We start from the raw sequence: 57,547 nt of genomic DNA, 5'->3' as shown, positions 1-57,547 counted from the left end.
CTGTAACCACATCAATACCAACCAAACCCGAACTGGTGTAGGTAAGCGAGGGATCGCCATTGCCATAAACCTTGCTTTTGGCCTCTGCCGTTATAGTTAATTCTGCTTTGGTTATGGTTAAGCTTCCATCCTGATAAGTAATGGCATAATTATTTGAGGTATAACCTGTTGGGCTGATAAAATAACTTCCCACATCCTTAGCCCCAATTGCCGTGCCTGTATAACTTAAGGTACCTTGCAGAATCTGTTCATTTTCTCCATTAACAAATCCATTATAGCTTACTCCATTTCCTCCGGTGTAAGCTACCGCATTATAGGTTTTATTGAAATTATTGGCGGTAATAGTTAGTGTTTTTTGCTGCACATTGATGTTGAAATTTACCGGAGTGGCTGCGCTATGGTTCACATCTCCGGGCTGACTAGCCGTTATCGTCGCCGTTCCTGCAGCCAAAATCTGTACTTGTCCGCTTGCATTAACCGAAGCCACTGTAGGATTGCTGCTAGCATAATTCACCGGCAATCCTGATGATGCAACAGCCGAAGCATCAATAACAGTATTTCCGTATGTTAACTGAAGCACAGCACCTGTTACCTGATTATTAAACGTAATTACGTTGGCCCCAGATGGCACAATGCTTAACGTTCCGTTTTTGTAGTCGAAATCGTAATTGGCGGCAAGCAATCCACTAGGTGCAATTACATAATTCCCTGTATTTACAGCACCCTGTGCGTTACCTCCATAAACTAATGTTCCACTTAATACAGCCTGGGTTTCGCCATTTACAAAACCATTATAGCTTACACCATTTCCACCGGCATAGGCAAGTGCATCATAGGTTTTACTAAAATCGTTTGCGGTAACGGTCAACCTTTTCTTGGTAATCTGCAACTGGAAACTTATTGGAGTAGCCGGGCCATAATTCGTATCGCCGGCCTGGCTTACTGTTAGGGTGGTTGTACCTGTTCCCAATAAGTTTACCTGACCCGAAGCATTTATGGTAGCTACCGATGGATTGCTGCTTTGGTAAGTTGCTGTTAACCCGGAACTGGCATTGGCAGATGCATTGAGATCGGCATCGCCATAGGTTTTGGTTAATAGGCTGCCCGCAGTTTGGGCATTAAAAGTTAAGGTATTTACATGATTAAGCGAAATAACCAATTGTCCGTTTAAATAACTGATGGCATAATTAGTTGCACTCAATCCCTGAGGAACAATGGTATAATTGCCCGTATTTATCGCGCCCTGAGCGGTGCCACCAAAACTCAATGTTCCGGAAAGCACGCTTGGATCTTCGCCTAAGGCAAATGTGCCATAGCTTACCCCATTGCCACCGCTATAACCCAAACCATTATATACCTTGCTAAAATTGTTTGCGGTAATGGTTAATGGCTTTGGTGTAATTGAAGCCGCAGAACTTGAGAGATCGCTAATATTTGCTACTTTATAATTTCCCGCCTGTGCGCCAGTCAATAAAACATTGGCTATGGGCAGGGTAATCGTCTTTCCTGTTCCGGCATCTTTGCTATTGTATTGAGCCATGCCAGAATTTAAACTTAATTGTACATCGTCATTGTTAATGATATCGCCAATGCTCAATTCAAGGTCTGTAACCTGAACCATTCCAGCAGTATTGGCATCATATGTTTTGGTTAACGCAGCAGTAGATTTTAGACTAACCGTTACAGGCCTTTGGCCAATAGTGAGGCTAAACACTACATTTGGAGCCGGACTATAGGCACCATTACCAGGCTGGCTTGCCGTAATGTTTACCGTGCCGACCTTTTTAATGTTAAGCTTCCACTTGTTGCCATCTGTTGCATCCTGAAAGGCTTCGGCAATGCTATTATCCGCTGATGCATAGGTAATCATTAAACCCGAACTTGCGGTTGCACCAGGTTCGAAAGCCAAATCGCCATAGGTTTTGCTTAAATTATGGGCAGTAATGGTTTGCAATTGCACCAGCGCTTCGTAAGCACCCAAATCAATATTGGTACCTGTTAAACGTGGATTGCCATCAAGGTCTTTGGTGTTGGCTGTCAGACCCGAAAAGAGGTTTTGGTCGCCGGCATTTATAAGAGCGGCCCCTGTTTTTGGCCTATAATCGCCAGCGGTTGTTAAAGCTGGCGCAGATGGCGATACAAATAAATCCGTTGCTGTTCCGTTAAAAGCGATCAATCCGGCACCGCTGGCTCCCTGTACCAAACTATTTTTATAAATGGGCACATCTGTACCTGTATTGTTTACTATGCCTGCACTATTGCCAAACACAATGGTATTTTGTACTTGTGGCGAAGCGCTATTGGTATTGAAGATTACGCCTCCTGTATTAGATAGGTTGCCACCAATAGTAACATTAGTTAATACAGGTGATGAATTGTTATTATAAATGCCCGCACCATTGTTGGCGGCATTGCCACTAATGAGCACATTACTAAGCATTGGTATTGCTCCAAAACTATTATACATGGCCCCTCCATTAGCATCTGTACTGTTTCCACTCAGCACCACATTAATTAACCTAACCGCACCTGTACTAATATTCGCTATTCCACCACCCCCGCTACTGGTTCCGAGTGAAAAATTATCACTAATGGTTACATTACTAAATTGAGCTGTTGATGCCATGTTAGCAATTGCTCCGCCGAACCGGCTACCTGTAACTAGATTGCCCATAAAACTGCAATCGGAAATAACCGGACCTGAACCAGCATTATACATGGCCCCTCCACCTTCATCGCCCCAGCCCTGACCAGCAATATTGCTACATTTATTATTTACAAAGCTACTTTTAGCAATTACCGGACTGGCGGCTGCGCCATTAGTTGGAGCACTTGTAAAAATGGCTCCGCCCATACCGGTTGAAACATTGTTGTTTTCAAAAATACAATTGGTAATCGTAGGGCTGGATGAAGTGATGTTTATTCCCCCACCCTGGTTTTTAAATATAGCCAAAGCGTTAACCGTGATACTGCCTCCACTTCCATTCCCCCCTTTAATGGTGAAGCCATCCAATTCGGCAAGGCCTACATCACCTGCTGAGATGAGCACATGGTAGGCATTTTCACTGTTGTTGGCAAAATTGAGGGTAGCTCCCACACCGCTTATAACATCGTCATTGTTAAAATCGCCACTGAGCGTACTTTTATTAACGGTCAATGTCAGATCTCGTTGGGCAAGCGTTGTTTCAGTCCCGGCAAAACCTCCGTAGAGCTTCACATCCTTAACCAGCAAAAAGGCATTATCTCGCCCTGCAGAAGCGCCAAAGTTATTATCGGCAGGACTATATAATGGCTTGTAAGTACCTCCAGCTACCCAAATTTGTTTAATGGCAATATTATTTTTGGTAGCCAAAAGGGCATCAGACAGCTCGGGAGCAGCATTGGCCCAACTATTACCTTCATAGGTTCCCGCGCCGCCCTGTTTTACATAAACTATTCCGCTTCCATCTGGTATCGGGGCAGAGTTGCCTTGGCTCTCGTACGCTCCCAAATCGATCTGAGTTCCTTTTAGACGGGCATTGCCATCCAAGTCTGTGGTATTTGCATCTAAGCCTGTAAAAAGAGCTTTATCCCCGGCATTGATGCCGAGGCTTCCTGCTTTAAGGTGATAATCTCCACCCGTACTAAGCCCCGCAGACAATGGTGCCATAAATAGATTATTTATTAAAACTCCAGTCGCATTTATATTACCATTCGCGGTACTGCTTAACCCTTGCACCAAGCTGTTTTTGATTACCGGTGTACTATTATTATTGTTAATACCACTATTATTACCAAATATGATACTGTTATAAATAACAGGAGATTGGCGCTCGTTGTGCAAACCGCCACCGGTAATGGCCGTATTCGCTACTATGCTCAAATTGGTTAATGTAGTTGTGGCGCTCGAAAGATACATCCCACCTCCCAATGATCCTGCTGTATTGCCATAGACCAGCAAATTGGTAAAGTTCGAATTCCCACTTATCGAATAATCGCATATACCACCGCCATTTCCATTGGTATTGTTGCCGCCCACAATCATATTGCTCAGGTTCAGCGATGACCCAAACGAATCACTAAAAATACCTCCCCCGTTCACAGTGGCAGTATTGTTTGTAATACTTGTACGACTGGCGTTGACGGTTGCCTTATTGTAATTATAGAAACCTCCCCCTTCGAACGAAGCTTTGTTGTAAGCAATGATTAAATTGCTTAAAGCTAAAGTGGCATTAATGTTATATAGTGCTCCTCCATTGTTCCTTGTAATCACTTCGCCGTTGACGGTTGTAAAACTGTTTGTATTTGCACTGCCCCCCGTAATGGTAAACCCATTCAGTTCGGCAGTGCCCATTGCGGCAGCCGAAACTACCACGTGGTAGCTATTATTGCCATTGATGGTGGTAGAAAGGTTATCAGTTAAAACATCGTTATTGTCAATATCTCCGCTAAGTATACTTTTATTGCTTGTTAAAGTCAAATTACGATTAGCAAGCATCGTTTCTGTTCCGGCGAAGCCACCGTAAAGTTTTACATCTTTTACCAGCAAAAAGGCATTATCCCGCCCTGCAGGATTGCCGAAATCATTATCGGCAGGATTATATAATGGTTTGTAAGTACCTCCTGCCACCCAAATTTGCTTTACCGCACCCGCCGCAACCATATTTAGGTTTCTGGCTGCAATTAATGCATCGGCCAATTCAGCCATGGCATTGGCCCAGCTATCTCCAGCACCATTGCTTCCTTTCTTTACGTAAAGGACACCATTTGCGTCTGGCACGGGCGTCGGATTTTTTACTGTTAAAGAATACGCTCTCGTACCTATATAAGGCCCACTACCCCTAGAGGCATCGGTGCTCGTTACAGTGAAATTAAAAGTCCCGATGGTTGTTGCCTGGCCACTCAAAACACCTGTAGAACTAAATGCTAAACCCACCGGCAAAGCGCCAGCTGTAATGGCAAATGTATACGGTGCTGTTCCCCCACTGGCAGTAATTGTGTGGTTATAAGCAGTAGCTGTGCTTGCATTTGGCAAAGTTGAAGGGCTTACTACAATAGTTGGTGTAGTTACCGTTAAAGTATAGGCTTGTATTCCAATGTGTGGCGCACCTGTTCCGGTTGATGAACCTGTAGCGGTAATTGTAAAACTAAAAACGCCCCCACTGGTTGGCGTTCCACTTAAAACCCCACCAGCGCTTAATGTTAATCCTGTAGGCAAAGTTCCACTAGTTACTGCGTAACTATACGGTGCAATACCGCCAGTTGCGGTAAATAGCTGACTATAGGCCGTACCAACGGCAGCACCAGGTATGGAGCTTGGAGCAATTATAGTTACAGGAGGAGCAACAACCAAAGTATAGGGCCTAGTGCCCGGGTAAGATCCTGAAACATCAGTAGCATCAGTGGCTTTTATAGTAAAAATAAAGCTTCCGGAAGCTTTTGGGGTACCCGTCAAAACCCCCGAAGTCGTATTTAAGCTTAACCCTGCAGGTAATGCCCCTGCACTAACCGCAAATGAATAAGGGGGCGTACCTCCACTACCGGTAAATGTTTGACTGTAAGAATTCCCAACCGTAGTTGACGAAATGGTGGCCGGATTAACAACTACGGTAGGAAGTGTATTGATCAGGTTGCTATCCTTTACCCAGGTAAAGCCATCTAAACCAACATATCTAAATCCTCCGTTTGCAGTAATCTGCAGCTCATCAATTATTAGGTTCGAGTAGTTTTGCCCGTTAAGATTGGTCAAATCAATCAGCGTATAGCCATTGGTACTGCCCAGGCTTGTTGCAAATCCGGTAGTTTTGGTTTGGGAAAATTTTGCTACACCATTTAGTTTTCCGGTTACGGTAATGCTTCCGGTTACATTCAGATTAAGATTCAGTGCCGCAAGAAACATCCAGAATCTGTTTACTTTAAATAAATTAGAGGTTGTTTTGATGCTGAAAGAGGGAGGGGACTGAGTATCGTTAGAATTATCAATGTATCTGTTATCAATTGTAGTTCCATTCCATCCTGTTCCCGGATAAATTCCTTGAATGTCAAAAACACTTACATGGGAAATGATATTAAAAACAACACCATTATCTGTAAAACTTGTACTCCCATGAGATTCGGTTTCAAAAGCTTCGGTACTGGTTTGCCCCCATAAAGTTGTTGCATAGAATAGGGTGATAAGCAGCGGTAAAATTTTTTTCATTTTATAAAAATCTAGATGACGGTTAAGCCTGCCCAATGATCAATAAACTGGAGAAGGGACCTACTTTTCATCGTATGTTAAACTTGTTGCATACGTTGATCAAAAAGCCACCAAACCAGTAGCATAACCAATAAAGCCACCAAAATAATGAGGACTATAACCTGTACGTCTGTTCGCTTTGGATTGGGCATAGGCCAAATTTAGTCGCAGCAAGTGCCATCAGACAAGAAAAAGGGGCGGACAAAAAGCGGACAATTGAGCAGTTGGCCTAAACCAAATCGTTCAAATCGCAAATATAGCTTTCGATGCTTTGCCCTTCGGGAACAGCAATGCGCTGCTTTAACCTGCGCTTGCTACGGGCAACACTAGAGGCACTAATGCCAAGCATATTGGCAATTTGTTGGTTATTTAGGTCGAGGCATATTAAACTCGCCAAACGTTCTTCTGCTGGATTTAAGTGAGCAACAATTTGTTTCAATCGAGGAAAAAACAAAGGATAAGCCTTGCTAAATGCTTCCTTAAACTTGTGCCATTCCTCGTCTGTTACAAGCACATAATTAAGCAAGCTACTGCTGAGGTTGTCTGTTCCGTTTGCTTTGATCGTTCTTTCAAGGTTTCTAATCAGTTTTTCTTTTTGCCCCATGTTGAGCGCAAAGGAATTGATTCGCTCCCTGGCTTCTTTGATTTCGAGGTCTTTGGCCATCCGGTCGCGATTTAAAATCTCGGTTTCGTGCTTAACTTTCAGTTTCTGCCTGTTGTAAAGCAAAAGGCTAATTACTGCTAAAAGGAAAATACCCCCTAAAATAAAATTCCGGGTCATTTTCTCCTGCCGCAATTTGGTGCTGATGTTTTCCAGGTTAGTTTGTATATCATCAAACTCTATTTTAGCCTTGATGGCCGAGAGCTGCTGAGCGCCAAGTTCTAAAAGTCGTTCGTTATTGAGCCTATTATATAAATCGCCATATTTATAGGCACTATCGGGCACCTGAAGTTTCCGGTAACACATCACTATACCCTTTAACGAGAGCAGCTTTTGCTCTACTACATAATATTCGCTCTGTAAGGCCCAATGGTACGCCTGTTTCCATTTAGATACGGCTTCTTGGTATCTTTTGTGCTTAAAATCCAGGTTGGCTAAGATGTTCTGGGCAATAGCCATGTTATTGTACGATTTAATTGCCGTACTGTTTTGCAATTGTAAGTAGACCAAAGGCGTGCCCTGTGCTTCCTTGCCCTGCAAAATTAATGCATGTCCGATGTTTCCTTTAGCAATGCCCAGCCATAAAGATTGAACATTTGCATTTTCATCGGGCGTTTTTGTTAAGGTATCTATAATCTGCTGATAATAATACCTGGCGCTATCGTACTGATTAAGCTTGAGATAGGATGCTCCAATAATATCCAGCTGAAAAATATAGACCCGTGGGTCCCAGGTATCTTTTCTTACATTTTTAAACGCCAAACATTGTAGACCATAATCGATACTTTTTCTGTAGTTATTGCTCTGGTATAAGCCCAGGCTTACATTAAAGAAACGGTTATGTACGTATTTAAAATGCGAAAACCCAACCTTACGTTCCAGTTCTATCGCTTTTAGGTTATACAGCACATATCTGTTGGTTCCCTTGCCAACCTCTGCACAAAGGGTGTATACTTCGGCCTTGAGCTGGTCGTCTTTCAATTTGTGAGCAAGCTTGATGCAGTCGTAAATATTTGTCGAATCCTGCGGAAGAATTTTCAGGCCCAATTCAAATTTACCCAAGATTTCGTACATGGTTAACCGTACTTTTAACCGGTCATCTGAGTTTTGGCCAACATAAGCATGTAATGCTTTCATGAGGTGCAGATGCTGGGGCAGGTTTGCCTTCCGATTTTCTTTTTGCAGCTTTAATTGCGCATAACCAACTTCCGCCCGATGTGTTTGGCTGGTATCATCAACTTTCCAGGCATTAATAAGGGGTTCGATCAGCTTTTGCTGAGCAAAAACAGGAACAGAACAACAGCATAATAGTAGCGCAAGGAGAATTAACCTGTTCATCATTTAGAGGCATCGCTAAAATACAGTTAATAGTTGAAGGGTTAAAACTAAAATTGATAGGTTAAACAGATTGCGATTCAGCATTAGGGAAGACTCGAAAGGTAAGACTTTTAACACTTTATATGCGTGTTTTTGATGGCCGAAGCGCTGAAGGTAAACTCAATTTGTGGCGCCTGTAGAAAAGTTCCAGAAAGGCATTATAACTAAATAATCTTTACCCGCATAAAAATAAAAGGGCATCTGTTGAAATTGATTTTTTATGTTTTTAAAGACAATTTCCTTAGATAAGTGCTTGCTAAATTGAATTTTCTTGCGACAAAACTTTTGTTATATTTGCGCAACAAATGGCCCCGTAGTTCAACGGATAGAATAGAAGTTTCCTAAACTTTAGATAGCAGTTCGATTCTGCTCGGGGCTACAGAAGAAAAGCTCATCGAAAGATGGGCTTTTTTATTTTTAAGTTATTGATTGATATTTGAAATGCTCAGTCCTGTAGTTCAACTGATACCCGCCTGAATGACGACAGTGGGGCAGGGAATAGAAGTTTCCTAAACTTAGATATGAGTTCGATTCTCGTCGGTGACCACTTCCTTAGATTTAAACCAGAACATTTTTGTGCAAATAGTTGATTTTCAATGCTTTGTTTTGGTTTTTATGACGCATTAAGACCCTTTTTCGACCATTCTAAATGGTTAATTTTAATGCGTCGAAAACTGACTATTTTTTGTGAAAAACTGTAGGTCAGTGGATTGATTGAAATATCAAAATCAGAATTATTCCGAAATGTTCGGGTGCTGGATTATTTTGTAATATATTGATTTGCATTCAGTTATACCGACGAACATCTTGATAGCTCACTGGCTCAAATGTACATTTGTTTAATTTTAAATGTATCATTATGAGTTACAATTTTCATCTTTTATTCTATCTGAAAAGACCAAAAAATTTTATCAAGGGCGAGATGATGCCCATCTATTTACGGATTACCGTGAAAGGAAAACATTCGGAATATTCTGTCGGCAGAGAAATTATTCCCAGCTTCTGGTCGCCGCTTAAAGGAAAAGGCACTGGCCTGCGCGCCCAGCCATAAGTTGCGCCCCCACCATCTTTGGCAACTTTTCTTTCTACATTATAAAAACAGCTATAGATAGCCGCATCCTGTTCCGGCTGAATATTGACGGCATTGGATTGTATTTTGCTTTTATTCTTACCAATAAGTCCGGTAAAAATTTATTGACTTGCGCAATGTATTGAGGGTTCATTTTACAATAATATAAAAATGAATACGATATACTTGTGGGAGTTAGCTCCATGCACCGGAAATCACCAATTGATCGTAGGTTTATTTCTTCAATCTATTATCTACAAAGGTCTTCATCCTTTACTATTTTCAGTAGTTGTTTTGGGGAGCCATAAAAGAAGATTGATAAAGAGCTAACTGATGCATTAATCTCCTTATCAACCTTTTTTAAATTTTTAGAAAAGCCCTCCATCACAGGCAATGATTTTTCCTGTCATATAATCGTTCTTGGCAAGAAAGAGAATGGCATCTGCTACATCTTCAGGCTTTGCAATTCTGCCAACAGTGATTTGTGAAGCGTACCCTTCAAATGTTTGCTGTTTCACTTCTTGGGGCATAAAATCCCACCAGGGCGTGTCTACCACTCCGGGAGAAACTGCATTGATACGAATGGGCTTGATTTCTTTTGCAATAATAGGAACCATAATTTCCAAAGCTCCATTTATAGAGCCGATGCCGGATGTCCCAGCGAATTTTGCAGACGCAGTAATTGCAGTGATAAGTGTAATACTTCCGTTCAGATTAACAAAAGGAATGGCAGCCTTTAAGGTATTGAGATGTGACCAATATTTTTCGTCAAAACCTTTTCGCAGGTCATCTAAAGAGAGGTCGATGAAATTACCCAACCCTTTGTTACTACCTAATGCAATAATCAAATGGTCAATTTTCCCCAAAGATTGAAAAAATGTTTGAAGTGTTTCGATATTGGAACTGTCCACTTCAGCAGTAAGTAATCCTTCAGCAGCCGCTGCATTTAGTTTTGCAATATCCCTCCCCGTAACAGTAACAATTGCGCCCTGCTGCTGGAACATTAATGCTGCGGATAACCCAATACCGGAAGTGCCGCCGGCAATTACGATTTTTTTGTTTTGTAAAGTCATATCTTTTGCTTTTAAAAGTTGAAACAAAATTCCTATTTCAACCAAGCAAAACAATTGACCTAAGCCTGCCTTTTATATACTCAATTATTCATTTTTCGGAATACAAGCGGTGTTTCTCCTGAAATGCTTTTAAAAAAGCGGTTAAAAGATGCAGGTTCCGTAAAATTGAGTTTGTATGCAATTTCCGCAACAGAATTATCCGTATATCGTAAAAGCAATTTTGCTTCCTGCAACAGCATTTCCTTTATGGCCTCAGAAGCGGTAATGCCTAAGTTTTCCTTTACTGTTCTATTGAGGTGATTGGGGCTTACACCACACATTTCAGCATAATCTGCTACTTGTCTTTTAGTTAAATAATGTAATCCAACAAGCTTTTTGAAGCGATTGGTGAGCTTATAGCTTTCCGGATGGTCGCCGTTTTCATCTTCAAGCTGCTGCCTTTTATAGCTTCTTTTCGCTTCTAGTAACAATAAATACAAATATATCTTGATTGCCTTTTCCCTTCCTACTTTTTCACCCTGTAGTTCATCATTTATTTTCATCAGCAGTTCAAGCATTACATCCAGTTCTTCAGCTGCGACCTGAAAAACAGGTTTGCCAAAAGAATGGTAAAATGGAAACTCATCGGCTATTTTAATGGCAGGAATTATATCGTTCAGAAAATCGGAATTAAATAGTATATAATAACCGAACGCGTCCGATGCAATATTTTTTTTTGAAAAAATCTGGTTGGGAAAGGTGAACGCTAAGGTTAGGGGTTGATGGCGAAAATTCTCTAAACCAATTTTCATATCCAGGGAACCTTTAACGGTAATGCTTATACGATAAAAATCTGATTTTAATGGCCCTATAGAATTTACAAGACCTTCACTGGAATACATTTCAAAGCCACGTACAATTTTTGAATCCTGAATAAGGTTATAACCAAATGGAGAAGTTTTTTCGTTTTCCCTGTGAACAGTTTTAAAATTCTTTAAGTCATATTTAGGAATATCTTTGATAAAGTTTTTCATGACTCACTTTTATTCGTTTTTCGTTTATCAAAAATACCATTATTTTATTTGACCTTTTACGGCTATTTAATGAACTGCTCACTGTTTTACTTTACCTGTTGGGTATTTCGGCGAAGTTGCCGCACGTTTCGCATTTAACCTGAGTTTGAACTTTAACGCTTTAATCCCTTTCGTTTCTTTTGATGCGTCTTTTTGACCTAACTGGTGTGTGGGGTTTCAATATTCGACTTCGTTATATAGTATCCATTTTCAGTAATTAATACTCGTTTATGGATTCTAGTTTTTTGAGATCTGACTATATTTATCATCCAGTCCGTATAAAATATCAACTAATTTATCCGGGCGTTCTTTCATCACATTGTGTCCGCAAGGTATTGTTTCGACATGCCAATCAGGAGAATTTTTTAAGTTCTCATATTGTTTGACAAAAGGAGACTGTTCCCAACCACTGAGATAAATGAATGTACGGTTGAGAACTCGTTCATAATCCCCTTTCAAATGTAAACTTTGCATGAATGTTGCCAGCGGATGCGGTCTTCTTCGATCATCTACCCCCGGCCGGTCTGCTACAGTGAAACCATCATTGCCGGCTCCGGCTACAAAACGTTGTCGGTATACTTCACTGGTAAGGCTCCAGCAGGAATCTCCATTTTTGGGAATGTAGGCATCAATATAAACAAGTGCATATATCCTTTCCGGAATTTTATCTGCAACACCTGTGATAACCAGTCCGGCATAGCTATGGCCACATAAGATCACATCAGTGAGGTTTTCTTTTAAGAAGAAATCTATGATGAACTGGATGTGCGTATCTAAATTTATGATCCTGTTTGGTATCCCGGATTGTGTTTCAAGACCTGGTAAGGTTAATGAAATACACTTTTTTCCTAACCGTTCCAGGTTTTCGGTTATCGGCTCATAAACCCAGCCACCGTGCCACCCGCCAGGAATAAACACATAGGTTTTTTCATTTAGCTTTTGTATCTCGTTCATTTTTTTATTAATTGATGACGACACAAAAATAGTCGTTAATAGCTCAAACAACACATAAGGTAACTTAAGAAATACCGTTAAGGTAGATTAAGGGTAACGCCTATTTTTTGAAGAGATCTTTACGGACTTTACTCAAGAACTCAGGGGTAATCCCTAAATATGACGCAATTTGTGTGTTTGGAAGCCTTGACAGCAAGTGTGGGTATTGCTTCATAAAAGCAAGATAGCGCTCCTCGGCCGTTGAACTGATCGCCTGTAACACCCTGTTCTCTGCTTCAACTAAACGGTTTTCTACAATAACCCTGAAATTCCTGTCGAACTTAGGATTATTATCAAACAGATGATAAAGATCAGGCTTGGAGATTTGGAATATAATCGATGGTTCTATGGCTTCAATGTAAACACGGCTTGGCTTTTCGGAGTAAAAGCTAACAATCTCCATAACCCAGTCGCCCTCGGCAGCAAACTGCAGGTTATGTTCTGTACCCTTATCATCTACCTGAAACTTTTTTAAACAACCTTCAGCCACAAAGGTATAATGCTTGCAAACATCATTCTCCTGTAATATGAATTGCCTCCGCTTAATCTTCCGCTTGATAACCCGCTCCACCAGGTCGTGCTTTTCCGCTGAATTAAGTGGCAGATAATTATCAAAACTTGAAAATAGTTTCTCTATAATCACAGGTTTTTATTCAAATATTTTTGTAGTCAATATAGTAAAAAATTAGCGCCTTAAACCGAATGAATATCTTTGCGAATTCAGAACTAACAATCCAAGTTAGTCCGGATGTTCCACTCCGGATTATATAACTACGGCAGATTTGCAGTCTGCGGACAAACAAAAAGCCTCGGCTATGTCGATAAAATTAGTTATTGGAAATATTTGCTTTATAAAGATATTACTAGTTTGGCACATCAAAGTCCTTTCTAAGATTTATGCAGCTTTCTTGTGCATCAAATGATTCATTTATTTGTATAAAGCAAAAAACATATTTTTTTACAGCATTCACCACCGATAACTTGATAATGATTTGCATGTCAATTATGAATGGAGTTAATGAAGAGTTTTGAAAACTGAAAAAATAGTCGAACGAACCCACACCATATGTTTTTTTAATTATCTGGCTCACAGCGCAATGTGATTTTTAAAAAAAATCATCAATATTTTAGAGTTTCTGTTGAGAATATAATAATAAAAATTATATACCTGCGCCAGATTAACGATAACGGTTGTATAACTAATACAAAAGTCTATTGTTAGCAGTTACGGAGTAATTGAAAAAGATTAATAACGGATGGAAAGATTTTTAAAGTCCTAATCTCCGCCGTTTGGGTTTAGTCTTAGAAGATCTGCGCTGGTTATCAGCTTGATGTTCATAGTTGGTCAATGATAGACTTCGATTTATTGAAGCCAATTTGACCAAATCTTCAAAGATTTGGTTCGACTTTTATCCCGTTTGGACTAGCAAAGTGATATCTACTACCCTATTGATATGCACCATTTGATCGGTCCTCCAATGTAAACATCAGTGCTAATTGTTTCAAATCCTCAACAAAAGAGTTCGACATTTGATCGGGGAAGACCACAAGACGAGAACCTTGTCTTTTTTGTTTGGCAAGTGGAAAAATTGATTTTTCCAGGAAATATCAAACTAATAATCTTTCTCTTCCTCTCAATTGTAGATCTTCCGTACATAAGGTCATTTAAACATATATTTTCTTGCATAACTTATATGATTTTAAAGTGGCATGAATTGATCATCATTCCGAATTCACTTTTACAAGTAAAGGGTTGGATTAATAATGTTTAGGCGATTCGTCATTCCAACCCGATAGGAAATCATAATTGAAGATTAGCTTAATATGAGCAAGCATGGTTTTAACCATTAATAATTAATAACAGTTCGTCTAGAAATTACAGGCGTTGGTCTAGCGGTTACCAACGCTGGTATAATACCGGGTTTTTGTCTGCAACGTTTGATGTCTTGTTGCGTCTTAATAACAAAACAATAGCAAAAACCTAAAATATAAAAGATATGAAAACTTTAGCAAAAACAATATTCGCAACAGCATTAACAGCAGTAGTATTTACATCATCAGCCATGGCAACTTTTGCCGCTGAGCCAGTTAAAACAGAAACAAAAACTTCTTCTTTATCAAAGTTCAACAGGATCTGGGTGAGTGGTAACGTGAAGCTTATCTTAACGCAAGGTGATAAACAAAACGTAGAAGGAACCAGCAATTACGATGCTGCAAAAACCTCCGTATCAACTGATGGAAAAACCTTGTTCATCAATTCAATGGAAACAAGCCAGGTAACGCTGAATATTACCGTAAAAGATTTAGAAAGAATTGAAGCTTATGGTCAATCAGTTGTGGTAACCAGCAATAATTTTGATACAAAATACTTGCAGTTATTCTTGGGTCAAAGTGCTACAGCGAAAATCAAAACAACTGCAGGCAGTTTATATACCATTGTTAAAGATGATGCGGTATTAAAATTAAATGGCACCGCTGATCAAAGTACAATGATTGCAAGCAATATGAAAAATGTAAAGTTAGCTGACTTTGCCAGTCTCAAATCAGAATCATATGCTTCTCAAGCGATTATGGAAGCAGAGCAAAATGCAATGGTTCTAGCAAAATAGCGCATATCAATCAGATAAGTTAAAGCTGCCCATTGGGCGGCTTTTTTTCTACCCAGCGACTTTGGTTTTAGGCCGTTAATTGTTGTTTTTGATTCAATGCAACCTTTCGAAGTTTTCGGGCGTCTTTGATTTAAATCTGAACCTTAAACCAATTAAAATGAAACGCACCATTCTATTCTTACTCCTTTTTCCCGTAACAATCACATTCGCCCAGAAAAAGCTTAAAATCATTAAGGCAACTTCTACCAGTGTTGATATCAAGGATGATAACTATCCCATTAGAAAGAACGCCTGGACTGTCGTGCCCAAGGAAAAATTGGATGTATATACAACCTCAGCCAAAAAAGTAACTTTCTACACCGATCAGGAATCTATATCATTCAATGTCGATCCGAAGGTTGGAGAATATGATTTTATTATCCTGGTCAATGGAACCGATACCGCAAGGACTCAGGTAAAATATGATGCAAAAGCACCTGTTAGGAAGCCTGTTGCCTATCTTGATACACTTCAAAAGGCGGGAAAATATAACCTGTCTGACAGGCGTGAAATCCCGGTCTTTACCTATCAATCGATGGACAACCCTAACCTGGTGCGCATTAAAAAAGACCTCAAGCTGGATTCGGTTGCAGGCAATGGAAATGAGCTTTCCAAAATTTTCAACCTGATGCATTGGGTACATAATCTGATCAGGCACGATGGGAACAGTGATAACCCAACCCAAAAAAATGCAATTGAGCTGATCAGGGTGTGCCGGGAGCAAAACCGCGGGGTAAACTGCCGTATGCTGGCTACAGTACTCAACGAATGTTACCTCGCTATGGGTATCACTTCCAGGTATATTACCTGCATGCCAAAGGAAACGAACTTTGATGATTGCCATGTGATTAATATGGTATACAGCAAGGACCTTAAAAAGTGGATCTGGATTGACCCTACCTTTGATTCATATGTGATGGATGAAAAAGGTAATCTCCTGGGTATTCAAGAAGTAAGGGAGCGGTTGATAAAAAATATGCCGCTGGTACTAAATGCAGACGCAAACTGGAACCGTACTGCCCTACAATCTAAAGAATATTACCTGCAGACCTATATGGCAAAGAATCTCTACCGCCTGGAGACACCCGTGATTAGCCAGTATGATACCGAAACCTGGACCAGCGGAAAAGAAGTGGCCTATGTGGAACTGTTGCCATTGGACGGTATTGTTCAGGGGCCGCAGAAAAGGGAATCAACCAATCAGAAAACCGGGGTTAAGTTTATTAATTATAAAACCAATAATCCTGAGCTGTTCTGGACTACTCCGAGATAATATTTTATAAAAAACACAGAAACGATCCATTTGGCTAGCCTTAAGGAGACCGATCTTTTTAAAAATAAGGCGATAAATGTTTACGCAAATGCTTTTTTGCGGCTACCTGGTACCCAAATGGCATTAAGTTAAGTATAACGGTCGTCAGTCTGAGTGTAGCCAGAGCTTGATAAATCGCAAATAAATGCCCTTCGACTACGCTCAGGGTTGACATCTTTTTGCGATTTATTACTTACTCAATGGCATTGACACAGCGCCCTTGCCCTGTTCTACTCGGTCTGGTATCTGGTAAGCTTTCTGATCTGGTAAAAAAAACGCTCAATTAACCGTAGGTCCTGTGTTACAATTTCGGCATTACCTTTAAGCTCTTTATCAAATGGAAGTATTTTGTGATAAGATGTTTTCAGCCCTTTCGGAAGCAATACATCTACATAATAATTGCCCTTATCATCAGGAGTAAAGGATATGTTTTGAACTTTACCCTCTACAATACCATATTCCTGATAACGGTAATTATCCAGTTTGATTAAAACTTTTTCCCCTTTGGCAATTTTGCCCGAATTCGTGGCCGCTACAAACATTCTCCCGATCAGTGCCTGGGTATGATCGGGTAGGATAGATAATATAGGATCTCCTCGTTTTACAAACTGGTTTTCGCCCCAGAATTGTTGAAAACTGGCCACGCCATTAGTAGAGGAAATAACCAGGTAGCTTTGTTCCCAGGCCCTTAGCGAACGCCTTAACTGCTCTAGTAGCTGTAAGGTTTGCGAGGCGAAATTGATTTTGTCTTTCTCTGCATTTATGGTTGTACCGCTTTTTGTTTTATTGAGGTTATAAATGGCTTCATCTGTTTGCGATAAAGAGATATCGAGATTTTCTAAGTTTTGTTGCGCCTGTAAAAATTTAATTTTTTCGTTTTCGAATTCCAAAGCCGAAATTACCTTTTGGTTTAGCAGCAGCTGGGCACGCTGATAATTTTTCTTTACCAGTTCAAACTTTAAACTTTCAAATGTTTTTTGCCTTTTTAAGGCCATTATCCTGCTCTTATTGGTCAGGATATTTTGAGCTGTCGCTACATTTTCTGGTGCATAAGGTTTAAGTCTGGTAAACAGTTTTTCGTCCTGAAAGGCTTTGGCAAAATTATTATAATCGCCCTGTAGTTCTCCTAACTTAAACCGCGAAACTTGATCAACCGGAAACGAAAACAGCTGACCGGGAGAAATGGAATCTATAATGCTTTTAAGCTGTAAAATATCTTTATAATTTGCGGTAGATTGTAAAACCATTAATAGCTGATCCTTTTTTACCTTTTGATGGTCGCTGATGAATATTTTCTCAATTCTGGAATCCGCCCTGATCTCTAGTTTTTCTGGTGGATTTTGTGAAGTAACGATGATGGTTGCGGGTACAAACTCCGGATATTTAATGAAATAACTCATCAATAAAATCATTAAAAGGATAGCCAGGATAACCACACTGCCCCAGCGGAACATCCAGTGGGGTGGTTCTGATAGAATATCCTGCACACCTTCCGAGCGCAGTTGTATCTCGTCTAGTTTATCTTTCTTAGTTTCCAAGTTCGAGCTGGTTTTTGATTAATCTGTAATATTCTCCTTTTTTGGCCACCAGTTCGTTGTGGTTGCCTTCTTCTACAACCATTCCCTTATCCAGCACGATAATTTTATCGGCATGTTTAACTGTAGATAACCTGTGGGCAATTACAATGGCCGTTTTACCCTTAAAAAACTGGTTCAGGTTTTCGATAATTATCTTTTCGTTATTGGCATCTAAGGCACTTGTGGCCTCATCAAAAAAGATGTATTCGGGCGATTTATAAACGGCTCGGGCAATAAACAACCGTTGCTTCTGTCCACCGCTAACGCCCATACCTTCGTTCCCAATTTTGGTGTTATAACTTAAAGGCAGACTTTCTATAAAATCCTGTATATTGGCAATTTCTATGGCTTTTCTCAGCTTTTGTTTATCAATCGCATCTTCGCCAATGGCGATATTATTGGCAATGGTATCGTTAAACACGTAACTCTCCTGCATCACCACTCCGCAATGGTCGCGCCAGTACCTGGGTGAGATATTTTTCATATCGGTGTTGCCAATTTTTATTTCGCCTTGATCGGGTTCGTAAAATTTGGTCAACAGCTTTAAAAGCGTAGTTTTTCCACTCCCACTGGCCCCAACTATGGCCGTGGTTTTTTGAAAGGGGATAACCAGGTTTAAATCCTGAAAAACAAACGAATCGGCCCCTGTATACCTGAACGATACAGCCTTTAGTTCGATATCTTTCTGCGCAATTTCTGCGGCGTACTGTTCTTCACTGCCTTCTTCGTTGTCTTTATCATGAATTTCCTGTAATCTTTCGAGCGAAATTCTGGCATCCTGTGATTGTTTGATGAAATCGATGAGTTGCATTAGGGGGCTGTTTAGCTGGCCAATGATATATTGTACCGAAAGCATCATACCCAGGGTAAGGTTGCCACTCAAAACCAGTTTTGCGGCCAGGAAACTCACCAGGATATCTTTTATTTGATTAATAAAACCACCACCTACAGATTGCCACTGCCCTAACGAGAGGGCCTTTATTTTTATCTTAAATAACTTTACCTGTAAAAATTCCCAGCCCCAGCGCTTCTGTTTTTCGGCATTATGCATTTTTATTTCCTGCATGCCATTAATCAGTTCTATCACCGTGCTCTGCTCTTGCGCAACCTGAGCAAACATTTTATAATCGAGTTCTTTTCTTCTTTTAAGGAAAAAAGCAATCCAGCCCACATACAAAAGCGCGCCCAGCAGGTACACAATAAATAACCGGTAATCGTAAATGAGGAGTATAATGCTAAAAATAAGCAGGTTTACCATCGAGAAGAGGGTATTGAGCGAGGAGCTGGTTAGCAATTGTTCTATCCGGTGGTGATCGTTTATCCGCTGCATAATATCACCTGTCATCCGCGTATCAAAGAAACTGATCGGAAGTTTCATCAGCTTGATAAAAAAGTCGGAAATGATTGAAATGTTAATCCGGGTAGAAAGGTGTAGCAAAATCCAGCTCCTAATCATTTCGATGCCCATTTTACCCATAAAAAGCATTACCTGGGCCAGCAAAACCAGGTAAATAAAGTTAATGTCCTGGTTTTGTATGCCTACATCAACAATACTTTGGGTAAGAAAGGGAAAAATAAGCGATAATAAACTTCCGGCCAGTAAGCCAACGGCCAGCTGTATAACGAGCGATTTATACTTGAGCAAATACCTGGATAGGAAAGAGAAACTGGCTTTCTTTTCTGTGTCTTCGAAATCACTGCTGTAAAATGCAGGGCTTGTTTCTAAAATAAGGGCAATCCCTTCTTCTGTATTTTCGTGGGCGTTTTCGCCGATCCAGTATTTTATAAACTCTGCCTTGGTATAGGTAATTAAGCCATAACCTGGATCTGAAATATAAACCTTACCGCCCTTGTCTATCTTATAAACCACCACATAGTGATTTTTATTCCAGTGTACAATGCAGGGCAATGGTGCATCGGCCAGCAGGGTGTTAAAATTTATTTTAACACCTAATGTTCTAAAGCCTAAAGCCTCTGCTGCATTGCTAAGGCCAAGCAAACCGCTCCCTTCTCTGGTGGTTTCGGCAAGGGTTCTGATTTGGGCCAGCGGAATGCCTTTGTTATAGTGTTTGGCTATAATGCGCAGGCAGGTAGGGCCACAATCTTTAGTATCGGGCTGTTTATAAAATGGAAATTTTTTAAGCTTCATGTACCTTTACCTTTGTTGCAATGCCGTAATGTTGTATTGCTTTTTGTTTAAGCGGGTTTGTACTCCATTCTTCCCATTTATTGGTAGAAGGGTTGTAGCCACATTTTAGCGGTTTGGATATGTCTAAACCTGCGTGGTTGGTATGTGTACGTTCTGTAAATGCCCTGCAGTCGGTACATACATTTCTAAACTCACAATACTTGCAAACCATAATGTCATCTTTGGTGATGTCCCAGTAAGCCTTAAATCCTTTAACGTTTAGTGCGTCTTCTAAAGAAATGTTATTTATGTTCCCGAAAATCTGGGGCATTGCCGGGCAGTTTTTGATATTGCCATTGATATCAATGCCGATTTTTTTATTAAGGCAGGAATTATGATTAATGGCTTCTAAAACCTTCGTAAGGTTGGTATCAAAATACTTTAAGTCTACTTTTCCGCAAGAATTTATTTTTAAGTGTTGATTGGTAAAAACCAGGTTAAATTTGAAAATATCTGCGACCTCAAATGGCGCTTTTTCGCATTTATGAAATATCAAACTGTAAATTCTTGTACATTTTTCATTTAGGGTTTTTATAAAATTATCATCAACTCCCGAATGATAGGGAGAGAAAATTTCTATGCTTTCTAAACATGAGTCGTTTAATGTATCTTCTAAGGTTAAAAAGGCTGTTAACGACAGTTCGCTTTCGCAATAGATAACCAAATGTCTTATTCCTAAATTTTCTATAGATTGCACCAGCTGTGGCGACAGTAATAAGTCGGCAGTTTCAATAAATATATTGGAAATTGTACTGGCCTCTCTAAATACCAGGGATAGTGGTGGAAAATTTTTATCCCAATTATTTTCGGTAATAAAACCGTACTCTTTTTCCAATAAAAAGTTTAGGTATTCTTGTGCTATTTCTTTTGATTCTTCATCATAAAAAGCAAATACTTCCTCAATAGAATTAGATTTCAACTCTTCAACAATGGTATTCAATTCTAAAGACTGCAGCTCAGAACGGTTTCGCTGTAAATCAGAAATCAGGATTCTGTTAACACCTTTTGTGATCAAAATATCGCTAAATAAATTAAAATACCTCATAACAATCTGCTAATTGGCTTATATGGTTTTACGAGCATAAGAAAGTTTGTTTTATAGCGCTTGCATGTGCCATAAAGTACATCATTACTTTTTTGATTGATTTTTTTGCCCCGGTATTCATCCACAAATTTGAATGTTAGCGGCAACTTGTTTTTTTCTTCGATCTGGTACCTCATAAATATTCGGCTATTGCTTGCTCTGCAGCATAATTACATATGGAGGTAACCCCTAAAAATTGGCCAACGGTATTTACCTCTAAAAAATAAAATTTCTCTCCGCTCTTCATAAAATCTATTGAGCCACAGTTTACATCCAGTAACATCATTAATTGATGCGTTTTCTCTTCAATTTCAACAGGAAGATTGTATCTCACATTTCGGTTAGGCTTTTCGAGATTGTACTTTCTGAAATCGGTTTTGGTTTGCTCATCATTTTGAGACATTATTGCTGTAGAAAAGAACTTTCCGTTCAAATAAAAGCTCCTGATTTCGAAATCCTTCTCAATTTTTTCCTGAAAAAATGTGATAAAAAAACTTTCTTCTTCTTTATGGTCTATTACGTTGGTATACATAATACTTTCTGCGTAATCTTTGTAAGTATTTATGGTGATGTTTCCGGTTAACGGCTTTATAATCGTTTTATCCAAAACCGCTTCATCAGTATTTTCAGCCAAATAATACTCCGGAACATCTAATCCTACTTTTTTGGCCTGCGCCAATACCAACAGCTTATTTACAGCGCTATTGCTTTGCTTATTGATGTGTTTTTTGGCTTCAAGCGTTTTGATTACATAATCCTGCAGCCAATGTTGGTGTTCCTGCATATGGATATCGACAGAGGCGTTGTCATATTGGAAATTTTTAAATTTTAACCCGCCCCTTCTGTACCACACACTGGTTATTTCATCAATGTAAAAACAGTTTCGCTGGCTTTCTATGTAGATACGTTTTTCTTTCGTTTTTATCTCAAACACTTCATCTTCATGCACCCGAATAAATTTTTTATCCATTGCCAAAAGCCATTTTATTACTTCATTGGTAGTCGTCTCTTGCTTTTTGGATATAATTAATATCACCTTTATTTATTTTACGCCGTGAATGATTTTGATATGGTTGCCTCCTATGAAGTAAGAAGGCAGCCCATACCTTTTAAATGATCGTGATTAAATGGGATTTTTGCCAAAACTGATGGCCGAAATTACATTTATACAGATTCTAGTAATTATGAACAGGTTCTCCAGGTGCAAGATGACGGATTTCCCTGTAAATATACCCACCTGTACCATTTGCGCCCTCATAGTGGTCATATTCTACACATCCCTCCCCTACGAAGACATTAGATTGAATTGCAGTATAGCCGCCTAACATTCTACCTCCGTTGATTGATGATAAATCGGTAAGTTTTTGGTTTTCAAGTGAAGAGAAATCTTTCTTCATTCCTTTTAAATTTTTCATTTTAGTAAATTTTAATTGTGCGTAAAATTCCAAACTTTTTGGTTTGGGTTTGATGTGCTTTTTCGGGATTGAAACCCTTCTGTTTTTAGGCTAGGTTAGCAGGTTCCGTTAGCGTTTCCTATATCCGTTCCTGAGGCGGCCTGCTGGCACGTTCTTCCAATGTATTTGCCACCATTGCTTTCGTAGGTGTCATATTCGACAGCTTCACTCGGGTATTGGCTCGGACAGGCAAAATTTGATCTGATGAAATACAGGCCACCCTGTATTTTTCCAAGATCCTGGAGTTTTTTGTTTTCTAATGAAGAAAGGCTCTTCTTCATTCCTTTTAAGTTTTTCATTTTCTTAAATTGATGTTAGCGTTCGCCATCTTGCCCTGGCGTTTGGGTTTTATTAATTTAAAAATCGACACAAACCCAAGGGATTACAAGCGGCAGTTGATATGCGACAGGTTTGAGCACCTTTTCGTTAATTCTGCATGCATATTCGTAAAACTGCTAAGCAGCAACTGAGATTTAATTTACCTTTTCTAAGGAAAAAAGCTTAAAAAACACCGCTAATAAGCTACATATCCGTATTCGGGTCTTTGTTGGTGTTATTGCGGTAATTTTCAGATAAATATTAAATCGGTACAGATATAGAATGAAAGCTGACAGATATTTGTCTGCTGTTTTTTTTAGTGTATACTATTTATACTTTTAAAGAATAATTCAACCTGCACCCCATTAGAGGTGTTATATGTATGATAAGCCAATTCTTTCGTTAATGAACACCTGTGCGAGAACCCTGATTATCCTTTATACGATTTGTTTTCTTATTATTCCGGCTTGCAGAAATAAGGAAAATGCACCTGATGTTGCGCATCGGGCTGTTAAAAAAACTGCTTTCGGGGATCATTTATCGCTTATCCTGTCTTTCGATACCTTATCAACGGAGGCGATAAAAAAAATAGTTTACCAGCAAGACAGCCTGTTGGGCAATAACCCTGATAAAGAATCAGATCCCTATTATCATTATTTCCATGCCAGAAAATATGTTTTTGAAAAGAAAAGAGATAGTGCCTTAATTGCCTACCAGAAAATGAAGGGGCTAAAGCCGAACGATGATATTGAGTTATTGAAAACCTATCGTATTTTAACGCATAAAATGGCCGGCGGATCGATGGTAGAGTCTGCTTTAATGAGCCAGATTTTTGCGGCTTTGAAAATCTCCGAACAGGCCCATAGCCGCTTAACCTATTCCTTTTATGATTTGCTGGCACAGGCCTATTTTCAGAACAACAACGAAAAAAAATCAATCGAATATGCGGCTATTTACTTCAAACATCATCCGTTTAATACACACCCTGTAATTAAACAGCGCTATTTTGATATTTCGTTCCTGTTGGCATCGCGGTTGGGCGATTTTAAAAAAATGATATATTATAATGCCCAGGCCCGGCGTTTGGCAGAACAGGTTGGCGATAGCCTGGCAATAGCCCGCACTTACGATAACGAGGCACAGATTTACAGCCGGCAATTGCAAACTGCCAAAGCCCTGGCCAGCAGTAAAATTTATTTCAACTACCTAAAAAAAACCAATAACCTGAACGGTATTGCCTACAACAACCTGGCTACCGCATTTTCTCAAAATCATGAGCCCGATTCTGCCATTAAGTATTACCAGGCCGGTATAGCTTTCGAAAAACGCGATGTATCAGCCAGGCAAAAAGATATCTATTACAACGGCCTGATCGAAGCCTATAAAATGAAGGGCGATTTTGCCCATGCACTCCAGGCTGCAGATTCTGCCTACGCTATCGAACTGCGTAACCATAAAGCAATCGAAGCGGTTAAGGTTGCCGAAATTCATGAAAAATATGAGGCAGAGAAAAAAGACCGGAATATAGCAGAGTTAAATAACCGCAATAAACTGAACGAAACCATTATTAAACAGCAACGTTTAACCATTTTTTTAACGCTGCTGGTTTTTCTGGCTGTAGTTTCTTTCTTTTATATCTTTTATCGTCAGCAGCGCTTAAGAGAAAAAAATAAACTGCTTAAATCTGAAAACCAGCGGCTAAATGTAGAGCAGAAAATGCTTCAGGCACAGTTAAATCCACATTTTATTTTCAATGCCATTGCAAATTTGCAGAGCCTGGTTGCCTCCGGGCATGTCGAAGAATCAGTATCTTATTTGCGGTCTTTTTCGGGCTTACTGCGTGGGGTATTAGAGCAAAACAGAAAAGATTTTATCGAAATTGAAGAAGAAATAGCTTCCTTAAACAATTATCTTCAATTACAGCAAATGCGTTATGCTGATGTTTTCGATTATAAAATTCTTGTTGATGATCAGCTGGACCAGAACGAAACGCTCATCCCGCCAATGCTCATTCAGCCTTTTGTAGAGAATGCCATTGAGCATGGTTTCCGAAATATTGCTTACAAAGGCTTGTTAACCATATCTTTCAAGTTAAAAAACGATTTGCTGGTGATTGAAATTGATGATAACGGCAGTGGGCTGACCAAAAAAACAGCCGAAGATAAAAAGAAGCAATCGCTGGCCCAGGTAATTTTAAAAGAAAGAATTGATTTACTCTTTACTGCTAAGGGACAGAAAGCGGAGTTTAATGTAAATAATAAAGGCGGGGGCACTGCAACAGGTGTATTTGCTGAAATCCTGATCCCCGTAATTAATAATTAAATAGCAGTTATGAAGCTTTATATTTTAGAAGATGAAATCCGGATATTACAGCACATTTTACAAATTGTTAAGAAATTAGCATATTTGGAAGTAGTTGGCACTGCCGGAGAAATTAAAGTGGCTACGAAAGAAATACCGGTGTTAAAACCCGATATTATTCTGGCTGATATCCGTTTAAAGGATGGCGATAGTTTTCACCTGTTCGATGAAATAGGTGTTGCTGATTTTCAGGTTATTTTTCTCACCGCCTACGATCAATATGCTATACAGGCACTTAACTTAGGAGCATTTGGCTATTTACTCAAACCTATTGATGAGGTATCGTTAACCGCATATTTAAACAAATGTTACCATCACCGCGAGCAGGAAACCTTAGGGCAGCAACAGCTTGCTATTGCTAAAGAACATTACCTTGCCCAGGGCGTGGCCGCTGCGAAACGGATTGCGTTAAAAAGTCTCGAATATATAGAAGTTGTAGCCATTGATGATATTATGTACTGTAAAAGTGATAAAGGTTATACCACGTTTTACTTAAATACCGATAGCGAGATTTTGGTTTCTAAAGGGCTAAAGGAATATGAAAGTTTGCTTACGCCCTTTGGTTTCTTAAGGTGCCATCAATCGTACCTGATTAATTTTAAATACGTTAAAAAGTATTACCGCGAAGGTTATTTACAAATGGAAAACAAGGAAAATATTCCGGTTTCCAGCAGGAAAAAGGAAGAAGTATTACGATACCTTGAAAATATTGCATAATACTTGCTGGAGTTTGTTTACAGGTCGCTTCAGCAGTATAACTTTAAAAAGCTTAATCAGAGTGATACTTCTAAAGCACATCTGAAATCCAGCATATTTGTCAACTATGCCCCCTTTGAGTTACCCATAGAAATTCAAGCGAAAAATCAGGTACAGGCTCTACGCCTAGGGTTCATCAACTAAATTCAATAATATTTTGTGATGAACTGTTTATTATCGCTTTAACTTCTAATTTCCCTGCGCATAAAAAGGTAATAAGCAATGGCTGGTTCAGGTATACTGGTGCAATTGCTTTAGCCGTAAATAGCCAGTGTGTTCTAAAGATTACGCGATTTGTAACTTATATCACAATTGAACTAAGTGTAACCTTAAAAAGGTTTGGGTTTTATTATACGAAAAACACCTCAATGCATCAATTCGAAACCTTGAACGTTCCTGTTAATTCTACTATTTTATTAGTATTAGACAGATCAAAATTTAGGTTAGTATTGGTTTTGAAAGAACCTTCGAGCAAAGTGTTCCCAGTTTTATACCTCGTTATATTTACTATACCCGGGGTAAAAAGCCCCCAGGTTAAAAAATAGCTTTTTTTCGGTACTTTTAGCTGACAGGTGTATACATTAAAGTTGCCAGCAGACTGACCAATATAGGTAAGGTAAAAACTTTCTCCCCGCGTGTCATTGTTGGCAGAAATTGCTGTAATCAAACTACCTGAATAGTCTTGAATGGTTTGGAATTTTATATCATCCTGTGGACTTTGAAAGTTATAAGTAATACCCTCCGCCTTGATGGAAAAGCTCCCTATTAATGGTTTGGTACAGGTTGTGATGGGCGGCAAATTATTTTTATAGCCCCTGTTTGGCGAAAATGTATTGTTTTGATAAATTACCTTATCCTGTCCATCGAAGATGGTTAGGGTACCGGAATTACGGCCACAGCCAATAAAACTGAGGTTAAAAGCGCCGTTAAGCAGTACCGAATTAATTTTTTTACCGTCTATGGCCAATTCTGCTCTCCCATTAAGCGGCTTAAAATCACAATCTTCAACGGTTCCGGTTACACTTGTTAAAAAAGGAGCTAAATCTACCGTGTAGGTGGTTCCACCTGTTATTCCTTCAGGTATGGCCGGTGTGGTATAATTTGTTTCTATCCGATCGGTACAAGGGCTAAACATTCCCGTGCGTAAATTGGTTAATGCGGGTACATACAATAAAACATTACCTCTTGAATTTACATTGGTGCTCGGTATGCCAATACTATTAAACTCGCTCATTGCGTAGAAAAATTCAAAACCGGCAGGTACATTTAGATTCTTATCTTGTACACGCGATCTGAATAGTGCACTTGGGCGCGCATAGGCCCATTGCAAATAAGATAAGTTAACTGTACTACCGGTAAAAGTCTGCCCTACCAGGTTTGCTGCCCCGCTTTCTGTCCAAATACCATCAGCCTCATTGAAGGCCCACAGTTTTACCGGATTTCTGATGTAAACATACTGATAGCCGATTTGGTAAGTATAATTAACCGCTTTGCTTAATTTTAGTTTTTCGCCCGAAGCGCTATAAATTTCTACCTCCATGCCGCCCCAGCTTTCCAAGACTACTTTCTGGTTCGTGGCTGTTAATCCGCGAACATCACCCGGAAACTGGCGGTTGCTTTCATTAAACCTGTTTGCAGGTATTTTAACCGTTACCATACCCAAATAATTGCTCCCATCCAGTTTGGTAAAACTATTTGGCTGAAAAACCAGTGCCACATAGTTATTGCTCACCGTACCGCCATTTGCAGCCTCAAAACTACCCGCCACCAATTCGGGGATCAACTTAAACCTCAAACCATCCAGCGAACTATACTTGTCGACTGTTAAAATCTTAGTGTAGGTAAAGAAGCCGTTTTTGGCAAGAGTTAATTTAACTTTATCAGGATTAGCTACGCTGCCTTTATATTCAAAATAGCCGTTTTCTGCTGTTGTTAGTTTTTTTCCCTCTATGGTAACTTCTACTCCCTCCGCACTCGATCCATTTGTATTTAAAACTATACCCGATATCTCCATCTCCACCACAGCAGCTGGAGGGCTGGGAGGGGTAACTGTTAAGTCAGTGTTATCGTGTTTTTTGCATGCCGAAAAAAAGAATATAGCTATGCATAAGAAAATAGAGAGGGCGTTGTATTTCATCGTACGAATCTAATTAAACTAATTTACACTGCCAAACGGCTGCAAAAAAGTCTATCCTATTAGCCTTTTTTTGTTTTTTATCGCCTTTTTCCAAGCTGATTTTGCCAGTCTTAAATCTGCATCGTACGCTTCTCAGGCCATCATGGAAGCAGAACAAAATGCAATGGTTTTAGCGAAATAGATATCTCTTAAAGATACTAAAGCTACCTATTTTGGGTAGCTTTTTTTTCTAAACAATTTCTGGCATGGTTGATTTTTTCCTAAAATATTTTCACGGCGCCTGCACTAATGGCTCTGAAGGTTATAGCTTAATGATTTTTCTTGTGTGATGGAATGCACCTGTTTTTTGTTTCTCTCCAGCCTTTTGGATTAACAATAGCAAGAAATTACTCCGATGAACTATATGCAGCTAAAATCGAACTCCCCATCAAGATAATATAATCTGTCTTCAAAACTTATTAGGCTTTAGCAAAAAGAAATACACTACTTTGCCAAAGTATGCTTAGTTTCACGCCATGCCCAGGGTGCTACCGCATCCGCTTCCTGCCAAAGGCCTACTTTATTTTTCCTTGCAGTGATTTCTAACTGCGCATAAAGCGGATCACTCGAATATTTTTTAAAATGCCAGGCCATGCCTTGTTTAATCATTTCCTGGTTTACTACCTGTTTTTTATTGTTAACAACCACAGCTATCAATCTTTTGTAGCGGTCGTATTTTTGGCCTTGTACGCTAACCATTTGCCCGAAACATAAATCGGATAAAGCTTTTTTAGCATTGTTGCCAAAAGGTTGCGAGCCGCGTTTCTCAGGACAATCGATATGGGCCAAGCGGATTTTAATAGGTTGGTTTTGGTATAATACCTCCATGGTATCGCCATCCATAATGCGGATCACTTTGGCGGTAAAAACAAGATGGTTGTTGTTTATGAGAGGTTTACTCTCGCTTGGTGGGATGAAACAAGCCTGGAGCGTTAACAATAAAACCAACAAACTTATTTTTCCCAACCGCATAATGTTTTTCCGTCTTTTTTGGCTTTTTCTATATCCACTTTTATAATTTTATACGTGCAATTGCTTAAACCCCGGCAACTGGAGGTATAGTGGTATTTTTTAGCACCAGCACTGTTGCAAATGTACACGGTTGTGTTTTCTTTACAAGTAGTGTTGGTAAAGAAAAAGAGGATGATGATGAGAAGCGATTTCATTAATTGGGACGTTTAATTTTAATGAGTGTTTTGTAAATCAATAGCTTACTGCTAATTTATGATGTTATTAACCCTTAATGATTTTTTGTATTACTGGGTCTAAAAAAGAAGGAAGATCGGTTGTTTGCAGGTAGAATTTTTTCACGTTCATGGCTTTGAACCAATCGCTCCAATATTGTTTAATTACATCTTCTTCGTAGGGGTTTTTCTCAGAGGGGTTAATTCCTAAAACAATAATTTCCAGGTCTTTTAAATTATGTTCAAAAGGAATAAAACCAAGATTATTTTTTTTAATGGTAGTAAGATAATTAGCCGAGGTAAGTTTTTTAGTTTGAATAAAAGCCGGAGTAATGTAAGAGCTTTTACCTCCTTTTAAAACTATGCTTTTTTCGTGAAACATGTAACCATCGGTTAAGATTACTAAAATGTTTCGGTATTTTTCCTTTATGCAATAATTCTGAACATTATTTTTAAAGAATTTCCAAATGTCAGAACCAGCGTAATGGCCGCTTTTGATTGAGTTTTGATAAATTTTTGAAGGGATTTCGGAGAAATTCCTATCCACATTCTGGATATCCTTTTTACTGATAGACTTATTGAAGTTCACCTTTAATTGCTGGCTTAAGTTATCGATACCTTGCATTTTTGGGATCGGATCGAAAAATACCTGCATTTGATCGTCAAGTAGAAGAATTTTTTTCTCTTTAATATGATTGATGAATGCCTTTTCAACAGATTTAATATATTGAAGATCTCTCTGGTAAAAATCAGGGTTCTTTTTAGGATCTATCCTATCTGATAAATCTAACAAAAAGCTAATGTTAAGATTCTGAGCTTTTGATTGCCCTGGCTCTATTCTATTTTCTTTTTTAAAGCTACTGGTAAATAAGAAGATTAAAATTAATGAGTATAGTAATTTTATTTTCATGATGGTTATTTTATAAGGCAGGTAAATAAACAGCGTTCTGAGCATCGTCACTCGCGCCAACACTTTTCAGATTTTCGTGGTAGCAGGCAATACAATCATTTTGGAGATTGTTCTTTTCAGTTTGCGAAATACGTAGTTTTTCACTAACAAAAGTTATCCAGCCCTTAACATATTCGGAGGCATACAGTACATATTCTTTTGTAGGTATAATTACCGAATCGATTATTCTTTGGAGTTCAATAATTCTCCCCTCAGCTTTTACAGTGCTTTCTTTGATGTTGGCGAGCTCTTTTACTAGTATTTCTTTCTGACTTTCAATATCAGTAATCCTGTCTTTATGGATCTGGATATCCTTCTGTCTGCGTTGCTGTTCATGTTTAATTTTGTCTTTTTCGCGGTGTTCTTTCATGATAAAATCGAATACTACACCCCAGATTACATAAACTACAAAACCTGCGAAGATGATTCCCCAAAATTGAATTTTAGAAAAAGCAATCCAGAGGTTAAAGGGGAGGGATTCAATTTTTTGGTCTGCTTTATAGATGTTTTCTTCTATTTGGTACGCTAAAATGGCATCGAAGATAAAAGTGGTAAAAAAGAGCAGCCCTATTTTAGTATAGTTTTTCCAGCTTTTGTTTTCACCAAACATGTGGATTAAATAACCTAAACCTAAAAATACAAATGGGATAAAGGTAACGAATGCACCTTCAAGTCCGCCATCTTTCCAGGCTTTCTCAAAAGCTTTTGAATCCAGGATGTTCATAATCACAGTACTGGTTGGATCAAATTGTTTGAAGAAGGCCGAGTAAGAAGTGGAAATGTAAAACGTGAATAAATACAAGCTGAGCGGCAAAAGAATAATCAGACCAATCCAAAACTTGGTGGACGAACCTTTTGATGCATTGATATGGTATTTTTCGGGATTTCTGGCCAAGTCATTAATTTCGAATTTCAACTCTTCAATACTATCTTTTACAGATCGGATACTCTCTTCAACAGTTTTAATTTGCTCCTCTTTGTTTGTTTTATTGATAGCAAGTGCTTTAATTTCTGTTTCTTTCTCGTTCTTTTCATTTAGATAGGGCTCTTTTGCCTGTTTCTGCTTTTCTACCAATTCTTTTTCTTCATTTTGGAATTTAGCATAAATTGCATTTAAACATATAGAAAGCGCCAGCGGACTTCCGCTATTTCGCGATCCATCCCTGAAACCAGCTTCATGAAAGGTTATTTTTCTTACTTCCTCAGTTTCTGCATTTGCTGGTTCCTTGATCTCAATGTCTTCATCTTGAGGTGCTTCAGCTTTTTTGGGACTAAAAAATTCTTCAATTTGGGCAATCATAATGTTAAGTTTTGAGTTTGATTTATTAATTCATGATTAGATTTCACGCTTGGCGGAAACAATCCGATCTCTGGCGTATGATTTTTGAATGGGTAAAACCTCAGTAGCTTTTTCTTCTTTTACAGGCTCTTTTTTTTCATAATAGCTGATAATCAAGAAAAGCAATCCGGTTATTACATCTAGTGGAATCCAAATACTTTTTCTATGCAGATAAATAGGAAATATTGGATTGAAAAGAAGCAATACAACAATAAAGACAGCTGTTAACCGGTAGTCTTTTTGCTTAAAGAAGTTGTAAATAAGTACGATTGCGCCTAATGACACTATTGCTCTTAACAAAGTATAATAGGCTATCGGGAGTTTCAATATGGCAATGAAACAGGCAATCGCACAAATGGTGAGGAATTGTTTCATGGCCTGTTTAAAATCCGGTGTTATAATTAAAAGCAGAATTGAATTTTTGTTCTGACATAAATAAAAAGGCGAAAAAATCAAAAAGGGCGATTGCAAGTGGGATGAATGTCCAACAAAATAATAAGTATAGTAGCCCGCTCCTAGTTTGCCCAAGATAAAATCGATGTATACCAATTCCACCGAAAAAAAGTGCTAACAAAGCTGTAGTAAATTTATTTTTCATAATTACACGCGTGAGAGGATTTCATTTTTCTTTTGCTCAAACTCCTCCTGAGAAAGGATGCCATTTTCTAACAGGTTCTTTAACTTTAGCAATACCGCAAATGAGTCTTCCTGCGGTGGTGCTTCAACAGGAGCAGCGGATGTGCTGTTGTTTACAATAATACCGCCACCTGCTGCGGCTCTTTTGTCTTCCAGTTCCTTTTGCCTCCGGTATTCGCGCATTTCTTCTTCTCTTTCCTGTGCAAACTGATAGAGTTTTCGAGCCTGGTTTTTTGGGAGATAATCCATCATATTTCTTAAATTTCTGATGGTTACCATAGTAAAGGTTGCACCTAGTATGCCTTCTTTAATGTGGCAGTCGTAAACATCCTTCCAGTTATAATCCTGGAAATCCATTGATAGCCCAAAACTTTTTGGCTTGCAGAAGATGATTCTTTTGTTTGTTAATGCAATACAATCTGGAGATAATGTGATTGCCGGTTTCTTTTGTACAGCAATATATTCTACTTGTTCGTTAGTGGTAAGCAGACTGTTAATCCGACCCAAAATCTTTTCTACAGCCTTAGGGTCTTGTTCTTCGTTCAAGAACTTTCTTAAATCGTTAATCATAATTAATTTGCTTGTGGTTAATGGTTGTGTTTTTTGCTATGATCGGTTTAAAGTCAACCATAGTTTTATGCTTTCAACACTTCAAAACTACCCAACCTGATACGGCTCTCCTTACGGGAAACCGTAAAGCCAACTAAATATTTCAATAATGTTTTTTTAATGCTGATTTGCGTTAGATAATTCATTAACAATTAGTTATATATTGAATTTAACTTGCCGAAGGCCGATGAATCATTCCTGAATCAATTCGTTTTTGGTTTCACATAATCCTCTGATTTTTCTTTTTTCCACCAGCTATTATCGAGGCGTTTAATGGAATAGAAAGCGCGGTTTACGCCAGGTTTCATAGTTGCGGTATCAAGGTGCCTGGGCCAAACATGGATAATGGTATCGGTACCGATTACTACCCACCAGAAGGTTTTGCCATAACGTTTTGTAGTGTATACCTCGCTAATGGTCCCTTTAATTACTTTGGTATTAAAACCGGGTTCCATTAACTGATAGGTAACTACTTTGTGTTTTTGTGCCTGGGCCCTGCCCATTGCAAATGTTAAAAATAGCAGTGTAACTAGATGTTTCATGCCGCTAAGGTATTCAGGCCAAAAACGGATTCCTTACGGCTAACAGTAAAGGGAATGATAGAGGGTTGGTTATACGAAAAGGAGAGATTGCCTTGCCTGGTTCGAAAACAGACATAGAAGCAACCTCTACATTTTAAGAGCGTGTTGAGCAGTGTTAATTAGTAATTTTCTATAGTTTGATGCAGCTGGTTTCTGTAATCGTAAAGCTCATCGAGGTTAAACAGCTGCTTTTTTTCGCCGGCATCTTTCCCTTTCTCGAAGGTTTCGATGTACTTGTTAACCGTATTGAAATGGAACCTGCAAATGGGTTTACGGTTATTGTCGTCTAATAATACCCCAAAGTACGATTGCGTATCCCGGGCAGCAATGCGTGTCGAAGGAATCTTTTCGCGTAAAATAGCCTTAACAATCTGGAAAGCTTCTAACTCTTCTTCAGTCGTTACGATTTTAGAAATATCGGGGTCTTCATTAATCGGAATCACTTTACCCTCCTCCCTTTTTTCTATTTTCTCATTAATATTCAATGCCGATTTTAAACGATCGCTGATAGACTCGTTAATGGAAACGGTAAGGGCTTTTTTGGTATAATCTTTAAAAGCAATCATCCGGTTTGCGGTTAAGGGCTTATCGAAAAAACGGTTCACCAATAACTTCACCATTTCATCAGAAGGACTGTCGATTTCTTTTTCGAATTCTTTTCTGATGGCTTTGATGTATTTTAATCCTTCGGCCGAATCGAGAATGGTTTCTAGATTGTACTCGTTTTTGGTAAAACTTTCGAGGATTTTAATGGCATTATCTTTCAGGTCTTCAATATCGATGGTTAAGAATGGTTTCTCGTCCATAATATTTGGTTTTTCAAGATCGGCGTAAAAATTGTAAACCGTACCGTTGGTTAATACGCCAAATCGTGCTTTCGAAACATGGTAATAGCGGTGCAACTGAGAGTTATGTGCATCGGCACTTTCTTTCCAGTGTTTACATTCGAATATGAGTATGGGTTCGTTGTTTTTGCGGATGACATAATCCACCTTTTCACCTTTTTTAGTCCCGATATCGCAAATGTGCTCGGGTATAACTTCGGTAGGGTTAAAAATATCATAACCGAGGATTTGAATAAAAGGCATTACAAATGCATTTTTCGTAGCCTCTTCAGTATTGATCTGATCTTTTAATCCCACCACGCGCTGATGAAGTTGTTCTAACTTTAGTTTAAGATCCATGGCCTTCTTGTTATATGGTTTCATCAATCACTTCAGCATTCGGTGCATTGGTTTTCACTGATTCGATACCATTGTTGCGTGCATCATCAGTAGTATACATTTGGCTGGTACCGATAATTTCGCCATTTGCAGCTTTTAAATTGAAATAGTATGCCCCGTTTTTGGCAACTTTTCTGTCGTACCTGGCATCTGTTGGTGCATTGGTTTTAACCGATTCGATACCTTTATTACAAGATGCCTTTGTAGTATAACCCTCGCTGGTGAGGATAACCTGTCCGTTTGCGGCTTTAAGGTTAAATTGATATTCGTTGTTGATTCTTTTAGTGATAATAAATTTTCCCATAATTATTTTTTTAGCTGCTCAAAAGTATGGGAGGATTGTGGTAGATCTTTACGGGAAACCGTAGACTAGCTAATAATCAATAGTTTATTGGTGATCTTGTCGCCATAATGATGGTAATTGGCTCCAGACACCAAGTACGCGGGTAGCACTTTATTTAAAATTGAATTCAAAAGAGGAGATTACAAATTCTGACTAACTATATCGCGGGATGAGTTTGCAGGCATAGATTACTTATGGAATTGAAAACTATATGATTTTTCTATCTATGCAATAAGCAATCAACTGCGGGTTGTTTTGAAATTCAAGGGCTTCCCTCATTTTTTTTAGCTGTTTTTCAATACTGCTTAGGCTATTAGGTTTAATACCCATATCTTGCAAATGCTCCTGCATCATTTTCTGGGATATTCCTTTAGCTAGTAGCGTTAAAATAGCAATGTCCAATTTCTCGAAGTCATATACCTTTTGGTTTATTGTTTTCTTGAGATTCGCGGAAATATATTTCTTATTATCAAAAATAGCCTGGATTGCAGATTTCAAATCTTTGACATCTCCGCGTCCTTTTGGAACAAAGCCATCTATATTCAAACTTTCAAAGAGGATTTGTGCTTCTGACAATCTCCCTTCACTAGAAAATACAAGCACTTTTATTTCAGGTTGTACTTCCTTTACAGCCTTGATTAATCGTGCACCATCTGTTATTTGTTGCTTTGGGAAATCTTCATTGAACGATAAATCTGTTATTAACAATTCATAAGGTTTGTTTTCTGATTTGGCTTTATGGATGCGACTTAAAGCGTCGTCGCAGTAAAAAACATAATTTTTGAAATCGTGCTCAATACCTAAATTTTCCAATGTAACCTGCATTGAATAATTCATTCCTTCGTGATCTTCAGCTATTAATACTTTTTGAAACATAATTTTCTTAATTAACGAATTGGAAAAGAAATTGAAATTCCTAAACCATTTTTATCCATAGTTTCAAAAGTAATAGTGCCTGAGATATTTTTAATACGGGTTTCCGTATTTCGTAAACCATTATTATATAACACTTGTTCCGGTAGTCCTATGCCATTATCATGATATTTTATAGATATGATATTATGGCTTCTATTAAACTTTATTTTGACCTCTGTTGCCTGACTATGCTTTTTCATATTATTCATGAGTTCCAATAATATAATAAAGATCTCACTTGCTGTGTTTTCCGGAACATTTGCCCAAAGATCATCTTCATTACCAGTAACATCAATGGAACGTGTGCTGGCAACATAGGCAGAGAACAGATCTGAAAGCTGTTGCCTAAATGTTTTGTTTAGTCGATCGTCAGTGATTTCGTATGAAATATCTCTTGAGGTGTTATAAATATATTCTAATTGATCGAGCAGATGGTTTCTGTCCAGATCGTTCTTGTTTTCAACTTCTGACATTACTCGGTAAATTTTATTAGCCACTTTATCGTGCACCTTTTTAGAGGTTTTAATCTGGCTATCGCGGATCGAATTTTTGGCCTCCAGCTCCAGTTTTTGTTTTCGCTTCCTGTACCAGAGCGTTCCTGCAACTGCAAACAAAAGGATACCGAAAGCTAAAATAATAACCTGATATTTTTTCTCTTCATTATCCTTTTGTAGTACCAGATTATCTGCTTTGTTTTTTTCGGTTTCGTATCTAATTACCGCAAATTGGTTTTTGGCTGCACGTCTTGCATTTTGCAGGCTGTCATCCAGCTTTTGATAAATAGTATAATAGCTTTTAACTTTTCCATCTGGGCTCAATCGGATTAATTTTTGTAATGCTTGTAATTGATCATCCGAACTTTCTATTGCCTTTGCTACCTCATACATTTTTATTGCATATATCAATGCGGTATCAGGATGTTTCATTTCATAATACTCTGACAAGTGAGCATAACTCGCATTCTGGCCCCAAAGATCTTTTGCTGATTTGCGTATAGATAAAGCTTTTAATAAAGCTGTCCTAGCATTATACTTTGGATCATGCTTCCACATTGTATAAGCATAGTTGGATAGTGTTCTGGAATAATCAGTTTTATCAAGCTTTTTACGCAAAATACTCCGAAAAAGCTTTAACGATTCCTGATAGTTGTTAAGATCTCTATATGTGAGTGCAAGACTATTCTCTACGAGTGATAAATTGTTGTTGCTATCAGCATAAGCAATCGATTTTGTATAAAAGTATATTGCCTGTTTATAGTTTTTTAGAAACGAGGACGCTACTCCTAGCTCATGGTAGTTAGAGCATAGATATTTAAAATGTTTTTTATTACTTGTATTAAAACAATTTAATGCTTGAAGCGCGATTTCTTGGCCACCAAAATAATCCCCACTTTCTATAGAAATAATTGCCATATAAATAAGCGATTTTCCAGCTCCAACACTATCATTTGATTCGAGATAACTACTTTTAGCGTCATTGAAATGAGCAAATGCACTATCTGGCATGTTTTTTTGATAAAAGCTTACTGCACTATTAAAATTAGGATTTGAAATTTCATTCGCAACATTTAACTTCCGCTTTGAACAGTAGGTAAACATCAAAACGCATAGGATTGAGATAGAGAAACGTTTCACTTTAATAGGTTTATACTAAAGTAAAATAAAAAAGGCGGATGTACCGCCCTTTTTTATTAATTTTTATTTGGTGGTGGCATGTGGCCATGCTCTCCACCTGTATCACCGTCATCTCCAGGATCACCGGTACCTGGGTCGCCCGGGTTAGTAGGATCAGTATCATTGGTGCTTACTACTGTGCCACTGTTGTGGCTGCAATTGTTATTTGTATTTGTAGGCGTTGCCAGGCCAAGTAATATGGCAATAAAAAGAGGTAAAAACATCTTGTCAAAAATTAAAGGGTTGATAAATCTGTAGGTCCCCGCGAATCCTATCCCGGGGGTTGCTACGGTTTGTATCAGAAGGCCTTCTGAAATTTTTGGGAAGTGTTTGAGTGTCTGTCGCGGGAGCTAATAACTGCTTCCCAAACCGGCTAATAACTACCGCGATTTCTACTCGTTTTTAACATTTAGTTCTTTGCTTGGATTATCGTTTGAATCGTTGCTTGAATTAATTGTTGAGACAAATATCCAAGCTTCAAATCGCTAGTTTTCAGATAATTCCAAAGATTCTAGATAATTCTTTTTAAATTCCAAAGAATTCCGGAAACCCGTAAGGATTCCAAAAATTCCATTTCTATTTTTACGCTTAAATTTTTTGAAAAATGCCTGAAGATTATCAAGACATAGTATTGGCTGCCTATAAAAAGATGAAGGATAATGGGAAGCTACACGCAATTTTGCCCCAAGCAACTACCACAAGATTAAGAAGGGCTTGTTTAAAGGTTTATGACGATAGATATACCCCAAAAGATGCCGACATACTTTCCATGTTCTTTAAAAAAGATAAAATGGAATGTGATGATTTTGGGAAAGTGATATATGATTCAGATGCCGATGATTTTAAGGCTCTTCGCAATCACATCAAAGGAGAGACTGGAAAAACGAAAGAAGAGAATACCGACCTTTTAGCCTGGCTAATAGATTTGGAACCTAGGCCTAGAAGTGCTTATTATTTGAGCTCTGATAAAACAATTAAAATAGGTGGGATGCCTATAAATGAGCTCTTTCTCCCTCCAGTGCCACCAATTCCACCCGGCCCCCAAAAGCCATCAATTCCTCCAATTCAAGCTGAAGATCCCGTTTATCTCCCCCGCTTTTCACCTCGCTACATCACCGTTTCCTGTATCATTTTACTACTCGTTGGCACCACTTCTTTTGCTGTTTGGGAACGTCGGTCTAAAATGGTTCGAAGGCCTGAGTCAGGTGAGAAATTTATGTATTGGGATGGAGATCACTACGAACCAGTTAAAGATGAAAAACAAGATGTTGGTGCAGCAATAATTCCTCTGAATATCCAAACCCTAACTCAACAAAGAAAAATTAATTTACCCGATACGCTAACCAGTTATTCGATTGGTAAAGTGTGGTATAAAGGTCATGGCAAGGACCATGAATTTTTTACTGATAGTGGCGCGTATCCTTTAGATACACAAAGAGTATTAAAACCACTTTCAAATACCATCTTAACCAAGTATACTTCTAATTATAGGTATTTGCTTACACGGTTAGTGTGGTTTTTATGTGCTGCATTTTTTGTAGGTATTTGCGGTATTTGGGCTAGTAAACTAAAGAAAGAAGTGAAAGCCAGGCATAAACCCCAGGAGGAAAATAGTACTTCTGAATCAGATTTTTCCGAGAGCCCGCTCATGGCAGAACAAAGCGAAAGAAACTTAGCCTTGTAAAAATAATAAAGGGTAGTTAACAGCTACCCTTTCTTGATCTAAAGCAGGATTAAAACAGTATTCGCATCAGAGATTTAAAAAACATCCTGTGGATGATTCTTCCCAAAGAAAACACCGCATATTCTCCAATTTTTCCCGAGCTGAAAGAACATGATTGAGGATTTCTCCAATCCATGTTTTTTTTTATCTTAGTATCTGATTGTTAACTCTATAACAAACAGAGCAATAACCTATTTTATACATCCTCATTACAACGCATCTCGTGAAATACTCATTCTACCAACATTTAATTGTTAGGTCGGCCGCTCTTCCTATTGGTACTAACCTGCAAATAACATCCCTGAAACAGCTATGGGAAGATCCTTTCATCCGCGAAAGCATTTATCTGGCCAGCAGATCTCTCTTTACCGATCTTGATAAATTATTCGGTAATACCGAAGATATTATTGATTTAAAGAAAGAAAACCTGTTAAAAAGCTTTTATAAATACCTGGCCAGGATGAGCAACCGCTCTACTCCCTTTGGCTTATTTGCCGGTTGTTCGGCAGTGCAGTGGGGTATATCACAGCAATTGGTATTAGGCCATAAATTTAAACGGGGTATTACCTTAGATGCGGCTGTTAACGAACACCTGGCAGCACTTGCCGAAATTAACGATACTAATGCCACTTATGTACTCAATAATACCATTTACCTGCAGGGTACGCAATATAAGTTTATCATTTATCAGATGGAAGATGGCGAGCGTGTGTATGAAATTATTGGCTTAGCCTATAATGAAGTTATTGCCAATCTGGTGAGCAGTATGCAGCAGGATGCTTACACCTGTAAAGAAATTGCTTCGCTCCTGGGCGATTTCGATCCTGATGAATCAATGGCTTTTATCCATCAGCTCATCCAGCTGCAATTTTTAACTTATACGGGTAAACCAAGCATTGGCCTTCAGTTTCCGGATTATCTGCCCCCCCATTGGCCAGCAGCCATGCAGCCCGAATTGCAATCGATAACAGCAGTATTGGGAAAAAAAGCAGGGATAAACGGTATAGACGAGGCTCCAATTGATGATTACCTGCAGGTAGAGCAAAACCTTAATAAACTCCTTGGCGAAACCCCAAAAAACTGTTTCCATGTAACGCGGATCAATTATTTACACGAAACTTCTATTCAAAGCAGCTTACAGCCTAAACTTTTAAGGGGGATAAAGCTCTTAAACAATTTAACCGACTTTGAGCCACTGAAAAGACTTGAACAGTTTAAAACTCAGTTTTTACAACGTTATCAAGGCCGAAGTGTAGCCTTGCTAGAAGCTTTTGATCCTGATAGCGGATTAGAATACGGCCAATGGCACAATAAAGAAACTTTACTTACCGAGGGCTTAAATGCCAATTTAAGCAGGCCTGCAGAACAGGTACCTTATACCGAAACCAGCTTAAAACTGCTCAAAGTATTAACACTGGCCAATGTTAGCGGCACTTATACTTTTACCCTGCCCGAAGATTTTGTACCAGATAAAACATTAAGCGATTTGCCACACAATATGGCGGCAGTTTTCCAGCTTTTTGATGAAGAACGGCTTTATCTCGAACTGGTTCCGGGTACCAGCAGTTTAGGCCTTTTGGCAAGGTTTGCCGATGCCGATAACGACATTAAACAACTGGCCTTGACCATGGCTGCCGAAGAAACCTTAACCAATCCAGATGCCATTTATGCAGAAATTATCCATCTGCCCGAAGAGCGTTCGGCCAATGTAATGTCGCACCCGCAGTTTTGGCCTTATGAACTGCAATATGTTAATCAAGCTATCGGATCGCAGGCAATTAACCTCGATGAAATTGAAGTGAGGCTGCAAAATGGACTTTTTAAACTTTTTTCGAATAAGAAACAGAAAGAGATTATACCAAAGTTGAGCAGTGCCTATAATTACAACCGCTCACAGCATCCCATCTATACCTTTTTATGTGATATCCAGCATCAAACCGGACCAAATGGATTGAGCTTTAACTGGGGCCGCCTGGCAAAAGATTTTGTATTTTTCCCAAGGGTAGATACAAGCTTTGGCCTTATTTTACACCGGGCCACCTGGAAATTTACCGCAGCCAATCTCACAGCGATTACCAAAAAAATAAATAACGAAAGTGGTCGGCTGGAAGCTTTTGAGCGCTTTAGGTCGGAATGGAAAATACCGGATAAATTTTTTCTGGTAAATGGCGACAATGAATTGTTAATCGATGTAGAAAATGCCTTATCAGTTGATGTTTTTTTAAAGGAAGCTTCTAAAACCGTTAACCACCTGATATTGAAAGAATGCCTGCATAGCCAAATGGCTTCAGCACTGCGCGATGAGGCCGGCAACCGATACGCACACCAGTTTGTTGCGCCACTTTTTGTCATAACAGAGGCAAAAAAGACGAGTTATCAGCTCAGCCACAGCACAATAACCCGGCATTATTTTCCGGGTAGCGAATGGTTGTACATTAAAATATTTTTAAACGAGAACACTGCCCAGCAGGTTTTAATCGCCCTATCTAAACTGTTAGATAAAAACAGGGACATAATTGATTATAAAAAATGGTTTTTTATCCGTTATTACGAACACGGCCACCACATACGTTTACGGGTATTGCTGCACAGTGCAGATGATTTTCAACAAGCTTATTTTCTGATTAAAAAAGTACTTGATCCCTTCATCCTGCACCAGCAGATCAGCAATATCCAGTTGGATACCTACGAGCGCGAAATTGAGCGCTATGGGGCCGAACAGATGGAGCTGGCCGAAAGCCTGTTTGATATAGACAGCAGATTCTGTGCGTATATTTTTACGCTGTTCGAAAATAACGACTATACCGAGCAGGGCTGGCTGATTATTTTTTGGGTAATGAAAGAATACTTATCGCGCAAAAGCGGAGATGCTATGGCACAGTTAAAATTTGCCGAAACACAGTTGGCATTTTTTTTAAAAGAAATAGACAGTAAAGCAGTTAAAGTACAGATAGACCAGCTGTTTAGAAAGTACGGTTCCATCCTCCCTGTACTTGCAAACGAATACGAAACACTGCTAAACAACAGGCGCAACGAAATAGATGAGCTGCTTCAGGGTCAACAGGTAGATTGGAACGATAGTTTTTTAGGCGGCCTCATCCACATGCTGTTAAATCGGTATTTTGTTAACCAGCAACGGCTGCACGAGTGCCTTTTGTATGGAATGATGGTTAAGCAGCTAAAATCTGGTCTGGCAAGGGCTGGCAATTGATTATTTGTAAAGCGTTTTATTCAGCATGTAAAAAAAACTATCACGGTAGGTTACACCAATGGGTACTTTTTCTGTAATGTTATCAAACAAGATCATGTTGCCATCAATTGATTTGATTTTTTTGATAGCGATAATATACGATTTATGGGTTCTGATAAATTCGCCTTCAGGCAAACCGTCAGAAAGTGATTTCATGCTCACCAGCGATACATGCCGTTGTGTATCGGTAAACACGGAACAGTAGTTTTTTAAGCCTTCGATGTAAACAATATCTTCAAAATTGATCCTTACAATTTTACCCCGGTCGGTTTTTAAATAAAAAGCTTCGGTTTTGGTCGTATTTTGCTTGTTATCCTGACCCCTCTTTAAAGTGTGGAGCATCAGTTTATCAAGTACTTTTTGAGTGGCGTTTAAAAAGCGGTCGAACGAATAAGGCTTTAAAAGGTAATCTAAAACATTGTTTTCGAAACCGGCCACGGCAAACTCACTGTAGGCCGAAGTAATAATCACTTCGATGCCCTGGGGAAGCATTTTGATTAGATCAATACCCGAAAGCTCAGGCATATTGATATCCAGAAAGAGCAAATCAACATTGTTGCCCCTTATTTCTACCAAAGCCTCTATCGGATTGGTAAACACACCTACCAGACTGAGGAACGGAACCTTATTTACATAATCCTTTAAAATGTTGTGTGCATAGGGTTCATCGTCTATAATGATACAGTTAAGTTGTTTCATAGCGTTTTTAGTGGGAGTTTTAATTTACATTCGTAGGTTTCTTCCGTTTCTGAAATGGTAAGCAAATGATCATTGGGATATAACTCGATTAGTCTTTGTTTTACATATTCTATCCCTATTTTGTTCGAGTGTACTTTCTTATTGTTGTTTTTATAGTTAAAAGAATAAAAATGCAGGTTGTTATCAATTACTTCGATATTTAAAACGGCGGTTTTTGCCGGATCTTTAATTATGCCGTGTTTAAAGATATTTTCGACCAGTGTAATGAGGATGAGTGAAATTACCTTTTTATCGCCTGTATTTTTTTCGAGTTTATACTCCATAGAGCGCAATTCGTTCCTTTCGTCATGGATGCGGATAAAATCGTTGATATAACTCAGCTCGCTTTCCAAACTGCTGTAACCATCTTCGCTACCTGTTAATGCATGCCGCATTACATTCGATAACATCAGAATGGATTTGGCCACATCGGGCATCGCTTTATAGGTTTTGGAGTGCAGAAAACCTAGCGTATTAAATACAAAATGAGGATTGATCTGCGATTTAATGAGGTTAAGTTCGGCTTCTATGGCATTCTTTTTCAATCGTTCCTGTTCCTGTAACATACTCAGCTTTTCGAGGTTGTACTGGTAAGCCTCCTTATTCCGTTTTGCAGCCAGTTGCGCATAACTAAAGCCAACAGCGATGATGTAAAAATAAAGCCACCGCATAATTAGCGCCGTGATCTGATAATGGGTTAAATAAGTAGCAATATCCTTATGGTAGATGAAAACTTCGACCACCATCTTCGATGCAGCAGAAACGGTAAGGGTTACCACAGTAATCGCTAAAATGCCAAGGGTTTTCATGAGCAACGATCTGCTGTGCTCTTTTACATACGTAAAGCCCAGCCAGGTGGCATAAAACACCGCAATATTAATGGTAAATGATAATACAGTAAACGTTGGACGGAGGTCGAGCCCGGCAAAATAACTGATCAGAACTTCGTACAGAATATACGCACCCCACGCGATGAAATGTACACCGATATTTTTTCTATCCATTTATTAGTTTAGTTGTATTTGCCATTAAAGTGAAATATTCACTTGTCCTTTTATAGCTACGCATTCGTCATTCAAAACCGCTCATTGGTACAAATTATTTTGCAGGCTTTATAACAAACCTCACATTTATATCAACAACAAACCATAAAGCTATGAAAAATCAAATTAAAGTTTCACTACCGCAAATCGAAGTTAAACAAATTCAGATTCTTAACCGCAGCATGTCTGCAAAAACGATGGTTTTAAATCAGCGAGGAAATTATTTTCCAACTGAAACAGTTTTAACAACACTAACAGGCATTTAATTATGAAAGTAACACTATTAAAAAAACTGGGACTGGAAAACACAGCTACCGTTTTAACCGACGAGTTGAGCGAAATGATAGGTGGAGGTCAGTCAGAAGACAATATCCGTTTTCCATTGAACCTTCCTTTCGAAAGACAGTTATCGGGTTATGCATTGATACATGTTGCCCAGCGTAACCAGTACAATAAACGTGTAAGTCAGGAAGACAGCTTACTTTAAAATCCCCACCCTCTCAAAAATTTTAGTGTGAGGAGAAAAAGACAAAGCTATATAGCAAGATATACTTAGCCTGAACAGCAGATCTACCTATGAAAAACCGCTCGGAACGGCTCTATTGAAAGTGCTTATGGAGGATAGCCATCTACTATCTTCCAGGGCCTTTCGTCTTCACCTGGCTTTAATCATCAATCTCAATTTTAAACTATTGAATATGAAAAAGCAATCTAAAATTAAACTTTCCTTAGAAAAAGAAACCATTGCCAGGTTAAACGATGAGCAAACAGTGCTTATTGCCGGAGGGCAGGGATTACCTTTAAACGCAGCTGTTACTGTAAAAACAGAAGTAGATGCGTTAGCCGATGTAGGTAACTGCGGTCCTCAAACCGTTCAGATTTCGAAAACCTGCCCTGCCACCAGCTCGTGCCTGTGCGTGTGCGAATAAATCCATCCCTAAATCCTACATCACCATGAAAAAACAACTTAAAACCAGGCTTTCGCTAAATAAGGAAACATTAGCCAAGCTTAACGAAGAGCAAATGGAATTAGTAGCTGGCGGACAGGCAGTAGGCGGATCTGAAACGATCGTAATTGAGCTGGAACTGGACGGAGGTACCGGCGATACCTGCGGAAAAAAATCGATAGTCAGTTCTAAAACCTGTCCGGCATCCAGTACCTGTAATTGCCCATGTTAAATCCCGAACAACAAAACAATTTAATTCACCATAAAAATCAAATCTTATGAAAAAACAACTCAAAACTAAACTTTCCCTTAACAAGGAAACAGTAGCCAGGCTTAACGAAGAGCAGATGGAACTGGTAGCCGGCGGGCAGGCCGCTGCCGATGGTTCAACTGTGGTAATCGGTATTGGCTTCGAAGCAGAATCAGCCGCTGCCGAAGGAGGCAGCTGTGGTCAGAAATCAATTATCGCTTCCAAAACCTGTCCGGTAACAAGTACTTGTGTGTGTACCTGCTCATAAATAACTTATCCATAAAAACATGAAAAAACAATTAAAAACCAAACTGTCTCTTAACAAAGAAACAGTAGCCAAACTAAACGATGAACAAATGGAATTGATAGCCGGTGGCCAGGCCGCAGCAGAAGGTTCAACTGTGGTAATCGGCTTCGAAACTGAATCGTTGGCAGCTGAAGGTGATAGCTGTGGTAAACAGTCTATTATCGCTTCTAAAACCTGTCCGGTATCAAGTACATGTAAATGTAGCTGTTAAAAAATTAAATCAATCTATACAAAACAATTAAAAACATGAAAAAACAATTAAAAACTAAACTGTCGCTAAACAAAGAAACGGTAGCAAAGCTCAATGAAGAGCAAATGGAATTAGTTGCTGGTGGCCAGGCCGCAGCAGAAGGTTCGACTATTGTAATCGGTCTTAGTCTTGATGCTGTTGATAGCGGCGATAGCTGTGGTAAACAATCCATCATCGCTTCTAAAACCTGTCCGGTAAGCAGTACTTGCGAGTGTAGCTGTAAATAATCAATCATTAACCATAAATCTAAACTACATGAAAAAGCAATTAAAAACCAAACTGTCGCTGAACAAAGAAACAGTAGCAAAACTTAATGAAGAGCAAATGGAATTAGTATCTGGCGGCCAGGTTGCTGCAGATGGTTCTACCGTTGTTATCGACATTCCGATTCTCTCTGCTGCTGAAGCTACTGACGGTGGAAGTTGCGGTAAACAATCAATTATCGCTTCGCAAACCTGCCCGGTTTCAAGTACATGTAAATGTAGTTGCTAAATCAATTCGCATTGCCGGTAAACTCCGGCAATGCTTTTAACCGCAGGCAATTTTAAATAATTGCGGCACAATACAATAAGCTATGAAAACATATATAATATTGATACTCGTTTTTTTAAGTACTGCTGCTATCGCTGCCCCTGCTCAGGTTACGGGCAATAAGGCAGATAGTTTAAGCTTAAAATTTACCGGTAAGGTAATAGACTCTGTTACAAAAGAACCCCTCATTTACGCACAGGTTGTAATAAATGCCGGTCAGAAACTGGTAATGCAGGCCCTTACTGATACCATGGGGCGGTTTGAAGCAAGTTTAAAGGAAGGAACCTATCAGGTTAAGGTATTTTATATGGGCAACGAAAACCAGGTTTTTAATCTGGTTATAGCAGCCAATTCCGATCATGCAGTTAACCGGGTTTTTAATGTAAAAATTAAAACAGAACTGTTAAATGAGGTTTCGGTTTATGCAAAAAGAAAAATTATCGAAAATACAGCCGAAAAGATCGTTTACCATGTAGACCGAGATCCGATGGCAAAAAACAAATCTCTTAGCGAGGTGATCAAAAAAGTTCCGTTGATTACGGTCGATTTTAAAGGCGTTCCTTCTTTAAAGGGAAGTGAAAAAGTACAGGTACAGGTTAACGGCCGTTCGGTTACCGATTATGCCATACCGGTAGATCAGGCCCTTAAAATGATCCCAACGGCCAATGTAGAAAGCGTAGAGGTGATTACCAGCCCGGGCGCTGCCAGCGATGGCGAGAGTTTGGCAGGTATCATTAACATTATAACAAAAAACAAATTATCATTAGGCGGCAACCTTACCGTGGGTGTAGAATCAACCATCGGTAAAAGCTACAATACCAAGCCTACTTTAAATTTCACTTATGGTGTGGGTAAGGTTAATTTTTCGCTTAACGGGAGTTATACCAATTTTAAAACACTGGGCTTCAGCAATCAGCTTTACTCAAGAAACAATTTTTTGCAGGCACAAGGCGGCGATTTAGGTTACAATGGTAACCCGGTTTATGTAAATAGCGGGTTGTTTTACCAGATAAACAAAAACCAATCGTTAAATGCTGGTTTAACGGCCGCTAACTCGCCATATACATTTAACCAAAATTTACAGACGAATATTAACGATCAGGGTACTGTTAACATATTTAACCGCTTTTCTGATAATTCGGTAAAAGCAACAAGTTTATCAACCAATTTAGACTATAAATTTAAGTTCGATAAACCAGGTAAGGAGTTTAATGTTGGTGCACTTTTTACCACGGGTAAACAGAATAACTTAAACAACAGCATCAACAATTATGTATCCGGAACAGGCAGCCCTATGCTACAGGAACTGAGCAGCAACAATAACACCATCCGTACGGTAATCATTCAATCAGACTATAAACTCCCAATCGGCAAGCATAAGTTACAGGCCGGTATTAAGCTTACCAACAGGCACTTTGATTCGAAATATCAAAATGCCGTCAGTAACCAGTTAGCTGCTTCGTCTGCCACAGCTGATGAATATGCGTATAATCAAGGCGTTTATGCTGCTTTTGGACAGTTTCAGCTGATGTTGCCAAAAAAATGGACAATGATTGGGGGAGCACGTTACGAAAGAACACAGAACGATGCCAGATTTATTTCAACCAACAGCAGCGTTAACCAGGGTTTTAACAGTTTTTTACCCACTTATGTAATCGGTAAAAACCTGAAAAACGGGATGATCAGCTTAACATACAGCTACAAAATTTCGAGACCAGGTATTTCTTACTTAAATCCTTTCCAAAATTTTGTAAACGCAAACACAGTGGCACAGGGTAATCCCGATCTTTTACCTGAGCATAAAAATGGTTTAACACTGGCTTTCTCACACAATGCGGGCAAGGCGTACTTATATGTTGATGCAAGTGCCGATTTCTGGTCTGATTATATCTTACGCGTAAACCAGTTTGTTAACAATATAAACCAGATTACCTATAAAAACATTGGCTCGTACAGGCAGTTTGGTACTTCAGCAAATTTAAACTTTAGCATCACAAAAGCGCTGGGTTTAACGGTTGGTGGCACACTAAACCTGATATCAACCAGCGATGCCGCATTTAATGCTACCTATAATGAGAAATTAAACTTTAATGCCAGTTTTATCGGTACTTATAATTTTAAAGGTGGTTATAACCTGCAGGCCGAATATTATCTCTACTCTAACAATTACTTTTTTCAGAGCAAAACCCAATTGCCAAACACTTCGTCCATCGGCCTGAACAAATCGTTTATGAAAGACCGAATAAACCTGAGCGTTGGGGTAATTAACCCGTTAAACAATAAGATAGCATACGACATGCTTAATATCAACGGGGGTTTAACCAACCAAAATATCCAAACCGTTTATGGCAGGGGATTAAGCTTCGGCTTTAGCTACCAGTTTGGTAACGATAAGGTAAATAAAAAGAGCAAAACCAATATTAAAGACAACGATACCAAAGAAGGAAGCACAAACCCAATTGGTTTTTAAACAGTAAATTATGAAAAGCGACACAGTAAACGATCAATATCGGTTCTTGCCAGATCTGATGCTCCGGTTTCCATCTTACCACAATGAGGGCCAGATCACTAAAGAGCTAATTTATGAGTTTATCAAAGATGATTTCTTTATGGAGGCGTTATGGATCGCCTCAAAGGATCTTTATGAAGCTGTACTTAGGATCGATACCATTACCGATCCCAAAAAACTCGAAAAAATAGAGGTAGCCTTATCTAAATACATCAACCGAACCAAAAACAGATCTACCCCTTTTGGTCTATTTGCCGGCTGTGCGCCCGTTAGCTGGGCCGAAAATACGCAGATAACACTTGGCGCCACCAGCAAACATACACGTTTGGATATGGGCCTACTTTGCACCATTTTCCGTTATGTATTAAAAAATGAAAGCATTAAAAAATCATTAAAATACAGTGTTAATAAAACCTTATACGATATAGATGGAAACTATAGGATGGTGGATTATAAAACCACAGCCTACCGTAAATATACCGTATCATCGGTAACAGGCTCGGAGTATTTACAGGAAATTATTGATTTCTGCAGTAGCGCACAACCCTATGCCGCCATTGCTGATTTTATTGCCGGATCGTTTGAGGTAGATGCTGAAGAAGCAGGAAGCTTTTTAAATGAGCTTATCGATGGCCAGATATTACTGAGCAACCTAGAACCAAGAGTTAGTGGTCCTGATTTCTTAGAGCAGATTATCGAAAGTTTAGAAAACGTGTTGTTGACAGATTCGGCCAATCAGGATGCAGAAAATTATTTCAGGGCTTTTACACAGGTTAAAAATATTTTGGCAAGCGCCGAAAATACCATTAATAAAAAAGAACAGATCTCTGAAATACTACATCAGCTCGAAATCCAGTTTAACAGCGAGAGCATGTTCCAGGTTGATCTTTATAAAGATGGCACCGCACAAACCCTCAGTAACAGTTATGCCGATAAACTGATGGAATCCATCCAGTTTTTAAGCCAGGTAACGCCAAAACACAACAATAAAGACCTGCAGGCTTTTAAAAACCGTTTTACCGATCGTTATGATGAACAGGAAATACCTTTGTTGCAGGCGTTAGATCCCGAATCGGGTATTGGCTATGCCGCAAACACCAATTTGGCCGGTGAAGCTCCTTTGGTGCATCGTATGGTATTTTCGTCGGGTACAGCAAGTGAAATCAGGGAAACACAATATACCGATCTGAGCAAATGGCTTATCGGTTATTTAACAAGCAACCCTTCGGGTGCCGAAATTAATATTGATCAGCACGATCTTGGCAACCTTAACATTAATCCGTCAGAGTTGCCACCGAGTTTCTCTATCATTTTCAGGCTTGATGGAGGAAATGAAGATCAGATTTACCTCGAACACTGCGGATGGCCTACCGGAGCATGCATGATTGGCAGGTTTGGTTATGGAGATCGAAAATTCGAAAACATGCTGCAGGATATCAATTCGGCCGAAAATGCATATTATCAGGATGCGATAGTGGCCGAAGTGGCGCACCTGCCCGAAGACCGGCATGGCAATATTGCCTCGAGACCTAAATTTAGGGATTACCAAATCCCTGTATTGGCAGGAAGCAGCGCTGATGAGAGTGAAATCAGCCTCAGCGACCTGATGGTATCGGTACGTAACGGACAGCTTTTTTTAAGGAGCAAACGCTTAAACAAACTGATAATACCCAGGTTGAGTAACGCGCATAATTATAGTATGAACGCCCTGCCCATATATCATTTTCTTGGCGATTTACAGGGTATCGATCACAAATACTGGTTAGGCTTAAACTTAGAGGTGTTGCCAAAAATGGGGGTTTTCAAAATCCCAAGAATCAAATATAAAGGCGTTATCCTCTCACTGGCATCATGGTACCTACAGGCCAGCGATATCAAGGAAATTTTAGAGATCAATGCACCCGACCACGAAAAAAAATTGCAAAAGTTTTTCGACCATTGGAACCTCCCCGAGACTTTCATGTATGCTGATGAAGATAACGAACTGTTGGTACACAAAGAAAACCGGATCGAAATACTGGCATGGTTATCGGCCTGTAAAAAGCGTAGCCAGATTATATTAAAAGAATACCTGCCGGTTAGCAATTCGATACTAAAAGACGGGGATTCAAAAGCAGTAAACAATCAGTTTGTTGCATTATTAACAAGAAAAGACAACAAAAAAAGACCAACTACCGTGTTTAGCCCGATCAGAAAAAATGATAACAAAATAAAAAGGCAATACTTTCCAGGTGAGGAATGGTTATATGCAAAGATTTATAGCGGCGTAAAAACTGCCGATCAGCTTATCGGGAATGAACTACTGGAACTTGGTAAAAAATTAATTAGTACCGGATTGATCGATCAATGGTTTTTCATTAGGTATGCAGATCCGGAGCCACATTTAAGGTTCAGGGTGCATGTAACCGCAATAGAAGGTTTGGGTACCGTAATGCGAGAAATTAATAAGGCTTTTGAGGCCCTGTCGGAAACTGGCCTGGTTTGGAAAATACAGTTTGATACCTATGAGCGCGAAATTGAACGTTACAGTGCTGCAGGGATCGGGTTAAGCGAACAGTTATTTTACCATGATAGTTTAGCCGTAGCCAGTTTTTTATCGCGCAGAGATATGGTAGAAAATTTCGAACAGCTGCGCTGGCTTTGGGGCATCAGATCCATCGATAGCCTGCTGAACGATTTCGAGTTTTCATTACCCGAAAAACTAAAGGTAATGGAAGTTTTATCCGCCTCTTTCCATCAGGAATTTAACTCAGATGCTTTACTGATCAAACAGTTATCGCAAAAATACAGGTTCAGTAAAGAACTGATTGCCAAACACCTGGATGTAGGGAATGATTTTTCGGGTTCAGACCTCCTCCAGTACAGAAGCTTCGAGATTATTCCGCTGGCACAGGCGATAAAACAGAAAATAGAAGCCGGACAGATTGATGAAAACCTAAACAACTTTTTAATCAGTTATATCCACATGAATATGAACCGTCTGTTTAAAACCAAACAGCGCGTACACGAACTCGTGGTTTACGATTTCCTATTAATGTATTACAAATCAACCTTTCACCGTCAAAAAAAATAGATCATGAGCACTTTACAGGCAGAAACAGAAGTAAGTACCCGGTTTAGAGTGGTATTTGAGCAAATTAAACATTTGTTGCACGATCAGGAAAAACAGCCGGATTTTATCACAAACGGCAATCTGTTTAATGGTTATGCAGGTATAGTATATTATTATTTTAGTTTATTAAAGGCTTTTCCGGAGGGAGAAAGCGAAGCTTATATTGCCCTGGAGAAATTGGTCGAATCCTATAATTCGCAGGATAATACCGCCAGCAAATACATGACTTTCTGCAGCGGTTTATCGGGTTTTTATTTCCTGATCCAAAAACTGGTAGAACAGGAATACCTGGATGAAATATTCCTGGAAGATGTGTTACCTATAAACGAACTTATTTTTGAGGATACCCGGCGTTTACTTGCTGAAGAAAATACTGATTTTCTGCACGGTGCCACTGGTCAGATGCAGTATCTTTTAAACTGCAAACACGATCCCAACAGGGCTAAATACCTCAATGTGCTGATTGACGACCTCCTGAAACTGGCGGTGACAGACGATAAGGGATTACGTTTTCCGAACAGTACGGTAAAAGAGTTTCAAAATACTGATAACACCAACCTGAGCCTTTCGCACGGCAATGCGGGTATTTTATTGGTCATGTTAAATATCTATAATGCCGGTATTGAACAGGAAAAATTAGGTAATGCCATACAGCAGGGCCTGGCCTATTTTATCAATTATTATCATCCCAGATCTATAGATATCCCGCTATCGGCATTTCCCCTGTTGGTTAATGAGGAACTTACCAAAGAAGAGCTGATTGACGGCGATTTCTATGCAGAAAATTATAGCTGGTGTTACGGCGATCTGGCTGTAATATGGTTACTGTACCAAAGCAGCATTTCGTTTAAACATACGGCCTATGCCGATATAGCCGATCAGGTTGGCAAGGCCATGGCCACCCGACTGATTGCCGTACCTACTTTAGATTTAAAAATTAACTCGCACTTCTGCCATGGTACCTCGGGTATAGCGCTCTTTTTAGACCGGCTTTATCAGTTTTCGGGACATGAAGTTTATCACGAAGCCGCTCAGGTATGGCTGGAGAGTACACTCGATCACCTGGAAAAAGACCTAAACAATCCAGATTTTATGAATAAAACATCTTCACTTGGTATGTTGGAAGGTGTAAGTGGGGCCTTGTTTGTGCTGGCAGCTGCCGAACATGAAGATATTGCTGCAAATTGGACCAATATGTTTCTTTTATCTTAAATATTAAAGGTTATGAGTATTAAAAAAATTGGCTTGATGGATTTTGGCACAAGATCCAAAAAGATGGACAGCTTGTCTATCATTGAAAGTGTTATCGACGATGCAGTAATGGCAGAAAAATTGGGTTTTCACCGTTTGTGGTACGGCGAACACTTTATTACTTCAGCCAACTCACCCTGGTTTAGTCCCGATATGCTTTTGCCCCTGATATGTGGCAACACCAATACCATTCGTGTTGGCGTAGCAGGTGTGCTGGTGGGTTATACTTCGCCCATCAGAACGGCTTCAGGTTATAAGATGCTGAATAATTTATTCAATAACCGCATCGATCTGGGTTTTGCCAAAGGCACTCCGGGAAGCAATTTTTTGCCCTACTTCAGTCAGCCTAAAGTAACCAGCTTTGAAGAAGGTGTACAAAATATCCAGAACCAGATTACCGCCATAAGCAGTTTATTGAACGATGAAGATGAACATGTAAAAAACGGGATTATCCTTTCTCCTTACAAAGGTGCCATCCCCTCACTCTGGAACCTTGGGGGGTCGCCCTCCAGCTACCAGGCCAGCCTTAGCAACCAGTTAAACTGCTCCAGAACACTATTTCATAAAGGTGTAAACCTCGAAAAAGGGCTCGATAACCTGAAAGCCTACCGCGAAGATTTTTATAAACAATATGGTCGTTTACCCGAGGTAAATATTGCACTGGCCGGTTTTACCAGCCCTAATAAAAATAAAAGAGATGAGGTTATAGCCCTATCGGAAGCAGAATTTGATTTTGTAGAGCCCAAAACAAGGTTGTGCTGCGAACCACAAGAGCTTTTTGATAAAATGAATGCCTATGCAGAGCAGTATGATGCCAACGAAGTTATCTTCTTCGACATCGCTCGCGATCCCGACGACAGAAGGGAAAGCATGGCCTGGATAAGCGAAGTTTTCGGTATGAAAAACAAGCAACAGTTAGTAGCCTAATTTTTAAATCAAACCTACCATGTTTAAACTCAATTATCGACAATCGATCCCGATTTACCGTCAGTTAGAAACCAAAGATTGCGGGCCAACCTGCCTCCGCATGGTTTTACGTTATCACGGAAAATCGTATACTCTAAATACCATCAGGCAGGCCTGCCGTGTAAACCGAGATGGAAGTACGTTTCTGGGACTCAAAATAGCGGCAGAAAAGTTTGGCATGAACGCGATATGTGTAAAACTGCATTATAACGATTTGATCAATGCCGATATCTGGCCTGCCATTATCCATTGGAAAACCAATCATTTTGTTGTACTTAAAAAACTGACTAAAAATGAAGCGGTAATAATTGATCCCGCCCATGGAAAAGTTAAAATAAGCCGGGCCGAATTTTTGGAACACTGGAATGCTGCGGAAGAGAAAGGATATGCCCTGATTTTAGAGCCCGATGCCGACCTCGACCAGCTTAACCAGGAGGAGCAGGAAGCACAAACCAACGTTAGTTTCTGGAAACTTTTAGGTTACCTGAAAAAACATAAATCGCTGATTTTTCAATTATTAATAGGCTTGGTAGTCAGCTCGATACTCGAATTAAGTTTGCCTTTTTTAAGTAAATTACTTATTGATAAGGGGATAAAACTTAAAGAAGTAAATATCATTTACCTTGTACTCATTGGTCAGGTAGTGGTGTTTGCATCCAAATCTTTTATCGAGTTTGTACGCTCGTGGATTTTATTGTTTGTAAGCGTAAGGGTAAACCTCAATATTTTAGTCAGCTTTTTTATCAAACTGTTAAACCTGCCCTTATCTTTTTTCGAAACCCGTAAGCAGGGCGATGTGATGCAACGTGTAAATGACCATACCCGGATAGAGAACTTTTTAACCAGCAATACCCTAACAACCGTATTCTCATGTTTCAACATTTGTGTATTAAGCATTATTCTGTTTCATTTTAGCAGCATATTGTTCATGATTTTTGCAGGAAGCAGCATTTTATATGTAGGCTGGGTATTTCTATTCTTCAACAGGCGAAGACAGATCGATCAGAAAAGATTTGAGGTAAATTCTTCCGTACAAAGCAAAATTGTACAGCTTATAGAAGGATTTCAGGATATCAAAATCAGCAACTCTGCCGATCAGAAAAGATGGGAATGGGAATCGCTTATTGTAAAAGAATTTAAGGTAAGGGTTAAAGGGCTCACCTACAATCAATACCAGCAGGCAGGTTCGCTGGTGATTACCGAAATGCGAAACATCGGGATTACTTTTGTAGCCGCCATTATGACCGTTAGGGGCGAAATTAGTTTAGGTAGCCTTTTCGCCATCCAGTTTATTGTAGGCCAGCTTATAGCCCCTATAGAATCGCTGATCTTCTTTTTACAGTCGTACCAGGATACAAAAATGAGTTTAGAACGCTTAAACGAGATCCATGATATACAGGATGAGCAACCTGAAAGCGCAAAACATATCACAATAGATCATTTAATTGGCGATATCTCAATCCAGAGCCTGCAGTTCAGCTACCCCGGCTTTGAGAACCAAGCCGTTTTTAACAGTCTGAGCCTGGTGATCCCTAAAGGAAAAATTACAGCCATAGTTGGTTTGAGCGGAAGTGGTAAAACTACCCTGTTAAAGCTCCTGCTTAAACTGTACAATCCAACTGGTGGCACCATTCATATTGGTACAGAAAAGCTGGATGATATAGATGTTGGGCAATGGCGCAACCTGTGTGGAACCGTTTTACAGGATGGTTTCATCTTCTCAGATACCATTGCCAAAAATATTGCCCTCGGTTTCGAACAGATAAATGAAGATCGTTTGCACGATGCAATTAAAATGGCCAACATAGGCGATTTTGTATACAACCTGCCAAAAGGGATTGAAACTGAAATCGGGATCGGTGCTAATGGGATTTCACAAGGTCAGCGGCAGCGTTTATTAATTGCCCGTGCAGTTTATAAAAACCCCGAGCTTTTGCTTTTTGATGAAGCTACAAATGCGCTCGATTCGAACAACGAGCAAACCATTATGAACAACCTTAGGGATTTCTTCGATAACCGTACCGTGATTATTGTTGCCCACAGGCTAAGTACCATCAAAAATGCCGACCAAATATTTGTAATGGAATACGGCAGGATATTAGAGTCGGGAAACCACGAAACCTTAATGAATAATAAAGGACCTTATTTCAATTTAATTAATAACCAACTCGAGAAAATAAAATAATATGGAAATTCAAGATAAAATGAGCGCAGATATCAGGCATATACTAAATAAAAAACCCAAAGGTATTGTCCGTTTTGGTTCGGCGATTATGCTAACTTTAATTATTGTTGCAACTTTGGCGTATGCCTTTAAAGAGGATATTAAAATATTGGGTATTTTTAACTATTTCAGTTATACGAAGTAATAGTTGAGCCATTTATTTAAAGCCAAATTCAAAATTAATACCATGCAGAAATACATCATTTACATTTTCATAATTACTTTTTTAAGCGCCTGTTCTTATGGTACCTACGAACTGAACAAAGGGCCGCTTAACATAGCAACAAAAGCCAGTTACAATGTAACCTACAAAGTACTGGCAAGCAGCAATGCTACGATAACTTTTACTGACGAAAGCGGAAACCAGAAAACTTTAGAAAATATTTCTGGTAAATGGGAAAAAAGCATAGATATAAAATCCGGACACAAGGTTCAGTTTACTGTCGATTCAAAAGATAAACAGCTGGCATCTGTTCTAGTAGATCAAAAACCAATTTCTACTATTGACAAGACTAATAAGACTGCACATTATAGTCTTAGTTTTGTACTGCCATAGTAGAATTTTTAATCGGTTAACCTGTTTGGCATTTTACAACAGTTTAGCCGGTTTCAACAATTAACCTAAGGAACTGATCAAACTATAAACTTCTCCTTCATAAACCCCATCCAATAACTGCA

51 protein-coding genes and 1 tRNA gene (1 of these 52 running past the window's edge) are annotated in these 57,547 nt (G+C 39.1%); 23 read left to right on the top strand and 29 right to left on the bottom strand.

The window, feature by feature from the left end; genetic code table 11:
• On the bottom strand, nucleotides 1–6,178 hold a 6,178-nt coding region (locus FHT21_RS16235), incomplete at its 3' end, for an MBG domain-containing protein (RefSeq protein ID WP_208398972.1).
• Nucleotides 6,179–6,446: 268 nt separating this feature from the next.
• On the bottom strand, nucleotides 6,447–8,219 hold the full coding sequence (locus FHT21_RS16230; RefSeq protein ID WP_243854038.1) for a hypothetical protein: 1,773 nt from the start codon (nucleotides 8,217–8,219) through the stop codon (nucleotides 6,447–6,449).
• Nucleotides 8,220–8,562: 343 nt separating this feature from the next.
• Between FHT21_RS16230 and FHT21_RS16225 the strand changes: the two genes are divergently transcribed.
• Nucleotides 8,563–8,634, top strand: a tRNA-Arg gene (locus tag FHT21_RS16225).
• Nucleotides 8,635–9,114: 480 nt separating this feature from the next.
• Complete coding sequence (locus tag FHT21_RS16220) at nucleotides 9,115–9,306, top strand: Arm DNA-binding domain-containing protein (RefSeq protein ID WP_167295822.1); 192 nt, start codon at nucleotides 9,115–9,117, stop codon at nucleotides 9,304–9,306.
• A 386-nt stretch (nucleotides 9,307–9,692) separates the two neighbouring features.
• Here FHT21_RS16220 and FHT21_RS16215 read toward each other — a convergent pair whose 3' ends face one another.
• From FHT21_RS16215 to FHT21_RS16200, 4 genes are all read right to left on the bottom strand, one after another.
• Nucleotides 9,693–10,397: an SDR family oxidoreductase gene (locus FHT21_RS16215; protein WP_167295821.1), complete on the bottom strand. Its 705-nt coding sequence runs from the start codon at nucleotides 10,395–10,397 to the stop codon at nucleotides 9,693–9,695.
• An 80-nt stretch (nucleotides 10,398–10,477) separates the two neighbouring features.
• Complete coding sequence (locus tag FHT21_RS16210) at nucleotides 10,478–11,410, bottom strand: helix-turn-helix domain-containing protein (protein ID WP_167295820.1); 933 nt, start codon at nucleotides 11,408–11,410, stop codon at nucleotides 10,478–10,480.
• Nucleotides 11,411–11,686: 276 nt separating this feature from the next.
• Nucleotides 11,687–12,403: an alpha/beta fold hydrolase gene (locus FHT21_RS16205; protein WP_167295819.1), complete on the bottom strand. Its 717-nt coding sequence runs from the start codon at nucleotides 12,401–12,403 to the stop codon at nucleotides 11,687–11,689.
• 100 nt (nucleotides 12,404–12,503) lie between these two features.
• A complete protein-coding gene (locus FHT21_RS16200; RefSeq protein ID WP_167295818.1) occupies nucleotides 12,504–13,085 on the bottom strand; it encodes a Crp/Fnr family transcriptional regulator in 582 nt (193 codons plus the stop codon).
• Nucleotides 13,086–14,439: 1,354 nt separating this feature from the next.
• On the opposite strand from FHT21_RS16200, the gene FHT21_RS16195 reads away from it, so the two are divergent.
• Nucleotides 14,440–15,051, top strand: a complete 612-nt coding sequence (locus FHT21_RS16195) for a DUF2807 domain-containing protein (RefSeq protein WP_167295817.1) — start codon at nucleotides 14,440–14,442, stop codon at nucleotides 15,049–15,051.
• Between the two features lie 157 nt (nucleotides 15,052–15,208).
• The gene (locus tag FHT21_RS16190; RefSeq protein WP_167295816.1) at nucleotides 15,209–16,363 is read left to right on the top strand and encodes a transglutaminase domain-containing protein; all 1,155 of its coding nucleotides are present in this window, start codon (nucleotides 15,209–15,211) and stop codon (nucleotides 16,361–16,363) included.
• Nucleotides 16,364–16,632: 269 nt separating this feature from the next.
• Here FHT21_RS16190 and FHT21_RS16185 read toward each other — a convergent pair whose 3' ends face one another.
• The 6 genes from FHT21_RS16185 to FHT21_RS16160 all read right to left on the bottom strand — a co-directional run bounded on the left by FHT21_RS16185 (nucleotide 16,633) and on the right by FHT21_RS16160 (nucleotide 23,004).
• On the bottom strand, nucleotides 16,633–17,940 hold the full coding sequence (locus FHT21_RS16185) for an HlyD family efflux transporter periplasmic adaptor subunit (protein ID WP_167295815.1): 1,308 nt from the start codon (nucleotides 17,938–17,940) through the stop codon (nucleotides 16,633–16,635).
• Nucleotides 17,930–20,128 carry a peptidase domain-containing ABC transporter gene (locus tag FHT21_RS16180; protein WP_167295814.1) on the bottom strand — a complete coding sequence of 733 codons (2,199 nt, stop codon included), beginning with the start codon at nucleotides 20,126–20,128 and terminating at the stop codon, nucleotides 17,930–17,932. Before FHT21_RS16180 ends, FHT21_RS16185 begins: the two co-directional genes overlap by 11 nt.
• Nucleotides 20,118–21,212: a grasp-with-spasm system SPASM domain peptide maturase gene (gene gwsS, locus FHT21_RS16175; RefSeq protein WP_167295813.1), complete on the bottom strand. Its 1,095-nt coding sequence runs from the start codon at nucleotides 21,210–21,212 to the stop codon at nucleotides 20,118–20,120. Before gwsS ends, FHT21_RS16180 begins: the two co-directional genes overlap by 11 nt.
• A gap of 172 nt (nucleotides 21,213–21,384) precedes the next feature.
• On the bottom strand, nucleotides 21,385–22,287 hold the full coding sequence (gene gwsG, locus FHT21_RS16170; protein ID WP_167295812.1) for a grasp-with-spasm system ATP-grasp peptide maturase: 903 nt from the start codon (nucleotides 22,285–22,287) through the stop codon (nucleotides 21,385–21,387).
• A gap of 139 nt (nucleotides 22,288–22,426) precedes the next feature.
• On the bottom strand, nucleotides 22,427–22,666 hold the full coding sequence (locus FHT21_RS16165; RefSeq protein WP_167295811.1) for a TIGR04139 family peptide modification target: 240 nt from the start codon (nucleotides 22,664–22,666) through the stop codon (nucleotides 22,427–22,429).
• A gap of 95 nt (nucleotides 22,667–22,761) precedes the next feature.
• Nucleotides 22,762–23,004 (bottom strand): TIGR04139 family peptide modification target, encoded by a 243-nt coding sequence (locus FHT21_RS16160; protein ID WP_167295810.1) that lies wholly within the window; start codon nucleotides 23,002–23,004, stop codon nucleotides 22,762–22,764.
• Between the two features lie 424 nt (nucleotides 23,005–23,428).
• Between FHT21_RS16160 and FHT21_RS16155 the strand changes: the two genes are divergently transcribed.
• Nucleotides 23,429–25,345, top strand: a complete 1,917-nt coding sequence (locus tag FHT21_RS16155) for a histidine kinase (protein WP_167295809.1) — start codon at nucleotides 23,429–23,431, stop codon at nucleotides 25,343–25,345.
• Between the two features lie 9 nt (nucleotides 25,346–25,354).
• A complete protein-coding gene (locus FHT21_RS16150; RefSeq protein ID WP_167295808.1) occupies nucleotides 25,355–26,101 on the top strand; it encodes a LytTR family DNA-binding domain-containing protein in 747 nt (248 codons plus the stop codon).
• A gap of 412 nt (nucleotides 26,102–26,513) precedes the next feature.
• Here FHT21_RS16150 and FHT21_RS16145 read toward each other — a convergent pair whose 3' ends face one another.
• The 14 genes from FHT21_RS16145 to FHT21_RS16080 all read right to left on the bottom strand — a co-directional run bounded on the left by FHT21_RS16145 (nucleotide 26,514) and on the right by FHT21_RS16080 (nucleotide 37,992).
• A complete protein-coding gene (locus tag FHT21_RS16145; protein WP_167295807.1) occupies nucleotides 26,514–28,277 on the bottom strand; it encodes a hypothetical protein in 1,764 nt (587 codons plus the stop codon).
• Between the two features lie 483 nt (nucleotides 28,278–28,760).
• Nucleotides 28,761–29,288: a thermonuclease family protein gene (locus FHT21_RS16140; protein WP_167295806.1), complete on the bottom strand. Its 528-nt coding sequence runs from the start codon at nucleotides 29,286–29,288 to the stop codon at nucleotides 28,761–28,763.
• Complete coding sequence (locus FHT21_RS16135) at nucleotides 29,270–29,482, bottom strand: hypothetical protein (protein ID WP_167295805.1); 213 nt, start codon at nucleotides 29,480–29,482, stop codon at nucleotides 29,270–29,272. The genes FHT21_RS16140 and FHT21_RS16135 overlap by 19 nt, the downstream gene beginning before the upstream one ends.
• A gap of 67 nt (nucleotides 29,483–29,549) precedes the next feature.
• Nucleotides 29,550–30,410: a hypothetical protein gene (locus FHT21_RS16130; protein ID WP_167295804.1), complete on the bottom strand. Its 861-nt coding sequence runs from the start codon at nucleotides 30,408–30,410 to the stop codon at nucleotides 29,550–29,552.
• 10 nt (nucleotides 30,411–30,420) lie between these two features.
• A complete protein-coding gene (locus FHT21_RS16125) occupies nucleotides 30,421–31,749 on the bottom strand; it encodes a beta-carotene 15,15'-monooxygenase (RefSeq protein WP_167295803.1) in 1,329 nt (442 codons plus the stop codon).
• A 36-nt stretch (nucleotides 31,750–31,785) separates the two neighbouring features.
• A complete protein-coding gene (locus FHT21_RS16120; protein ID WP_167295802.1) occupies nucleotides 31,786–32,163 on the bottom strand; it encodes a DUF6804 family protein in 378 nt (125 codons plus the stop codon).
• Between the two features lie 7 nt (nucleotides 32,164–32,170).
• The gene (locus FHT21_RS16115) at nucleotides 32,171–32,386 is read right to left on the bottom strand and encodes a TM2 domain-containing protein (protein ID WP_167295801.1); all 216 of its coding nucleotides are present in this window, start codon (nucleotides 32,384–32,386) and stop codon (nucleotides 32,171–32,173) included.
• Between the two features lie 2 nt (nucleotides 32,387–32,388).
• Nucleotides 32,389–32,994, bottom strand: a complete 606-nt coding sequence (locus FHT21_RS16110) for a PH domain-containing protein (RefSeq protein ID WP_167295800.1) — start codon at nucleotides 32,992–32,994, stop codon at nucleotides 32,389–32,391.
• Between the two features lie 242 nt (nucleotides 32,995–33,236).
• Entirely contained in the window at nucleotides 33,237–33,575 is a 339-nt protein-coding gene (locus FHT21_RS16105; protein WP_167295799.1) for a hypothetical protein, read from the bottom strand.
• Between the two features lie 158 nt (nucleotides 33,576–33,733).
• A complete protein-coding gene (locus FHT21_RS16100; RefSeq protein ID WP_167295798.1) occupies nucleotides 33,734–34,798 on the bottom strand; it encodes a type I restriction endonuclease in 1,065 nt (354 codons plus the stop codon).
• A 10-nt stretch (nucleotides 34,799–34,808) separates the two neighbouring features.
• Nucleotides 34,809–35,144, bottom strand: a complete 336-nt coding sequence (locus FHT21_RS16095; RefSeq protein WP_347878503.1) for a YegP family protein — start codon at nucleotides 35,142–35,144, stop codon at nucleotides 34,809–34,811.
• 243 nt (nucleotides 35,145–35,387) lie between these two features.
• Nucleotides 35,388–36,056 (bottom strand): response regulator, encoded by a 669-nt coding sequence (locus FHT21_RS16090; RefSeq protein ID WP_167295796.1) that lies wholly within the window; start codon nucleotides 36,054–36,056, stop codon nucleotides 35,388–35,390.
• 11 nt (nucleotides 36,057–36,067) lie between these two features.
• Complete coding sequence (locus FHT21_RS16085; protein WP_167295795.1) at nucleotides 36,068–37,729, bottom strand: ATP-binding protein; 1,662 nt, start codon at nucleotides 37,727–37,729, stop codon at nucleotides 36,068–36,070.
• A 56-nt stretch (nucleotides 37,730–37,785) separates the two neighbouring features.
• The gene (locus tag FHT21_RS16080; RefSeq protein WP_167295794.1) at nucleotides 37,786–37,992 is read right to left on the bottom strand and encodes a hypothetical protein; all 207 of its coding nucleotides are present in this window, start codon (nucleotides 37,990–37,992) and stop codon (nucleotides 37,786–37,788) included.
• A gap of 380 nt (nucleotides 37,993–38,372) precedes the next feature.
• Between FHT21_RS16080 and FHT21_RS16075 the strand changes: the two genes are divergently transcribed.
• Together FHT21_RS16075 and FHT21_RS16070 are read left to right on the top strand one after the other, a co-directional pair.
• A complete protein-coding gene (locus tag FHT21_RS16075; RefSeq protein ID WP_167295793.1) occupies nucleotides 38,373–39,452 on the top strand; it encodes a hypothetical protein in 1,080 nt (359 codons plus the stop codon).
• A 262-nt stretch (nucleotides 39,453–39,714) separates the two neighbouring features.
• Nucleotides 39,715–42,702, top strand: a complete 2,988-nt coding sequence (locus tag FHT21_RS16070; protein WP_167295792.1) for a lantibiotic dehydratase — start codon at nucleotides 39,715–39,717, stop codon at nucleotides 42,700–42,702.
• On the opposite strand, the gene FHT21_RS16065 is transcribed toward FHT21_RS16070, so the two are convergent.
• Nucleotides 42,703–43,440 (bottom strand): response regulator transcription factor, encoded by a 738-nt coding sequence (locus FHT21_RS16065; RefSeq protein WP_167295791.1) that lies wholly within the window; start codon nucleotides 43,438–43,440, stop codon nucleotides 42,703–42,705.
• On the bottom strand, nucleotides 43,437–44,483 hold the full coding sequence (locus FHT21_RS16060) for a histidine kinase (protein WP_167295790.1): 1,047 nt from the start codon (nucleotides 44,481–44,483) through the stop codon (nucleotides 43,437–43,439). The genes FHT21_RS16065 and FHT21_RS16060 overlap by 4 nt, the downstream gene beginning before the upstream one ends.
• Before the next feature lie 152 nt (nucleotides 44,484–44,635).
• Here FHT21_RS16060 and FHT21_RS16055 point away from each other — a divergent pair, with 152 nt between their 5' ends.
• The 15 genes from FHT21_RS16055 (at nucleotide 44,636) to FHT21_RS15985 (ending at nucleotide 57,425) form a co-directional block, all read left to right on the top strand.
• A complete protein-coding gene (locus FHT21_RS16055; RefSeq protein ID WP_167295789.1) occupies nucleotides 44,636–44,788 on the top strand; it encodes a hypothetical protein in 153 nt (50 codons plus the stop codon).
• A gap of 2 nt (nucleotides 44,789–44,790) precedes the next feature.
• Nucleotides 44,791–45,009, top strand: a complete 219-nt coding sequence (locus tag FHT21_RS16050) for a hypothetical protein (RefSeq protein WP_167295788.1) — start codon at nucleotides 44,791–44,793, stop codon at nucleotides 45,007–45,009.
• Nucleotides 45,010–45,220: 211 nt separating this feature from the next.
• A complete protein-coding gene (locus FHT21_RS16045) occupies nucleotides 45,221–45,451 on the top strand; it encodes a class I lanthipeptide (protein WP_167295787.1) in 231 nt (76 codons plus the stop codon).
• Nucleotides 45,452–45,476: 25 nt separating this feature from the next.
• On the top strand, nucleotides 45,477–45,701 hold the full coding sequence (locus tag FHT21_RS16040) for a class I lanthipeptide (protein ID WP_167295786.1): 225 nt from the start codon (nucleotides 45,477–45,479) through the stop codon (nucleotides 45,699–45,701).
• A 46-nt stretch (nucleotides 45,702–45,747) separates the two neighbouring features.
• Nucleotides 45,748–45,987 carry a class I lanthipeptide gene (locus FHT21_RS16035; protein WP_167295785.1) on the top strand — a complete coding sequence of 80 codons (240 nt, stop codon included), beginning with the start codon at nucleotides 45,748–45,750 and terminating at the stop codon, nucleotides 45,985–45,987.
• Between the two features lie 19 nt (nucleotides 45,988–46,006).
• Nucleotides 46,007–46,237: a class I lanthipeptide gene (locus tag FHT21_RS16030; protein WP_167295784.1), complete on the top strand. Its 231-nt coding sequence runs from the start codon at nucleotides 46,007–46,009 to the stop codon at nucleotides 46,235–46,237.
• A 35-nt stretch (nucleotides 46,238–46,272) separates the two neighbouring features.
• Entirely contained in the window at nucleotides 46,273–46,503 is a 231-nt protein-coding gene (locus tag FHT21_RS16025) for a class I lanthipeptide (protein ID WP_167295783.1), read from the top strand.
• Nucleotides 46,504–46,531: 28 nt separating this feature from the next.
• Entirely contained in the window at nucleotides 46,532–46,768 is a 237-nt protein-coding gene (locus FHT21_RS16020) for a class I lanthipeptide (RefSeq protein WP_167295782.1), read from the top strand.
• Between the two features lie 82 nt (nucleotides 46,769–46,850).
• The gene (locus tag FHT21_RS16015) at nucleotides 46,851–49,277 is read left to right on the top strand and encodes an outer membrane beta-barrel family protein (protein ID WP_167295781.1); all 2,427 of its coding nucleotides are present in this window, start codon (nucleotides 46,851–46,853) and stop codon (nucleotides 49,275–49,277) included.
• Nucleotides 49,278–49,287: 10 nt separating this feature from the next.
• The gene (locus FHT21_RS16010) at nucleotides 49,288–52,389 is read left to right on the top strand and encodes a lantibiotic dehydratase (RefSeq protein ID WP_167295780.1); all 3,102 of its coding nucleotides are present in this window, start codon (nucleotides 49,288–49,290) and stop codon (nucleotides 52,387–52,389) included.
• 3 nt (nucleotides 52,390–52,392) lie between these two features.
• Nucleotides 52,393–53,640, top strand: a complete 1,248-nt coding sequence (locus FHT21_RS16005) for a lanthionine synthetase LanC family protein (RefSeq protein ID WP_167295779.1) — start codon at nucleotides 52,393–52,395, stop codon at nucleotides 53,638–53,640.
• 12 nt (nucleotides 53,641–53,652) lie between these two features.
• The gene (locus FHT21_RS16000; protein WP_167295778.1) at nucleotides 53,653–54,606 is read left to right on the top strand and encodes an LLM class flavin-dependent oxidoreductase; all 954 of its coding nucleotides are present in this window, start codon (nucleotides 53,653–53,655) and stop codon (nucleotides 54,604–54,606) included.
• A 19-nt stretch (nucleotides 54,607–54,625) separates the two neighbouring features.
• Complete coding sequence (locus tag FHT21_RS15995) at nucleotides 54,626–56,830, top strand: peptidase domain-containing ABC transporter (protein WP_167295777.1); 2,205 nt, start codon at nucleotides 54,626–54,628, stop codon at nucleotides 56,828–56,830.
• A 1-nt stretch (nucleotide 56,831) separates the two neighbouring features.
• Complete coding sequence (locus FHT21_RS15990; protein ID WP_167295776.1) at nucleotides 56,832–57,014, top strand: hypothetical protein; 183 nt, start codon at nucleotides 56,832–56,834, stop codon at nucleotides 57,012–57,014.
• Between the two features lie 42 nt (nucleotides 57,015–57,056).
• Nucleotides 57,057–57,425 carry a hypothetical protein gene (locus FHT21_RS15985; protein ID WP_167295775.1) on the top strand — a complete coding sequence of 123 codons (369 nt, stop codon included), beginning with the start codon at nucleotides 57,057–57,059 and terminating at the stop codon, nucleotides 57,423–57,425.
• A gap of 60 nt (nucleotides 57,426–57,485) precedes the next feature.
• Here FHT21_RS15985 and FHT21_RS15980 read toward each other — a convergent pair whose 3' ends face one another.
• Nucleotides 57,486–57,547 carry the end of a HesA/MoeB/ThiF family protein gene (locus FHT21_RS15980; protein WP_167295774.1) on the bottom strand. Its footprint extends 979 nt past the window's final position, so only the last 62 of its 1,041 coding nucleotides appear in the window; the start codon falls outside the window, past its right edge; it ends in the stop codon at nucleotides 57,486–57,488.

Origin of the sequence: Pedobacter sp. SG908, assembly GCF_011759615.1 — a bacterium.
Classification (GTDB): Bacteria; Bacteroidota; Bacteroidia; order Sphingobacteriales; family Sphingobacteriaceae; genus Pedobacter; species Pedobacter riviphilus.
Note: the sequence above shows the minus strand (reverse complement) of the source record. Positions and strands in the feature narration are given on the sequence as shown.

Bases quoted from the DNA above. Each gene is read 5' to 3' on its own strand.
- FHT21_RS16130 (WP_167295804.1), bottom strand. From the start codon at position 30,410: ATGAAAATAAAATTACTATACTCATTAATTTTAATCTTCTTATTTACC.
- FHT21_RS15990 (WP_167295776.1), top strand. From the start codon at position 56,832: ATGGAAATTCAAGATAAAATGAGCGCAGATATCAGGCATATACTAAAT.
- FHT21_RS16220 (WP_167295822.1), top strand. From the start codon at position 9,115: ATGAGTTACAATTTTCATCTTTTATTCTATCTGAAAAGACCAAAAAAT.
- FHT21_RS16145 (WP_167295807.1), bottom strand. From the start codon at position 28,277: ATGAAATACAACGCCCTCTCTATTTTCTTATGCATAGCTATATTCTTT.
- FHT21_RS16165 (WP_167295811.1), bottom strand. From the start codon at position 22,666: ATGAAAAATTTAAAAGGAATGAAGAAAGATTTCTCTTCACTTGAAAAC.
- FHT21_RS16110 (WP_167295800.1), bottom strand. From the start codon at position 32,994: ATGATTAACGATTTAAGAAAGTTCTTGAACGAAGAACAAGACCCTAAG.
- FHT21_RS15995 (WP_167295777.1), top strand. From the start codon at position 54,626: ATGTTTAAACTCAATTATCGACAATCGATCCCGATTTACCGTCAGTTA.
- FHT21_RS16010 (WP_167295780.1), top strand. From the start codon at position 49,288: ATGAAAAGCGACACAGTAAACGATCAATATCGGTTCTTGCCAGATCTG.
- FHT21_RS16080 (WP_167295794.1), bottom strand. From the start codon at position 37,992: ATGTTTTTACCTCTTTTTATTGCCATATTACTTGGCCTGGCAACGCCT.
- FHT21_RS16040 (WP_167295786.1), top strand. From the start codon at position 45,477: ATGAAAAAACAACTTAAAACCAGGCTTTCGCTAAATAAGGAAACATTA.
- FHT21_RS16050 (WP_167295788.1), top strand. From the start codon at position 44,791: ATGAAAGTAACACTATTAAAAAAACTGGGACTGGAAAACACAGCTACC.
- FHT21_RS16105 (WP_167295799.1), bottom strand. From the start codon at position 33,575: ATGAAACATCTAGTTACACTGCTATTTTTAACATTTGCAATGGGCAGG.
- FHT21_RS16190 (WP_167295816.1), top strand. From the start codon at position 15,209: ATGAAACGCACCATTCTATTCTTACTCCTTTTTCCCGTAACAATCACA.
- FHT21_RS16230 (WP_243854038.1), bottom strand. From the start codon at position 8,219: ATGATGAACAGGTTAATTCTCCTTGCGCTACTATTATGCTGTTGTTCT.
- FHT21_RS16060 (WP_167295790.1), bottom strand. From the start codon at position 44,483: ATGGATAGAAAAAATATCGGTGTACATTTCATCGCGTGGGGTGCGTAT.
- FHT21_RS16195 (WP_167295817.1), top strand. From the start codon at position 14,440: ATGAAAACTTTAGCAAAAACAATATTCGCAACAGCATTAACAGCAGTA.
- FHT21_RS16045 (WP_167295787.1), top strand. From the start codon at position 45,221: ATGAAAAAGCAATCTAAAATTAAACTTTCCTTAGAAAAAGAAACCATT.
- FHT21_RS16020 (WP_167295782.1), top strand. From the start codon at position 46,532: ATGAAAAAGCAATTAAAAACCAAACTGTCGCTGAACAAAGAAACAGTA.
- FHT21_RS15985 (WP_167295775.1), top strand. From the start codon at position 57,057: ATGCAGAAATACATCATTTACATTTTCATAATTACTTTTTTAAGCGCC.
- FHT21_RS16140 (WP_167295806.1), bottom strand. From the start codon at position 29,288: ATGCGGTTGGGAAAAATAAGTTTGTTGGTTTTATTGTTAACGCTCCAG.
- FHT21_RS16135 (WP_167295805.1), bottom strand. From the start codon at position 29,482: ATGAAATCGCTTCTCATCATCATCCTCTTTTTCTTTACCAACACTACT.
- FHT21_RS16115 (WP_167295801.1), bottom strand. From the start codon at position 32,386: ATGAAAAATAAATTTACTACAGCTTTGTTAGCACTTTTTTTCGGTGGA.
- FHT21_RS16205 (WP_167295819.1), bottom strand. From the start codon at position 12,403: ATGAACGAGATACAAAAGCTAAATGAAAAAACCTATGTGTTTATTCCT.
- FHT21_RS16075 (WP_167295793.1), top strand. From the start codon at position 38,373: ATGCCTGAAGATTATCAAGACATAGTATTGGCTGCCTATAAAAAGATG.
- FHT21_RS16055 (WP_167295789.1), top strand. From the start codon at position 44,636: ATGAAAAATCAAATTAAAGTTTCACTACCGCAAATCGAAGTTAAACAA.
- FHT21_RS16215 (WP_167295821.1), bottom strand. From the start codon at position 10,397: ATGACTTTACAAAACAAAAAAATCGTAATTGCCGGCGGCACTTCCGGT.
- FHT21_RS16025 (WP_167295783.1), top strand. From the start codon at position 46,273: ATGAAAAAACAATTAAAAACTAAACTGTCGCTAAACAAAGAAACGGTA.
- FHT21_RS16125 (WP_167295803.1), bottom strand. From the start codon at position 31,749: ATGATTGCCCAAATTGAAGAATTTTTTAGTCCCAAAAAAGCTGAAGCA.
- FHT21_RS16210 (WP_167295820.1), bottom strand. From the start codon at position 11,410: ATGAAAAACTTTATCAAAGATATTCCTAAATATGACTTAAAGAATTTT.
- FHT21_RS16015 (WP_167295781.1), top strand. From the start codon at position 46,851: ATGAAAACATATATAATATTGATACTCGTTTTTTTAAGTACTGCTGCT.
- FHT21_RS16155 (WP_167295809.1), top strand. From the start codon at position 23,429: ATGAACACCTGTGCGAGAACCCTGATTATCCTTTATACGATTTGTTTT.
- gwsS (WP_167295813.1), bottom strand. From the start codon at position 21,212: ATGAGGTATTTTAATTTATTTAGCGATATTTTGATCACAAAAGGTGTT.
- FHT21_RS16100 (WP_167295798.1), bottom strand. From the start codon at position 34,798: ATGGATCTTAAACTAAAGTTAGAACAACTTCATCAGCGCGTGGTGGGA.
- FHT21_RS16120 (WP_167295802.1), bottom strand. From the start codon at position 32,163: ATGAAACAATTCCTCACCATTTGTGCGATTGCCTGTTTCATTGCCATA.
- FHT21_RS16180 (WP_167295814.1), bottom strand. From the start codon at position 20,128: ATGAAGCTTAAAAAATTTCCATTTTATAAACAGCCCGATACTAAAGAT.
- FHT21_RS16030 (WP_167295784.1), top strand. From the start codon at position 46,007: ATGAAAAAACAATTAAAAACCAAACTGTCTCTTAACAAAGAAACAGTA.
- FHT21_RS16090 (WP_167295796.1), bottom strand. From the start codon at position 36,056: ATGTTTCAAAAAGTATTAATAGCTGAAGATCACGAAGGAATGAATTAT.
- FHT21_RS16000 (WP_167295778.1), top strand. From the start codon at position 53,653: ATGAGTATTAAAAAAATTGGCTTGATGGATTTTGGCACAAGATCCAAA.
- FHT21_RS16035 (WP_167295785.1), top strand. From the start codon at position 45,748: ATGAAAAAACAACTCAAAACTAAACTTTCCCTTAACAAGGAAACAGTA.
- FHT21_RS16150 (WP_167295808.1), top strand. From the start codon at position 25,355: ATGAAGCTTTATATTTTAGAAGATGAAATCCGGATATTACAGCACATT.
- FHT21_RS16065 (WP_167295791.1), bottom strand. From the start codon at position 43,440: ATGAAACAACTTAACTGTATCATTATAGACGATGAACCCTATGCACAC.
- FHT21_RS16160 (WP_167295810.1), bottom strand. From the start codon at position 23,004: ATGAAAAACTTAAAAGGAATGAAGAAGAGCCTTTCTTCATTAGAAAAC.
- FHT21_RS16005 (WP_167295779.1), top strand. From the start codon at position 52,393: ATGAGCACTTTACAGGCAGAAACAGAAGTAAGTACCCGGTTTAGAGTG.